At 46.0% G+C, this 56639-nt stretch carries 55 protein-coding genes and 1 pseudogene (1 of these 56 only partly in view); 36 read left to right on the forward strand and 20 right to left on the reverse strand.

From position 1 onward, the window contains the following. On the reverse strand, positions 1-842 hold the 5' portion of the coding sequence (locus ACVA58_RS21250; RefSeq protein ID WP_446512364.1) for an acetyl-CoA C-acetyltransferase. 376 nt of this gene lie to the left of the window's left edge; only the first 842 of its 1218 coding nucleotides appear in the window; the start codon lies at positions 840-842; the stop codon falls past the left edge of the window. A gap of 199 nt (positions 843-1041) precedes the next feature. Between ACVA58_RS21250 and ACVA58_RS21255 the strand changes: the two genes are divergently transcribed. From ACVA58_RS21255 to ACVA58_RS21320, 14 genes are all read left to right on the forward strand, one after another. Then, complete coding sequence (locus ACVA58_RS21255; protein ID WP_446512365.1) at positions 1042-1932, forward strand: TIM barrel protein; 891 nt, start codon at positions 1042-1044, stop codon at positions 1930-1932. 74 nt (positions 1933-2006) lie between these two features. Beyond that, positions 2007-2894: a sugar phosphate isomerase/epimerase family protein gene (locus ACVA58_RS21260; protein WP_446512366.1), complete on the forward strand. Its 888-nt coding sequence runs from the start codon at positions 2007-2009 to the stop codon at positions 2892-2894. Between the two features lie 8 nt (positions 2895-2902). Next, positions 2903-3643 carry a sulfite exporter TauE/SafE family protein gene (locus tag ACVA58_RS21265; RefSeq protein WP_446512367.1) on the forward strand — a complete coding sequence of 247 codons (741 nt, stop codon included), beginning with the start codon at positions 2903-2905 and terminating at the stop codon, positions 3641-3643. A 284-nt stretch (positions 3644-3927) separates the two neighbouring features. Beyond that, a complete protein-coding gene (locus ACVA58_RS21270) occupies positions 3928-4446 on the forward strand; it encodes a hypothetical protein (RefSeq protein ID WP_446512368.1) in 519 nt (172 codons plus the stop codon). Positions 4447-4456: 10 nt separating this feature from the next. Further along, a complete protein-coding gene (locus ACVA58_RS21275) occupies positions 4457-4771 on the forward strand; it encodes a PTS fructose transporter subunit IIB (protein ID WP_446512369.1) in 315 nt (104 codons plus the stop codon). Positions 4772-4782: 11 nt separating this feature from the next. Beyond that, the gene (locus ACVA58_RS21280; RefSeq protein ID WP_446512370.1) at positions 4783-5877 is read left to right on the forward strand and encodes a PTS fructose transporter subunit IIC; all 1095 of its coding nucleotides are present in this window, start codon (positions 4783-4785) and stop codon (positions 5875-5877) included. A 10-nt stretch (positions 5878-5887) separates the two neighbouring features. Next, a complete protein-coding gene (locus ACVA58_RS21285; protein WP_446512371.1) occupies positions 5888-8512 on the forward strand; it encodes a glycoside hydrolase family 38 N-terminal domain-containing protein in 2625 nt (874 codons plus the stop codon). A gap of 125 nt (positions 8513-8637) precedes the next feature. Then, positions 8638-11211: a phosphoenolpyruvate--protein phosphotransferase gene (ptsP, locus tag ACVA58_RS21290; protein WP_446512372.1), complete on the forward strand. Its 2574-nt coding sequence runs from the start codon at positions 8638-8640 to the stop codon at positions 11209-11211. A gap of 48 nt (positions 11212-11259) precedes the next feature. Then, entirely contained in the window at positions 11260-11604 is a 345-nt protein-coding gene (locus tag ACVA58_RS21295) for a SemiSWEET transporter (RefSeq protein WP_446512373.1), read from the forward strand. 179 nt (positions 11605-11783) lie between these two features. Further along, positions 11784-12449 (forward strand): hypothetical protein, encoded by a 666-nt coding sequence (locus ACVA58_RS21300; protein WP_446512374.1) that lies wholly within the window; start codon positions 11784-11786, stop codon positions 12447-12449. After that, positions 12403-12666 carry a PTS fructose transporter subunit IIB gene (locus tag ACVA58_RS21305; protein WP_446512375.1) on the forward strand — a complete coding sequence of 88 codons (264 nt, stop codon included), beginning with the start codon at positions 12403-12405 and terminating at the stop codon, positions 12664-12666. The genes ACVA58_RS21300 and ACVA58_RS21305 overlap by 47 nt, the downstream gene beginning before the upstream one ends. Next, positions 12659-13780, forward strand: coding sequence for a PTS fructose transporter subunit IIC (locus ACVA58_RS21310; protein ID WP_446512376.1), 1122 nt, complete (start codon positions 12659-12661; stop codon positions 13778-13780). Before ACVA58_RS21305 ends, ACVA58_RS21310 begins: the two co-directional genes overlap by 8 nt. Before the next feature lie 24 nt (positions 13781-13804). Continuing rightward, positions 13805-15880 (forward strand): metallophosphoesterase, encoded by a 2076-nt coding sequence (locus tag ACVA58_RS21315; protein ID WP_446512377.1) that lies wholly within the window; start codon positions 13805-13807, stop codon positions 15878-15880. Positions 15881-15958: 78 nt separating this feature from the next. Continuing rightward, positions 15959-16825, forward strand: coding sequence for an endonuclease/exonuclease/phosphatase family protein (locus ACVA58_RS21320; protein WP_446512378.1), 867 nt, complete (start codon positions 15959-15961; stop codon positions 16823-16825). 95 nt (positions 16826-16920) lie between these two features. Here the strand turns inward: ACVA58_RS21320 and arsB are convergent, their stop codons facing one another. After that, complete coding sequence (gene arsB, locus ACVA58_RS21325) at positions 16921-17952, reverse strand: ACR3 family arsenite efflux transporter (protein WP_446512379.1); 1032 nt, start codon at positions 17950-17952, stop codon at positions 16921-16923. Between the two features lie 95 nt (positions 17953-18047). Further along, on the reverse strand, positions 18048-18359 hold the full coding sequence (locus tag ACVA58_RS21330) for an ArsR/SmtB family transcription factor (protein WP_446512380.1): 312 nt from the start codon (positions 18357-18359) through the stop codon (positions 18048-18050). 513 nt (positions 18360-18872) lie between these two features. Between ACVA58_RS21330 and ACVA58_RS21335 the strand changes: the two genes are divergently transcribed. Beyond that, positions 18873-19358, forward strand: a complete 486-nt coding sequence (locus ACVA58_RS21335; protein WP_446512381.1) for a hypothetical protein — start codon at positions 18873-18875, stop codon at positions 19356-19358. Between the two features lie 57 nt (positions 19359-19415). Here ACVA58_RS21335 and mnhG read toward each other — a convergent pair whose 3' ends face one another. The 8 genes from mnhG to ACVA58_RS21375 form a co-directional block, all read right to left on the reverse strand. Beyond that, entirely contained in the window at positions 19416-19712 is a 297-nt protein-coding gene (gene mnhG / locus ACVA58_RS21340) for a monovalent cation/H(+) antiporter subunit G (protein WP_446512382.1), read from the reverse strand. Between the two features lie 2 nt (positions 19713-19714). Then, a complete protein-coding gene (locus ACVA58_RS21345) occupies positions 19715-19996 on the reverse strand; it encodes a cation:proton antiporter (protein WP_446512383.1) in 282 nt (93 codons plus the stop codon). Continuing rightward, entirely contained in the window at positions 19989-20465 is a 477-nt protein-coding gene (locus ACVA58_RS21350) for a Na+/H+ antiporter subunit E (protein ID WP_446512384.1), read from the reverse strand. Before ACVA58_RS21350 ends, ACVA58_RS21345 begins: the two co-directional genes overlap by 8 nt. A 13-nt stretch (positions 20466-20478) precedes the next feature. Further along, positions 20479-21972, reverse strand: a complete 1494-nt coding sequence (locus ACVA58_RS21355) for a proton-conducting transporter transmembrane domain-containing protein (RefSeq protein WP_446512385.1) — start codon at positions 21970-21972, stop codon at positions 20479-20481. Continuing rightward, a complete protein-coding gene (locus ACVA58_RS21360; protein ID WP_446512386.1) occupies positions 21969-22322 on the reverse strand; it encodes a Na+/H+ antiporter subunit C in 354 nt (117 codons plus the stop codon). The genes ACVA58_RS21355 and ACVA58_RS21360 overlap by 4 nt, the downstream gene beginning before the upstream one ends. Continuing rightward, the gene (mbhE, locus tag ACVA58_RS21365; RefSeq protein WP_446512414.1) at positions 22322-24937 is read right to left on the reverse strand and encodes a hydrogen gas-evolving membrane-bound hydrogenase subunit E; all 2616 of its coding nucleotides are present in this window, start codon (positions 24935-24937) and stop codon (positions 22322-22324) included. Before mbhE ends, ACVA58_RS21360 begins: the two co-directional genes overlap by 1 nt. Before the next feature lie 611 nt (positions 24938-25548). Next, entirely contained in the window at positions 25549-26289 is a 741-nt protein-coding gene (locus ACVA58_RS21370; RefSeq protein ID WP_446512387.1) for a metallophosphoesterase family protein, read from the reverse strand. Between the two features lie 69 nt (positions 26290-26358). Next, positions 26359-27072 (reverse strand): GNAT family N-acetyltransferase, encoded by a 714-nt coding sequence (locus ACVA58_RS21375; RefSeq protein ID WP_446512388.1) that lies wholly within the window; start codon positions 27070-27072, stop codon positions 26359-26361. A 210-nt stretch (positions 27073-27282) separates the two neighbouring features. Here ACVA58_RS21375 and ACVA58_RS21380 point away from each other — a divergent pair, with 210 nt between their 5' ends. Further along, positions 27283-28044: an arylamine N-acetyltransferase family protein gene (locus ACVA58_RS21380; protein ID WP_446512389.1), complete on the forward strand. Its 762-nt coding sequence runs from the start codon at positions 27283-27285 to the stop codon at positions 28042-28044. 28 nt (positions 28045-28072) lie between these two features. Here the strand turns inward: ACVA58_RS21380 and ACVA58_RS21385 are convergent, their stop codons facing one another. Both ACVA58_RS21385 and ACVA58_RS21390 read right to left on the reverse strand, forming a co-directional pair. Further along, a complete protein-coding gene (locus ACVA58_RS21385) occupies positions 28073-28960 on the reverse strand; it encodes a LysR family transcriptional regulator (protein WP_446512390.1) in 888 nt (295 codons plus the stop codon). 69 nt (positions 28961-29029) lie between these two features. Further along, positions 29030-30472, reverse strand: a complete 1443-nt coding sequence (locus tag ACVA58_RS21390; RefSeq protein WP_446512391.1) for a sugar porter family MFS transporter — start codon at positions 30470-30472, stop codon at positions 29030-29032. A gap of 570 nt (positions 30473-31042) precedes the next feature. On the opposite strand from ACVA58_RS21390, the gene iolE reads away from it, so the two are divergent. From iolE to iolG, 12 genes are all read left to right on the forward strand, one after another. Then, on the forward strand, positions 31043-31936 hold the full coding sequence (gene iolE / locus ACVA58_RS21395) for a myo-inosose-2 dehydratase (RefSeq protein WP_428649963.1): 894 nt from the start codon (positions 31043-31045) through the stop codon (positions 31934-31936). A gap of 132 nt (positions 31937-32068) precedes the next feature. Beyond that, positions 32069-33940 (forward strand): 3D-(3,5/4)-trihydroxycyclohexane-1,2-dione acylhydrolase (decyclizing), encoded by a 1872-nt coding sequence (gene iolD / locus ACVA58_RS21400; RefSeq protein WP_446512392.1) that lies wholly within the window; start codon positions 32069-32071, stop codon positions 33938-33940. 187 nt (positions 33941-34127) lie between these two features. Further along, the gene (locus tag ACVA58_RS21405) at positions 34128-35303 is read left to right on the forward strand and encodes a Gfo/Idh/MocA family protein (protein ID WP_446512393.1); all 1176 of its coding nucleotides are present in this window, start codon (positions 34128-34130) and stop codon (positions 35301-35303) included. 12 nt (positions 35304-35315) lie between these two features. Continuing rightward, a complete protein-coding gene (iolC, locus tag ACVA58_RS21410; protein ID WP_446512394.1) occupies positions 35316-36311 on the forward strand; it encodes a 5-dehydro-2-deoxygluconokinase in 996 nt (331 codons plus the stop codon). Positions 36312-36492: 181 nt separating this feature from the next. Then, positions 36493-37362 carry a 5-deoxy-glucuronate isomerase gene (locus tag ACVA58_RS21415; RefSeq protein ID WP_446512395.1) on the forward strand — a complete coding sequence of 290 codons (870 nt, stop codon included), beginning with the start codon at positions 36493-36495 and terminating at the stop codon, positions 37360-37362. Positions 37363-37373: 11 nt separating this feature from the next. Continuing rightward, positions 37374-38201, forward strand: coding sequence for a class II fructose-bisphosphate aldolase (locus tag ACVA58_RS21420; RefSeq protein ID WP_446512396.1), 828 nt, complete (start codon positions 37374-37376; stop codon positions 38199-38201). A gap of 76 nt (positions 38202-38277) precedes the next feature. Further along, positions 38278-39111, forward strand: a complete 834-nt coding sequence (locus ACVA58_RS21425; protein WP_446512397.1) for a MurR/RpiR family transcriptional regulator — start codon at positions 38278-38280, stop codon at positions 39109-39111. A gap of 216 nt (positions 39112-39327) precedes the next feature. Beyond that, complete coding sequence (locus ACVA58_RS21430; RefSeq protein WP_446512398.1) at positions 39328-40155, forward strand: sugar phosphate isomerase/epimerase family protein; 828 nt, start codon at positions 39328-39330, stop codon at positions 40153-40155. Positions 40156-40249: 94 nt separating this feature from the next. Next, positions 40250-41140, forward strand: coding sequence for a DMT family transporter (locus ACVA58_RS21435; protein ID WP_446512399.1), 891 nt, complete (start codon positions 40250-40252; stop codon positions 41138-41140). A gap of 243 nt (positions 41141-41383) precedes the next feature. Further along, a complete protein-coding gene (lpdA, locus tag ACVA58_RS21440; RefSeq protein ID WP_446512400.1) occupies positions 41384-42793 on the forward strand; it encodes a dihydrolipoyl dehydrogenase in 1410 nt (469 codons plus the stop codon). A gap of 368 nt (positions 42794-43161) precedes the next feature. Next, positions 43162-43986, forward strand: a complete 825-nt coding sequence (gene iolB, locus ACVA58_RS21445; RefSeq protein ID WP_446512401.1) for a 5-deoxy-glucuronate isomerase — start codon at positions 43162-43164, stop codon at positions 43984-43986. A gap of 25 nt (positions 43987-44011) precedes the next feature. Continuing rightward, a complete protein-coding gene (gene iolG / locus ACVA58_RS21450) occupies positions 44012-44995 on the forward strand; it encodes an inositol 2-dehydrogenase (protein WP_446512402.1) in 984 nt (327 codons plus the stop codon). A 271-nt stretch (positions 44996-45266) separates the two neighbouring features. Here iolG and ACVA58_RS21455 read toward each other — a convergent pair whose 3' ends face one another. Further along, positions 45267-46124 carry a MurR/RpiR family transcriptional regulator gene (locus ACVA58_RS21455; RefSeq protein WP_446512403.1) on the reverse strand — a complete coding sequence of 286 codons (858 nt, stop codon included), beginning with the start codon at positions 46122-46124 and terminating at the stop codon, positions 45267-45269. 405 nt (positions 46125-46529) lie between these two features. Here ACVA58_RS21455 and ACVA58_RS21460 point away from each other — a divergent pair, with 405 nt between their 5' ends. Further along, complete coding sequence (locus ACVA58_RS21460; RefSeq protein ID WP_446512404.1) at positions 46530-47072, forward strand: DUF4145 domain-containing protein; 543 nt, start codon at positions 46530-46532, stop codon at positions 47070-47072. A 251-nt stretch (positions 47073-47323) separates the two neighbouring features. Here the strand turns inward: ACVA58_RS21460 and ACVA58_RS21465 are convergent, their stop codons facing one another. Then, the gene (locus ACVA58_RS21465) at positions 47324-48376 is read right to left on the reverse strand and encodes an IS91 family transposase (RefSeq protein ID WP_446512405.1); all 1053 of its coding nucleotides are present in this window, start codon (positions 48374-48376) and stop codon (positions 47324-47326) included. Then, positions 48373-49254: a site-specific integrase gene (locus tag ACVA58_RS21470; protein ID WP_446512406.1), complete on the reverse strand. Its 882-nt coding sequence runs from the start codon at positions 49252-49254 to the stop codon at positions 48373-48375. Before ACVA58_RS21470 ends, ACVA58_RS21465 begins: the two co-directional genes overlap by 4 nt. 204 nt (positions 49255-49458) lie before the next feature. Between ACVA58_RS21470 and ACVA58_RS21475 the strand changes: the two genes are divergently transcribed. Together ACVA58_RS21475 and ACVA58_RS21480 are read left to right on the forward strand one after the other, a co-directional pair. Continuing rightward, positions 49459-50052, forward strand: a complete 594-nt coding sequence (locus tag ACVA58_RS21475; RefSeq protein ID WP_171381542.1) for a hypothetical protein — start codon at positions 49459-49461, stop codon at positions 50050-50052. Positions 50053-50060: 8 nt separating this feature from the next. After that, positions 50061-50399, forward strand: coding sequence for a hypothetical protein (locus ACVA58_RS21480; RefSeq protein ID WP_446512407.1), 339 nt, complete (start codon positions 50061-50063; stop codon positions 50397-50399). A 265-nt stretch (positions 50400-50664) separates the two neighbouring features. Here ACVA58_RS21480 and ACVA58_RS21485 read toward each other — a convergent pair whose 3' ends face one another. Both ACVA58_RS21485 and ACVA58_RS21490 read right to left on the reverse strand, forming a co-directional pair. Next, complete coding sequence (locus ACVA58_RS21485) at positions 50665-51717, reverse strand: IS91 family transposase (protein WP_446512405.1); 1053 nt, start codon at positions 51715-51717, stop codon at positions 50665-50667. Beyond that, on the reverse strand, positions 51714-52595 hold the full coding sequence (locus ACVA58_RS21490) for a site-specific integrase (RefSeq protein ID WP_446512406.1): 882 nt from the start codon (positions 52593-52595) through the stop codon (positions 51714-51716). Before ACVA58_RS21490 ends, ACVA58_RS21485 begins: the two co-directional genes overlap by 4 nt. Positions 52596-52816: 221 nt before the next feature. Here ACVA58_RS21490 and ACVA58_RS21495 point away from each other — a divergent pair, with 221 nt between their 5' ends. Beyond that, positions 52817-53284, forward strand: coding sequence for a GNAT family N-acetyltransferase (locus ACVA58_RS21495; protein ID WP_446512408.1), 468 nt, complete (start codon positions 52817-52819; stop codon positions 53282-53284). Positions 53285-53561: 277 nt separating this feature from the next. Here the strand turns inward: ACVA58_RS21495 and ACVA58_RS21500 are convergent, their stop codons facing one another. Continuing rightward, the gene (locus ACVA58_RS21500; RefSeq protein ID WP_446512409.1) at positions 53562-53726 is read right to left on the reverse strand and encodes a hypothetical protein; all 165 of its coding nucleotides are present in this window, start codon (positions 53724-53726) and stop codon (positions 53562-53564) included. Between the two features lie 63 nt (positions 53727-53789). Between ACVA58_RS21500 and ACVA58_RS21505 the strand changes: the two genes are divergently transcribed. From ACVA58_RS21505 to ACVA58_RS21515, 3 genes and pseudogenes are all read left to right on the forward strand, one after another. Beyond that, a complete protein-coding gene (locus ACVA58_RS21505; RefSeq protein WP_446512410.1) occupies positions 53790-54032 on the forward strand; it encodes a hypothetical protein in 243 nt (80 codons plus the stop codon). Positions 54033-54117: 85 nt separating this feature from the next. After that, positions 54118-54853, forward strand: a pseudogene (locus ACVA58_RS21510) (NAD(P)-dependent oxidoreductase); the annotation flags it as partial. A gap of 16 nt (positions 54854-54869) precedes the next feature. Continuing rightward, on the forward strand, positions 54870-55331 hold the full coding sequence (locus ACVA58_RS21515) for a GNAT family N-acetyltransferase (protein WP_446512411.1): 462 nt from the start codon (positions 54870-54872) through the stop codon (positions 55329-55331). A gap of 100 nt (positions 55332-55431) precedes the next feature. Here ACVA58_RS21515 and ACVA58_RS21520 read toward each other — a convergent pair whose 3' ends face one another. Then, a complete protein-coding gene (locus ACVA58_RS21520) occupies positions 55432-55833 on the reverse strand; it encodes a YkgJ family cysteine cluster protein (protein WP_446512412.1) in 402 nt (133 codons plus the stop codon). 372 nt (positions 55834-56205) lie between these two features. Here ACVA58_RS21520 and ACVA58_RS21525 point away from each other — a divergent pair, with 372 nt between their 5' ends. Beyond that, on the forward strand, positions 56206-56496 hold the full coding sequence (locus ACVA58_RS21525) for a YkgJ family cysteine cluster protein (protein WP_446512413.1): 291 nt from the start codon (positions 56206-56208) through the stop codon (positions 56494-56496). Positions 56497-56639 lie beyond the last annotated feature (143 nt).

Here is a 56639-nt window from a genome sequence, read left to right on the forward strand (position 1 = left end):
TGTCCACAAGCGACAATTTCAGCAAGTGGTGTCAGGTTATAGCGTTGAACAGCTGCTTTCGAAGCAAGAATGATAGCCGAACCACCGTCATTCAGACCCGATGCGTTACCAGCGGTGACCGTGCCTTCTTTTTTGAAAGCAGGGCGAAGCGATTGTAGTTTCTCAAAGCTGGCGTCAGCTTTCGGGTATTCATCTAGGCTAACCGTGTATTGCTTACGGCGATGGGAAACATTGATCGGCTCAATTTCATCACTAAAGCCATGCTCTTGAAGCGCTGCGGTTGCCTTTGTTTGGCTAGAAAGTGCAAATTGGTCCTGTTCTTCACGGCTCAGTTGGTGCAGTTCTGCGATATTTTCTGCGGTGAGCCCCATATGGTATTGATTGAAAACATCAGTCAGGCCATCTTTGATAATGGAGTCGTCGAGAGTCAGTTGACCCATCTTAACGCCATCACGTAATGGGTTTGCAGAAATAAAAGGGGCCTGAGACATGCTCTCCATACCGCAAGCAACAACAATCTCGGCTTCACCTGCACGAATATGACTAACACCATCCATCACGGTTTTCATACCAGAACCGCAGATCATGTTCAGCGTGTAGGCTGGGACAGTCTCAGGGATGCCGGCGAGAATAGCCGCTTGTCGACCAGGGCCCATACCAATACCAGCACTTAATACATTTCCTGCAATCACTTCATCAATCAGGCTTGGATTAAGGTGACATTGCTCGAGAGCACCTTTAATGGCGGCCGCACCGAGTTGAGGTGCTGACACGGGGGCAAGTGCGCCGTTGAAACTACCAATAGGGGTACGTTTTGCGGCAACAATGTAAACGGGTTCCATACAACTTCCTGTTTCAGTTTGATTCGTTAATAACAGTCTATGGGGGAGAGGCGTTCGGGTGTTATAGGCATAGATTCAAATCTGATTTGCGAAAATGCAAAAATAAGATGCGTGCTCGGTCACGCCATTTTGACTCGAGAGTGATTAGTCTGGCTGTAATTTGCTTTGTTCAGTTAATGGATCACTTGAGGGTGGAACTATGAGTTATTCAATTGCATGCGCACCTTGTTGTTGGGGGGTTGAATCTTCCGATAATCCACATAATCCGAATTGGATGACGGTATTGTCAGAAGCGAGGCTAGGGGGCTTTACTGGTACAGAGCTGGGGCCTTACGGTTTTTTACCGCTTGATGCGGATACGGTAAACACAGCGCTATATATCAAAGAGCTGGAAATCTGTGCCGGAACCATTTTCGAACCGTTGTCAGAAGCCAGCAGTTATGAAGATATTATTAAGAAAACTAAGCGGTTGTGCGGCTTACTGCAGCAAATTGGTTGCGAAAAGTTGGTGGTCATTGATTGCGTCAATGACATTAGAAGCCGCTATGCAGGTATGCCTGAACAGGCACCAAGATTGGACTCAAAGTGTTGGGCCCAGATGATGAGCACTATCCGAGATATTGCCGAAGTAGCCAAGCGTCATGAAATTAGGGCGGTTGTTCATCCTCATGCTGGTGGTTATATCGAGTACCAAGATGAAATTGATCTTATGCTAGCTGATATTCCTGCAGAAGAAGTCGGGCTTTGTCTTGATACCGGTCACCTATACTACGCCACCATGGATCCAGCAAAGAGCCTGGTGCAATACGCTGACAGGCTGGAGTATGTACATTTCAAAGATGTGAATCAGCATCGTTTACAGCAGGCTATTAAGGAGCAAGTAGGCTTTTGGCAAGCTTGCGCGGATGGTGTGATGTGCCCGTTAGGAGAAGGGGCGGTGGACTATGACGAAGTAGCCCAAGCGCTTGAGTCTATTGGTTATCACGGTTGGATAACGATCGAACAAGAACGCGATCCACGTCATTCAGACACCACATTGCCCGATATCAAAAAGAGCCGTCAGTTCCTCGTCACTAAAGGATTCATTTAACAAGGGTTCAACGAGCCACGTAGACAGTCTACTTAAAATAATTTAAACAAGTTTGTCATGTAGAGGATGTAATTATGGCAATGAAAATAGCGTGTGCGCCTTGCTGTTGGGGAGTGGAGAACTCTTTACAAGGAGATAATCCAAGTTGGGGTAAAGTGCTTGTTGAAGCACGAGAAGCTGGGTATGAAGGGATTGAACTCGGGCCTGTCGGGTATTTCCCTGAAGATCCTTCTATTCTTGCCAGTTCGCTGCGGATTAGGGGGATGAAAGTGTGCGCAGGGAATTTACATGGCGACTTTAGTTGTCCAGAGTCAAAAGAAGAGATCCTCGATAATGCTCATCGTGTTGTTGATTTGCTCGTTGCAATTGGTGTCGACAAACTGATCATTATGGATCGTGCCAATGCGGCCAGAGATTCCTATGTTGGTCATGGTGTGATCGCACCAAGGCTCAAGAAAGAACAGCAGCAGGCGATGATTGCGACTATTTCAGCGGTGGCGGAAATTGCCGCTGATAAAGGCGTTCGGACATTATTGCACCCAAGTTCCGGTGGTTTTGTTGCTTTTCCTGATGAGATTGCGACGATTATGAGTGCTATTCCAGCTGAACGTCTTGGCTTGTGTTTGGATATCGGACATTTATTTATTGATGGGATGAAGCCGGAAGACTTTATTCGTCGTTATGCAAATCGGTTAGAGCACCTGCATTTTAAGGATGTTGATGGTCAACAGTTACATAATGCAATGCGCAGTCGTTGCGGAATGGCGAGTGCGTTCAGTCAGGGGTTAACACGCCCTTTGGGGGAGGGTAGCATCAACTTCTCAAAAGTCTTCCAAGTCTTACAAGATATTAATTACCAAGGCTGGATTGTTGTTGAACAAGAGCGTGCGGTGTCTCAACTTGAGCATGTGAAAATGGACATGGCAAAGAGCAGAGGTTATCTGGCTGAGCACTGTATGTAAGGGCTGAGATGATTGTTACCGACCCTTGGTTTTATATTACTGCCGTACCTGCTGTATTAATTTATGGGATAGGTAAAGGCGGTTTGGGCGGGGCGCTTGGGATCATTGCCGTTCCTTTGATGGCCCTAGTGGTTTCGCCCACACAAGCCGCTGCAATCTTGCTCCCTATCCTGTGTGTCATGGATGCGTTTGCCGTTAAGCAACATTACCGCAGCGCTGACTATTCGATCTTGCGCCAAATGCTGCCAGGTTCTTTACTAGGGGTATTGCTGGCTGGGCTATTCCTCAGCATTACCCCTGAGGCCGGTCTCAAATTGTTGATAGGTATATTGTCGCTACTGTTTTGCGTGCAGTATGTGTTGGGTGGCGGGAAGAAGGATAAGAAGTCAGGAAAAGTAAGTGCATGGTGGTGGAGCAGTTTGAGTGGTTTTTCCAGTACCGCAATTCATGCCGGTGGTGGGCCTGCCAGTATTTACTTGCTGCCACTGCGGCTTGAAAAAGTGACCTTGATTGCAACAATGGCAGTGTTGTTTGCCATCATCAATTTAGCGAAGCTCATTCCTTATAGTTTGCTCGGTGAGTTCGATGCCACTAACTTGATGACGGCTTTAGTCCTCATGCCTCTAGCTCCTGTTGGGGTTTATATGGGGGTGTGGCTACTCCATCGGGTCAGCCAGGATGTGGTATACCGGTTATGTTATCTGTTCCTGTTTGTATCAGGGATGAAGTTGCTCATTGATGTTTTGTAGTGTGTAGTCCCCTGTTTAAAATAAAAAGCCGCATAGATATATTGCGGCTTTTTTATGAGGTATTTGGTTGTGGGTCAACCACTAGGTGAAGAGAGACAAGGTAATAAATTCATAGATTAAATTATTTTATAAATAATAAATGATGCTTTTTTATGTATTGATAATTGTGAGGAGCGTCATTTATGACAATATGAAAAATTAGTTTATATTCATTTGTGAATCACATCACATCTTAATTTAGTTTAACTGTATAAGATTTGCGTATCTTTACAGGGGATACTTCGATGAAATTTGATTCAGCCACGCTAATAGTATTTATCCAGGGTGTCTTACGCACTCTGGCTAATGCTATTTATTCGTGTGTCTGTATCAATGCCAGCGAAAGTCTTGTCTCCAGCTCTGACAAGGAACTGGATGAGATAGCGTCGGATTATAACCAGCTTTATATTCGTGTTGGTGACATGCTTGGTAAGCAAGTTAGGTATTGGTGCGTTGTTTCTTACGCTCGTTGGAAGCACAATCATCAATGCTGTGCGGCACAGGTTCGCACCTTGTTTTCTTTACTGTCACTAACATACCTATATTTTGCTAAGCAAGTTTCGGCCAGTTCTTTGGTGTGTTTCTATCGCTATGCACCTGCGAATGCAGCGATGTTTAGTACATATGGATCTGCATCACTTGGTCGTGTAAATGCTAGCAAAAACAACGTGTCTAACGTTAGCATTCATCAATTGAGCAGCAATCATCGGAAGATGATTGCTGCTTTTTTTGTTTTTAACAACAGCAACTTATCAAGTTGCTAGCGAGGTCAATATGTATATCGTTTGTGTAGCAGCGTGCCCAACTGGAATTGCCCATACCTATATGGCAGCAGAAGCCCTTGAAGTGCTGGGGAAAGAGCGTGGTTGGGAAGTGAAAGTAGAAACCCAAGGCAGTACAGGTATAGATAATGAGATTACCATGGACGATATCGCACGTGCTAACGGCGCTATCATCGCCGCAGAAGTTGCTGTGGAAGGTATGGATAGATTCGAGCCTCTGACTATTTTGGAATGTGCGGTTGCTGACCCAATTAAACGGCCTGATGCCGTCTATGAAACCATGATGCATTTAATTAATAATAATTAAGGATAATTACCATGGCCCTACTACTAAAAAAAGAAAAAACAGAGTTAGATAAATTACGTGAAGCATTAATGACCGGTGTGTCATATATGATACCAGTTATTGTCGCTGGTGGTATGATGCTGGCTTTCGGCTCTTTATTTGAAACTATAACTGGTGTTGATTTAAATGAGAGTAACTCTTTAGCTGCACAGTTAATTAATGATTTGAAAACATTTGGTTTATATGGCCTGACATTATTATTCCCTGTTATTGCCGCTTTTGTTGGTTTTGGCTTAGCCGGAAAGCCAGCCATAGCTCCGGGTTTAATTGCTGGTATGCTGGCGCGTGACATGCAAATGGGCTTCTTAGGGGCATTGCTCGGCGGTTTGATGGTGGGTTACTTGGTTCGCTGGATGCTGGCGAATATCAAACTGCCAAAAGAGTTCCGCAGTCTGTTACCTATGGTTATCATTCCGTTGATTGGTACTGCTATTGTCCTCTTTGTGATGAAATATATTGTTGGCTATCCGCTTATCTCCCTTAATACTGGTTTGGAAAACTGGTTGGTAGGTATGTCCGGTGGTAATAAGGTACTGATGGCTGCCGTGTTAGGTGCCATGGTCGGGTTTGATTTGGGAGGGCCAATTAACAAAGCGGCAATTACCGTCAGCCTAGGCTTGTTTGCCCAAGGTATTTTTGAGCCAGTGACAGCGTCACATATCGCTATCATGATAGCACCGTTTGGTATTGGTTTATCCACGATTATTGCTAAGCAGTATTACAGCAAAGAGTTACAAGAGAATGGCCGTGCTGCCCTGATGATGTCCTGTGTTGGTATCAGTGAGGGGGCCATACCATTTATCTTAGCCAATCCTGCTTTGATCATTATTAATACTATTGGCAGTGCGATTTCCGCATCTATGGTGATCATGTTTGATTCGATTGTTCAGGCGCCAGCTGCAGGTATTCTTGCTCTTATTCTGTCGTCCAACTTCTTCTTATACCTCATTTCTATCGCGACTGGTGTCGCCTTTGTGGCGGTCTCGACCACGCTATTGATGAAGCGACAATTCAATAAGCAATCAGCAGCAGCTGAAGTTCAACCGCAGACAGCAAAATCAGCTTAAGGTCATTGTGATGTCAACGAATAAGAAAGCATACATAGTTCCTCACACTCACTGGGATCGTGAATGGTATTTCAGTACGGAGGAATCTCAAGTGCTGCTGGTGTTTACGATGCAGCAAATGTTAGAACAACTAGAGAATGATGACGGGTTACCTTGTTTTGTGCTCGATGGTCAGTCGGTGATGCTCGAAGATTACTTGAGTGTTGTGCCTGAAGATACGAATAGGGTCAAAGCACTAGTTGAGTCGGGTAAGTTGTTGGTCGGCCCTTGGTATACCCAGACAGATCAATGCGTTGTTCATGGTGAGTCACAAATCAGAAACTTGTTATGGGGCTGCCGTGATGCAGAACGCTTTGGCGGGATAATGAAGGTGGGTTATGTACCTGATTCATTTGGGCAAAGCGAGCAGCTACCTCAGCTCCTACAACACTTCAACATCGACAAGTGTGTGTTCTGGCGAGGGATATGGGAAGGGATTTGCGCGAATACCGAGTTTCTTTGGCGTGCACCGGATGGAAGTAACGTGACCACGGCTGTACTGGAGTTTGGTTATAGCGCTTTCCAAGGGATGAAAGCCATGGACACGCACCTCGATGGTATTGACCAGAAAATGACTGAGCGTTTCTGGCCTGGGGAGCGCGAGAATTTCTTGTTTATGGGTGGGCACGATCAGAAGCCGTGGCAAACAGAAACGGTGGAGGCGATTAATCAGGCGAATGAAACACGGCCTTATCAATACCAACTGTGCAGTTTTGATGACTATTTTGCCAGCACGGCAACGGGGTCGTTACCTGTGGTTGAAAGTGAAATGTTGTATGGCAAATACAGCCGTATTCACCGAGGCATTTATTCCACCCGCTACGATATTAAAAAGCTAAATAGTGATGTAGAAAACCTGCTGATCAATCAGCTTGAGCCGTTGTTGACGGTCGCCAATCAGTTTGGCCTGAAGTACCCGTATGGTTTGATGGAGAAAAATTGGAAACAGCTAATGCAGAGCCATGCTCATGACTCAATCGGGGGGTGCAATACTGACTCGGTGAATAGTCAGGTGAAGGCCCGCATTCAGGCTGTCCGTGAAAATACCGAACGACTGAAGGAAATCACACTCAAGCAATTGGCTGATTCGTCAACCAAAGGCAAAGACGGTGAGTATGTATTGGTTTTCAACCCACTGCCTTATAGCCGTAATGTTCAACTTGAGCTGGAACTGGTATTGCCGACACGCCAGTTTACTGTTTATGACGGTGAGCAAATGGTAGCAACGCAGTCTGTCGATTGTGAGTTGGTGGATATCAACGCCATTGTTCAAGATCCAACCACCCTTGGTGATGAGCGTTTCCGATCTTGGTACCGCCATACCGTCTTAGTCTCTCTAGAAGGCTTGCCTGCTTGTGGTTACCGTAACCTAAAAATCGAGCGCTTAGCTGACGCAGAGGATGCGGGTCCTGAAAAGGCGAAAGCAGAAACTCAAGCTGAGAATGAAGAGTCGGTCACTATTGCCAACGAAGCTCTGTCAGTCAGTGTCGATATGCATGGCACTGTAAGCCTAAGCTGTTTGGTTAGCGGCCAGCATTGGCATGATCTCTTAACCTTGGTCGATGGTGGTGATGATGGGGATAATTATGATTTTTCTGAGCCGCATGCTGACTATTACGTTGGTTTTACCACCGAAGCTGAGAAAATTAGAGTTTGCCATGGGCCACTGAGATCTGAAGTTCGCATCACTTACCACGCGATGTTACCAGCGGATTTATCCGAACGCGCCGAGCAGCGTTGTTCAGTAAAACAGAGCTTAGATGTCGTGCTGGGGCTGGCGAAGGACAGTGAGCAACTCGATATTGCTATTGAAATTGATAACCACGTTAACGATCACAGGCTTCAGCTACATGTGAATGGTGATTTTGCACGTGCCCAAAGTATTGCGGATCAACCAATCGGGCTAATTCAGCGAGGTAATGACGAGTCAGCGTTGTCGCTGTGGCAACAACAGCAATGGACCTCTTGTCCGATGCCTATTTACCCGATGCAGAGTGTTGTCGCGGGCGAAACTTTACAGGGCGGGCTCGCTGTGATGACGGATGGTATTCGTGAATATCAACAATACGATGACTCGATTGCCATTACCTTGTTCCGAGCTATGGGTTTTGTTGGTAAACCGGATTTGAAATACCGCCCTGGACGCTTATCTGGGCTACCGGACGCAAGTCCAGATTCCCAGCTTCAACAATCACTGTCGTTCCGCTTGGCGCTTTATCCATTCAGTGGTAGTGCCTACGACGCTAGGTTATGTCAACGCGTCAAGGAGTGGTTGAGCAAACCATTAACTCTGCATAACGGTGTAGTGCAGCGGTTTATGATTGCGCCGCCAATGTTCACGGCTCCAGAAGCGTACAGTTTATTAGCGCTGAATCAACCATCAGTCACAGTAAGCGCAGTCAAGATCTGTGAAGACGACACTCAAAGTGTGATTGTCAGGTTAATGAATGCAGGCACGGAAGCCGTGGCTCTCGGTGAACTCCCAGCCGGCTGGAAAGTTCATCAAGTTGATGGCATGGAGCGCAATGTCGGTGACATAACCGCAGAGTCTGTTGTTCCGGCACATGGGATGCTTGGCCTGCGCTTGAGGAAATAATCCACATAATTAGTTTACCTCTCACCCAAGTCACAAAGCTCGGGTGAGTGGTCTTCTACACCCAAAACTTGTATCGAATAAAAAAGATCGAATAGCAAATATCGGATAATCCCGAAGGGGCAATCATGACTAAATCATTTGAATTTACCAACCCACTGGAAAATGGCATCCATGCCAGACCAGCGGCAGAAATAGAGAACCGAGCTAAACCTTTCGGTTGCCAGATCATCTTATTGAATAAAAGCAAAGGGACAAAAGCAGACGCCAAAAGTGTGCTGTCACTGGTGGGTGCAGATGCTGTATTGGGGGATGAGTGCCAGTTTATTTTTAACGGTGAAGATGAACAAGTAGCGTGTGATGCGCTGAAATTATTCATTGATGACGATTTTGCTCATTGTGATGGGCCGTTAGAGAGCGTGGCTGTTGATGTAAATCAGCCATTACCGGTTTCGCTGATCAAAGCAGAACCAACGCATGTGCGTGGCACTATCGTATCTACTGGTATTGGTAAAGGCCGACCTGTGGCCTGTAGTCAGGTGGACTTACATCAGGTTGCAGAGAATGCAGAATTTGCATGTACTGGCAGTACAGATGCAGCCTTGACCAAAGCATTGTTTATACTTTGCCAGCAACTTGAAGAGGCGGTATCCCAGGCTGAAGCAACTGATAGCCATGAAGAGTTGACGATTCTTAAAGCTCACTCACAAATGGCAGGAGATAGCTTATTTAGCGAAACACTGGCCAAATATAGCCAGCAAGCAAACCCTATTCTTGCCATCGCGCAGGCATCTGATGAGCTGAAAGCCCCGATGCTTAAGAGCCAAAGTAACTATATGCGTGAGCGTGCCCTCGATATTGATGACTTGTGTACAAGGTTAGCAAGTTTGGTGGTTGGAAAGGCATTACAGCAGCCTGTGGCTTTATCTGAAGACAGTATCTTGATCGCTGACAACCTAACACCGAGCGAATTCTTGGCGCTGGATAAGTACTGGCTAAAAGGGGTAGTACTTGCTGAAGCCGGGCAGACATCTCACACCGTTATTTTGGCTCGTTCATTTGGTATTCCGGTGCTTACCGCCGTTGAGGGGGCCGAAGCTTTTTCCCACAACGCAAATATTCTGATACTCGATGCGCGCTATGGCTGTTTGATCCGCGATCCTAATGACGAGGTTACGCAGTTCTATCTGTTAGAACAGCGTAAGCAGGCTGCGAAAGACGCACTGCTAACCCCTTTTGTGACGAGTAAAGGGCAAAGTAAAGATGGTCATCCCTTGGCCTTGTACGCCAATATCGCAGTTGGACTTGAAGCGGGTAGCGCATTTGATCGCGGGGCCGAAGGGATCGGACTGTTCCGTACTGAAATGCTATTTATGGACCAAGATAGAGCACCCAGTGAAGATGAGCAGTATGACGTTTACCGGGAGGTGATCGCAGCGGCTGCGGGTAAACCTGTGATTATTCGAACCCTTGATATCGGTGGTGATAAACCGTTGCCGTACTTGGAGCTGCCTGAAGAAGAGAACCCATTTCTTGGCTATCGAGCGGTGCGGATGTATCCACAATATCAGTCGATGGTTGAAAGTCAGCTCCGTGCTTTGCTAAGGGCATCGAGTCACGGTGTGGTCAATATTATGATCCCTATGATTGCTTGTGTGGAGGAAGTACAGTGGATTAGCCAGCTTTGCAAACAATGTGAAGATCAGCTCCATACTGAAGGTGTTGCCACCGGACAATGGCGATTAGGGATCATGGTCGAAGTCCCATCGGCTTGTTATATGATCGAAAAAGTTGCCGGTATGATTGATTTCATCTCAGTGGGAAGTAATGACCTTACCCAATATTTCATGGCTTGTGATCGCGGTAACCGAAAAGTCTCTTCACTATATGACAGCTTCCATCCTGGCTTTATTGCCTTTCTTCACGATATCGCGAAAGTGGCGAATAAATCAGGTGTTGAGCTGGGGATTTGCGGCGAAATGGCAAGTGATATAAGGGCACTACCGCTACTGTTGGCAATGGGATTCGACGAAATCAGCCTATCATCACCGAACATTGTTCAACGCCGTGCCGACTTGGCGGCGCTTGAATTTACGTCATGTTGTGGTCTGCTTGAAAAAGTATGTGCTCTCGCAACCGTCGAGCAAGTCAAAGCACAAATTGATCAGTTTTGGCAGCAGCAGGTTTCCCCTGAAATTTTAGATGAGCAACTGGTCATTGAGTGTGATGCGCTCGATAAAGCCAGTGTGATTAAGCAGCTAACGGATAATTTAGAAGTGCAGGGTAGAACTGATAGTGCAGGCTCTGTTGAGCAGGCAATCTGGGAAAGAGAAGCAATTTTTGCAACCTCTTTGGGTTTCGGTGTGGCTGTTCCGCACTGTAAATCAGACGCGGTGAGTCATAATAGCATCTCAATTGCGCACCTCGCTAAGCCTATTGTCTGGAATGAAGCCGACGGTGAGACGGTTTCGACGGTGATCATGTTAACCATCTCTAGTCATGACAAAGAAGGCACTCACATGAGCATTTTCTCTAAGCTGGCCCGAAAGCTGATGCATCGCGACTTTCGAGAAGCACTAATGCAGAGTGAAACTGGATTAGATCATGCAGAGCGAAAAGATGTTCGATTAGCAGTGACCCACAATACGGCAGTAAATACGGTATCCCTTCTAAAAGGCGTACTTTACGAGCAAGTGGCATAAGTTATAGGAACAAGTGATTCGATTGAATCACAATTGGATTAGAAAAAGATGAAAGTAATATCGTTGAATGTATTAGTCGTGATGACAATTTTGGCTGTCGGTCTGCCTGTGATGATTGAACACCCAACCATGTTGGGTAGCGTCGCTGCAGCGTGTACAACCCTGTCCTTTCTCCCTCAGGTGCTGCATACCATCAAGACGAAAGATACAGAGGGTATTTCATTAACCATGTATGTTTTGTTCGTGTTTGGAATTTTGTGTTGGCTTATTTACGGGCTGCTATCTCATGATCTTCCGCTTATGCTAGGCAATGGCATTACACTGGTTCTTTCTAGTATTGTTTTACTTCTTAAATTGAAATCCAAAGCGGATGAAAGAACAGCGATTTTATAAGATTGAATTTAGTGTGAATTAAAAGTGGGATGATAATTCAATTATGTGATTAATATGTTTTGTATGCAACTTAAGTTTATTTATACATACTCCTTGTAATGTGATCATTGTCTTAGACTGATTAATAACATTACTGTTAGGATTTATTTGTTAACTTTACACTTGTTTGGGTGATATCAATGTTTCGTGTGGTGTTGTTTTTTTGTATAGCGTCAGTGAAAGGAAAAGGTTGTTTCTTTTCTATGCTTGCTATGCTTGAAAATATTAGCCTTGCTCTAACACCAGAAATCGAAAAGTTGAATCATACTGAATATGATCAAACTGATGAACTTGATACGTTGGCTAAACAGTGGAGCGGGGTGTGGGATAGTGTGACTAAACAGCTATCATTCCGTAAAGCAGGTAAACAGCCTGTTCGTGAGTTGCTTGCTATCGCTGAACATCAATCTCGTGTTGGTATTCAAGTTGTTGATTTTGAAGCTTTATCACGTGGTTGTGATAACTCGTCAATTGCACAGATGCTGTCTTGTCAGCGTAGTATGGGTGATCCGTCATCTGCATATGCTTTGGAAGCTCAGCTGAGTGCCTCAACTATCTACTTGCCATATCAAATCGCTTCTAATCAGACAATCAACCTACAACTTTTAGATAAAAAACAAGAAACAAACCGAATAAAAGCACAGGAAGACTTCATGTCTTTACTGTGCTTTTTCTATTTAATCCAGGTGAAAATTAAAGAGGTTAATTATGTATTTTGTTTGTGTAGCAGCTTGCCCAACTGGCGTAGCACATACCTATATGGCAGCAGAGTCACTAGCTATGGTTGGCAAAGAATTAGGACATGAGGTAAAAGTTGAAACGCAGGGTAGTTTAGGTATTGAAAATGAAATTACCGCTGAAGATATAGCGCGTGCTGACGGTTGTATTATTGCAGCTGAAGTCGCCATTACAAAAAAAGAAAGATTCACTACTTTACCCGTTTTAGAGTGTGCTGTTTCTGATCCCATTAAACATGGAAATGCAGTATTTGAAGCATTATGCGAGGAAATAAATAATGGCTAAATTTTCAATGAATAAAAAGGAAAAGTCGGTAGGAACTGAAATTAAAACAGCCATTATGACTGGGGTTTCCTACATGTTGCCATTGATCATTGCTGGGGCAGTGATTATGGGAATAGCGCGTATCGGTGCCTCTTTTTATGGCATCGATAATATTTGGGATGGCAGTCATGCCGAAGCAGCAAATGCAATCGTTCGCTTGTTTCATGCATTTGATGGTTTTGGTGGCTTGGCACTGAGCCTGATGCTTCCCGTTGTTGCCGGTTATATTGCTTTCTCGATAGCAGATAAACCGGGTATAGCCCCTGGTATGGTCGCCGGCTTACTGGCAAAGGAAATGGGCACCGGTTTCCTTGGTGCCCTAGCTGCAGGCTTTATTGCAGGTTATATCGTCAAATTGCTGGTCACTAAAGTAAAACTGCCTAAATCTGTCGCTTCGGCAGGCCCCATTTTCATTATTCCAGTGGGTGGTACTTTATTAGCTTGTTTAGTCATGATGTACATCATCGGAGATCCACTTGCAGCAATGAACCGTGGCTTGGAAAGTTGGTTGTTGAGTATGTCTGATGGCAATAAAATTGTCTTGGCAGCGGTAGTCGGTGGCATGGTTGGCTTTGACCTCGGTGGTCCAATTAACAAAGCAGCTGTGACAACGGCCATGGCGATGCTAGCTTCTGGTATCTATGACCCTAATACTGCCGCGCAAGTGGCAATCATTATTCCACCGATTGGTATTGGTGTCGCAACCCTCATTTGGAAAGAGCGTTTTCCTCACTCCTTACAAGATGCAGGTAAGGCATCGACCTTAATGGGGCTGATTGGTGTTTCTGAAGGGGCGATCCCATTTGCCTTGGCGAACCCCAAGATCATCATTGTTAACGTTATCGGTTCGGCTGTCGGCGCAGCGATGGCGGTGGGTTTAGGGGCGGTAAACCGCGCACCCATTTCAGGTTTTTATGGTTGGCTGGCCGTTGAAAACTGGCTGGTGTATGTCGTGGCGATAGCCGTTGGCTCAGGAATCATCGCTGTTGGCTCTTTATTAGTCTTCAAGGGTGAAGAGCTTCCTAAAAAACAAGAAGAATCAAAACCAAAATTCAAAATTACTCGAGCCCAATAATATTACCTTCACGGAGATACCTTAATGAAAAGGTTCAGAAAAAGCAGTGTTGCGCTCTTACTCTCGATGACTATGGGGACTGCCTTTGCCGCTGAGCAAGTGCAAGTTGCCTTTATGCCAGATATTCATTTTCACGATGTATATGGTGAATTTCCTGATGGAAGTTTCGATGGTCTGAAGAATAGCCACAGTGGTCAGCATGCGACTATCCGCAGTATGCATGCTCAGTTGACCTCCACGCGTTTATTCAACGAGAATTATTTCGCCTTGCTTGCAGCCCTTGATGATGCAGTGAAGCGAGGGGTGAAGTATATCGCATTACCGGGTGACTTTAGTGATGATGGCCAACCGGTTCATATCAGGGGGTTGAAAAAAATCCTCGACCATTATGCCAAAACGTATGATCTCGAGTTTTTTGCTGCTCCCGGTAATCATGACCCTGTTCGTCCTTTCGACCGGCCAAGTGGTGAAGGGGACTTCTTAGGTAAAGATGGCAAAACCCAGCGGATCTTCAGCAAGGGTGCCAATGAGTGCGTTGGTTATGATAGCGAAACAGCGGTGATTAATGTAGGTCATGAACTTCCAACGATCTGTACCGAGGAAATCCGTGAGTTGGGCTATGAAGGCTTGATGGCTGAGTTGGGTGATTTTGGTTTCTTCCCGCAGCCGTCCAACTTGTATTGGGAGACGCCGTATTCGTCGTATTCGCAGGCCAATTATGCATTTGATAAAGCGCTTACCCAATCAAACTATGATCAACGGCAGTATGAAATTTGTCATCAAGGCACCGGGGGAAAATACAAACAACCCGATTACACTGCATGTTTTTCCGTGCCGGATACCAGTTATTTGGTTGAACCCGTAGAAGGGTTGTGGCTACTCGCGATAGATGCCAATGTCTATATTCCCAGCGAAGATGCCGATATCCATAAACCAGAGCTTGCCTCTAATTTCGCGGGTTCGGGAAATGCAGGTTATAACAAAATGCTCACTCATAAGCAGCATGTCATTGAGTGGATGAAAACCGTGGTTGATAGGGCGAATGCTGAAGGCAAAACGCTGGTGGCTTTTAGTCACTTTCCGATGACGGAGTTTTATAACGGCGCTGCAGAAACCATAGAAGATATTTTTGGTCCGGGTAACTTCCAGCTTGCTCGCTCTCCGAAAGAAGACGTGAGCGAGGCATTAGCAAAAACAGGGATCAGGCTGCATGTTGGTGGCCATATGCACTTCAACGACACTGGCGTTAAGCATTACGACGATGGCTCGTTCTTGTTCAATATCCAGGCCCCGTCGATGGCAGCCTATGTACCTGCGTATAAGCTGTTGAGTTTCAAAACGGAAAACCAAGTAGAGGTTGAAACCGTTATTTTGGATAAGGTGCCACGCTTCGACGAGTTGTTTGAGCATTATGAAGAAGAGTGGCAGCATCTCAAAGCCAAAGGTAGTGAGGAGATCTGGAATAAGGATGTACTGACATCGAAGGATTACTATGAGTTCACTAATTGGCACATTACTGAACTGACCCGAATGCGATTCTTGCCAGAAGAGTGGCCGTGTGATTTGAAGCAGATGGTCTTTGCGCTGGATGGCCGCCAGATGTTGATTCTGAGCCAATTGGATAGCCCGTTAACTCAACAGCAGGTAACGACGCTTACCGAAGGCCAGCAAGCGGTTGAGATCTGCCAAGAAGCACCTGTTGCCTTCGAACCGTCGAGCATTAAGGATCCTGATTTTACTAAAGCTTGGAAGCAGGCTGAATCCAATGCGAAGCAGTTAGCCGCAGACAATGGCTTGAAGCTGGATGACTTTGCCAAGTGGAATGGGTTTGACTTCGCGGTTGATTTTTATCGCCTGAGAAATGCAGATGAGTTGGCTTTCAAAGATATCGATCGTAACCGGATGCCACAGTATGAATTGTTAGCGAATACCTTGGCGGAACAGGCTGCAACCGTCGCCGGCTCAACGCAATTTGGTGATGTGTTCAAGCAACGCTTTGGCGGTTTGTTTGGCATCTTGACCAAGTTCGCCAATGGTCAACCTAGTTATCACTTCAAGCTGGATCTAGATAAAGGAACGATATCGGATCTTAAACGTTAAACATCATTTTCTGATGTTGTTTGGTGCAGGGAAGGCATCACCTCCCTGCCATATTTTATCTCATTAATGGAGAAGTTAATGATGAACAAAATAGCAGTGGCATTACTTTTAACCCTCGGACTACCAGCCGTCGCGGCAGATTTCGATGTGATGTCGTTCAATATCCGTAACAGCAAAGACAGTGTTGTAGGCAGCGAATACGACGGAAACAACACGTGGGAAAACCGCAAAGCAATAGTGGCGAGCATTGTTGCTCAAAATGATATCGCAGGGCTACAAGAAGCGTTTAGTGATCAAATTGAGTTTCTCGCTCGCCAATTACCGGGTTATAGCTGGGTGGGCGCGGGCCGCGACGATGGCAATGCCCAGGGCGAAGCGGTGCCTATCTTTTATCGTAATGATAAGTATATAAAACTCGGTGGTGGCACGTTCTGGTTGTCAGAGACACCACAAGTCGTAGCGAGTGTTGGCTGGGATGCTGATTTAACCCGCATCACCACATGGGTTCGGCTGGAAGAGATAGCAACGGGTAAGCGGGTCCTTGTGTTTAATGCTCACTTTGACCATATCGGAAAAACGGCCCGCCAAGAGAGTGCTAAGTTGCTAAGCAAGAAAGCGGAGGAGATCACCCGCGGCGCAGGCGATGCCGTGATTGTTCTGGGTGATCTGAATTTTGAGCGCAGTGATACCGCATCTTATCAAGCACTGATTGATTTGTATGATGACGCCCGTAAGATCGCCAAACAGCCTTTTAGTGGGGTGAATGGCAAAAAAGATCAGGTATTTACCTACCATGGATATGGTAAGGAGAAATCAGAAGATATCGATTATATTTTTGTGAATGACAAATTAGCGGTGAATTCGTTTGAATATCGTAGTGTCATCAAAGATGGCATCTATGCTTCAGATCACCTGTCAGTGATCTCAAATGTTTCGTTTCAGTAGTTAAGGCTGTTATTAACAACATAGAGATAGGCGGTCAGGTATGCCATCTGGCCCGCCAATTTGCCCCGGTGAGCCGGGGCAATTTTATATATGATCTAGTGAGCGTGAACGACTGGAAATTTATCGCGGGTTTTATTGGCATAGGCAACGAGGGCGAGCATGACCGGTACTTCTACCAGTACACCGACAACTGTTGCAAGTGCTGCGCCTGAATGTAGGCCGAATAAACTGATAGCAACAGCAACAGCCAGCTCAAAGAAGTTAGAGGCACCAATCATGCCGCCGGGTGCAGCAACGCGATGAGGCTCTTTCCACTTGAACATCCAGTAGTAAGCGATAGCAAAGATCAAGACGGTTTGAATGATCAATGGGATAGCAATTAACACTATATCAAGTGGATTTGCCAGGATCTGAGGAGCTTGGAAGCCAAATAGCAAAACTACGGTACTGATTAAGCCAAGGATTGAAAGCGGTTTGACCCTGCCTCCGAGCCGTTGCAATGCTTCCTCGGAACGAAGAACTTTTCGGGTTATCAGCCCGGCAATAAGTGGAATGACAATGTACAAAACCACGGCAATGATTAAAGTACTCCAAGGCACTGTGACGTTCGTTACACCTAATAGGAAGGCAGCAAGTGGTGCAAATGCGACAACCATAATCAGGTCATTCACAGCCACTTGAACAAGCGTGTAGTTAGCGTCGCCTTTTGTTAACTGGCTCCAGACAAAGACCATCGCGGTACAAGGCGCAACACCCAATAGGATCATACCGGCAATATATTCATTGGCCAGATCAGGTGTGATTAATCCCAAAAAGTCACCAAACAGATGCTTGATGAATAAGACGGCTAGAAACGCCATAGTAAAAGGCTTGATTAGCCAGTTTACGGTCAGAGTAACAATTAATCCTTTAGGGCGACGGTGTATATTTTTGATAGATGAAAAGTCTATCTGCATCATCATTGGGTAAATCATCAGCCAAATGAGCACAGCGATGATGAAGTTGATGTTGGCGTACTCTAATCCACCCATAAAGGAGAAGAGTTCAGGGAAAGCAGTGCCTCCCAGTAGGCCTGCAACCATTGCTAAGCCTACCCAGACACTGAGGTAACGTTCAAATATACCCATTAGTAGTACCTTAATATTATCGGTTATCGTCGAATAACGATTATCATAGTAATAAAAAATGCCTGATAGTAACCCCATTCAGGCATCTATAACGCTTAGGCTAAATAGCCAAGTAAGTCTTTCATTCTTTGTAAAGCTTCTGGTTTCATGCTGAAACATGTACGTGGGTGCTGTACTTCAGCGTGAACCAGGCCTGCTTGTTTGAGTACGCGAAGGTGCTCTGAAATGGTGGACTGTGCTAGATCGAGCTGATCGACAAGGTCTGATCCGAGGCATTGGCCACTAGCTAGAATTTTTAGCAACCGAACACGTGCAGGATGGCTAATGGCCTTCGCATACGCAGCAATTTCTTTTTCAGTCGCTTCATCCAGTTTTATAGGATCAAGGTTAGTTAAGCAATCCGCCATAATTCAGTGTTGTTACCATTCATCGTTAAATTACGATTAATGGTATGCCCATATTTTGAGTAATGCAAGCAGATTTTTTTGCCTTAACAAAGGCAAAACTTGCAAGGTGAGCTCCGGTGAAAATGATGGGCTCAAGAAGATTCAAATGTGTGAGTAGGTGCTGGTAATGATTGATAACATTTATTGTTAGATCAATCTTTTACAAAAATTCATATGGCTATGCGTATATTTCCGAGAAAGATCACAGTTCGCACAGCTTAGCTGTATGAATATTGTGCAACATTTGTTGTTTAGTATGGATTTCACTGTTGACGGTTTGTAATGTCCTCATGCTGGCATACTTTGCCAATTGGCTGAATTCACATGCAATAACATAAAAAAGAAACCGGGTAGGAATAGATCTCATTGAAGAAACGCTTGAGCAAGCGATGAGCGGTTGATAACGCTGTAAAGAGGTTTAGGCCAAGTGAATGGACTCAGAGCTCGGTTGATCACATTCATAAAGGGACTGTTATGTGGATTACCTTTGCTTTTGTATGGGTATTTTTATCTGTTGTTGTTGCTATTTATGCAACGGGTAAAGATCACTCGGGGACTGACTTCTTTATTATCGCTTTGATTATTTCTCCTTTGGGAGCTGCGATTCTCGTTGTTTTGCTTCCTCCTTTCGAAGGTTTGGCAACCATGAATAGAGTGAAGGAAAAGACAGGTTCTGAAAAACTATCAAATGGTCAAATGAAGAATTTTGAGCCTTTAGTGCTATCTCGTGAGGCCGATTGGCAGGATGCCGTGAGATTCATTCATTCGGTGAAGGACGCTGTAGAAAAGGTCAATGATTCAGTACCTTTGATGCAGATTGATAATGCCATTAATGAACTACGAAGCCTTTATTTCCAATCAGGGGAAGAGGGGATTACGCATTCTGCGGTAAATATGATTATTAATGAGGCTAAATATCGAGAACTAGAAACACAGCAACAAGCATCAGTATGGAAATAATGTCTTTTGAACACACCTCCCTTCGAGAGCGTGAGTTTGACGAAGAGACCTGACGATTCATTTTTTATTCTGCCAAATCTTATAACCTTTTTCTTGCATGGCTTTACCGAGTAGGTGTGCGGCAACAGGGGCGGTGATAAAAAGGAATAATATTGTACCGATAACCCGAGAGATAACACTGCTTTCGGGCATTGAAAAAGATACAGCCAATAACAGAAAACAAATCCCTACGGTGCCGGCTTTTGTTGCCGCATGCATTCGGGTATAGAGATCGGGCATTCTTACAATACCTAGGCTGGCGACAAGGGTAAAAAAGGTACCTAACAGCAAAAGTATGCTTATCAATACGTCCATAATTAACCCTTATCTAGCTTCTGTTTGGTAATTAGTCTGGCAAAGGCAATGGTGCCAAGGAAAGCGACCAGAGCGAGAGTAATGGCAATATCTAGCAGCGACTTCTGACCACTGTCCAATGTATAGACGGCGATAAAGCCGATAGTGACAAAAGAAATTAAATCTAACGCGACAACGCGGTCTGCCAATGTCGGCCCCAGTATCAGACGAATAAACGCAAGCACCAAGCTGACAATTAAGCCTAAATAGGAGAGCTGGATACTAATATGGAGTAGATCACCCACGTGTAACCTCCAATATTCTCGCTTCCAAACCTTGTTTAATATCTTGCTTTACACTGTCGTGGTCAGGGGCGAACATTACGTGCAGTACAAGGTACTTCTTATCCGGCGTGATATCTAAGCTCAAACTGCCCGGCGTCAATGACACCATATTGGCTAACAAGGTTATTTCAAGATCAGTTTCAGCATCAAGTGGAACATAAACAATATCCGGCTGGCTCAAATGTGTGGGTGTAATGACATCCCAGACGACTTTGGCTACAGACACTATCATTTCGTAGCAAAAATAAATTACTAACGCCAAGAAAGCTCTGAATTTCTTGAAGTAGCCTGTTTTCAAGCCAAAGGGTTGGCACAGGCTTAAGGTAAAATAACCAACGACAAACCCGATAGCAAAGTCGAGACTGCCATATTGCCCGTTGAGTAACATCCAAGCCATGGCAAGAAACAGGTTTAGGATAAAGTAACTCATGCCTTTTTTCCCATTATGGCTCTCCCAATACGGCACGTACGTAATTAACAGGGTTTAGTACTTGCTCGGCGGCTTCATTCGCAAACTCAAATATAGGCTGTGCAACTAACCCAATAGTTATCGTCATTAACGTTAAAACTGTAATTGGCAAGCAATAGAGAAGGTTGATTGATAGGGGAAAAACCTTCTCAGTTTGATTGGGTACTGGTGCTTTCCAGAAGGCTTCGCTCCAAATCTTAGTCATCGAGAATATGGTTAATAAACCAACCACGAGCGCCGTTGCTGCCAGTAGATTATAGTCGTTGATAATACTGGCTTTAATCACTAGGAATTTGCCCCAGAAGCCAGATAGTGGAGGAAAACCTGCCAGTGAAAAGGCTGGGATAAGGAACAGGAAGGCAAGCCATGGCATGGCTTTGTAGACACCGCCTAAATGGCGAAGTTGGCTCGTGCCGTATTTGCTTTCAATGAAGCCACCAATTAAGAACAGATTTGCTTTTACGATGATGTGGTGAATGATATAGAAAATCGCTCCGGCAATGGCGATCGGGGTATATAAAGCTAATCCCATCATCATGTAACCGATTTGGCTGATAATGTGAAAGGAGAGTATTTTCTTGATATCAAATTGGCTGGCGGCTCCTAATACGCCAGTCAGCATAGTTAGGCCGCTAACCCATATTAGCAGGGGTTGCCAGCCCGTCTCGGCAAGGGGAAAGACCAGTGTGAATGTTCGGATAAGGGCATAAACACCGACCTTTGTCAGCAGAGCAGCAAACAGGGCGACGACAGCATTTGGTAATGTATGGTATGAGGCTGGTAGCCACGCAAACAATGGAAACAACGCTGATTTGATGGCGAAAGTAAAAAGAAACAGGGCAGAAAGTAGCGTCGATGTTTGAGGTTCTATATGCGGGATCTTCAAATGAAGATCGGCTAAGTTCAGCGTCCCAGTTGCGCCATAAGTTAGGCCGATAGCCAGTAAGAAAACCAGGGTCGATATCAAGTTGAGTAAAACGTATTTTACGGCACCATCGATTTGCTTACGCCCAGCATCAACAATCATCAGGCCAAATGAGGCTATGAGCATTACCTCAAACCACACATACAGGTTGAAGATATCGCCCGTTAAAAATGCCCCGTAAACTCCAGCTAACAGCACATGAAATAAGACGTGGTAGAGGCCATAAGATGGCTTGTCTTTGAGGTCCGCCATGGCATAAAACACAGTAACGGCACCAATAATGGCGGTAATGACCGTCATCGCTACACCGAGGAAGTCGGCAACAAAGACAATCCCAAATGGTGCCATCCAGTTACCAAACGCAACGGCGTACGTACCATTTGCAAGGATATTTCCGAGTAACTGCATGCTACAAAAGACAGTTATGATTGCGCTGGAGCCACTGAGCCAATTGATGGCATTAGGCTTATGACGGACAAAAAAAGCGCCAGTTGCAGTCAGTAACGATAATACGACGGGTAAAGTGAGCCAAACTGAGGTCATTGATCCTCCTCAGAGTGCTGCATGGCATCGACATCAGCCGAACCTGTTTCCATATAGGCCCTATATAACAACATTAATGCAAAAACTAATAGCCCAAAGCCGATAACAATTGCAGTCAGAATAAGCGCTTGTGGCAGAGGGTCGGCAGCGCCATCGGGAGGAAGTACAGCGTTAGTATCAATAAGAGGGGGATTACCCGGTGTCAGGCGGCCGGCAGTAAAAATGGCCAAGTTAACTGCGTTACTGATTAAGATCAGCCCCAGTAAAATACGGATAATGTGGCGCTCCAGCATGAGGTAAACCCCAGCAGTTACGAAAACACCCACGACAATGCTCCATAGTATTTCCATCAATCGAGCTCCTCATTAACTCTTAGCAAGACCTCTAGAACTCCGCCAATAACCGCGAGGTATATGCCAACATCGAAAATGAGAGGAGTGCCTAAGGGTAATAGCTGCTTCCACCAAATCCCGGTTAAGAAAGGGGCTCCCATAACAAAGCCGATTCCGCCTGCCAACAGGCTTAAGAATACACCGAACATTGCAATATTCATCGGCCTGTAGCTCAATCGCTCCCTGACATATTGTGGTGACTCCGCGAAAATAAGCAGTGTTAAACCGATAACAGCGATAAGCGCTCCGATGAACCCGCCGCCGGGAGAATTGTGTCCACGAAGGAGTAAATACAAGGAAAAGACCATCATTAGTACTGCAACGATGTGGGCCGTGGTGCAGAAAATCAGTGATTGTATACGGTTTTGCTGGTGTGAATGAGTATTAAACAAACTGATTGCAGCGATTGCTGCTACGACTACAACAATGGCTTCTCCCATGGTATCAAATGCCCTGAAGTCAACCAGAATGACGTTGACGATGTTTCGACCATGGCCACCAGGCACACTGTTTTGGGCAAAGAAATCGGCCAGAGTTGAGTCCAGAGGTTGCTTGGTGATAGTGAGGAGTAATGCAGTAACGGAAAGACCTATCGCCACGGCAATAAAACCATGAAAGCTACGTCGTACAATCGAGTGCCGTTTAACTGTACTGAAATTAGGGAGGTGGCGAATGAGTAACGCAACAAAGACCACCATCAATGTTTCAACTAATAGAAGAGTCTTGGCTACATCGGGCGCGCTATAGATCATGAAGACCAATGTCATCAAGAAGCCGATGGCGCCGAGCCCTGCAATGGATAACAGGCGTGAAGCCGAGAATACACAGAGCAAAGCTGAGGAGACTAACAGCAACGCAATGGCTATTTCATAGAGTCGAATGGTTAAAATACGCTCAATGACGTCACCGGAAACCTTGATTGGATTTAACAATAAGATCGCTGCAAGTACCGAGAAAAAGAGTAAGGCGTAGATACTAAGCCGACGTTGCTGCAAGCGATTGGTTTGCCATGTGGCAGCAGATAACATTAATGCCATACATTTTTCAAATACCTCGCTTGCCACTGGAAGAGGGCCAAGTAACTTATTTAATACCAGAGTAACGGACGACATGTTTTTATAAATGAGGATCCCTAAAGCTAAAGTAACGCCACTCATGATTAAAGGCAGATTGATCCCTTGCCATAATTTGACTGGACTAGATTGTTCGACTTGATTGATTTCAAAAATCGCGGTGGAGAGAATGTATTCATTCAACCAACCCAAACCGAGTGTAGGAACGATGACACTGCAGCAAGCCAGTACCATCGGCGGGATCCAATAGCCTATTTCTGCCTCGATAGATTTAACGGTCGGGTTATCCTCTATTTTCTCTCGCAGGAAAGGCTGTGAAATCACCGCAATTGCGAGGGCGACCATCACGGCATTGATTATAACCAAGGCAAACATCACTATGCTGTGGACTTCCAAGCCTGCTTTGTACGCGTACTCTTTACTTAGGAAGCCGAGTAACGGCGGAATACCGGCTTTTGAGAGGGCGGCGATAAGCCCTGAGGCGAAACTGAATATCAGGGCGGCTTTTAAACCATACAGTACCCTGATATCACGCGTCCCCGTTGCTTTGTCGATATTTCCGACCACCATGAACAAAGAGGCTTTATAAAAGGCGTGAGCGAGAATGAATAATATAGCGGCTGCGAGTGCGGTTTCTGTCCCGATGCCAAGCAGTAAAGTAAGGATGCCGAGTATAGTATTGGTACTGAATGCCAGCATGAGCTTGAGATCTTTTTGCATCAATGCGATGACTGCTGACCATAGTGCAGTAAAGCCACCGATCGTGATGAGGCAATAAAACCAAATATCACTGCTGGCATACACCGGCGAAAGCCTAGCCAGTAGATAAATTCCCGCTTTGACCATAGTCGCTGAGTGCAAAAAGGCACTGACCGGTGTAGGGGCTGCCATGGCACCCGGTAGCCAGAAATGAAAGGGGAATTGCGCAGATTTAGTAAAAGCGCCAAGGAGTATCAATACTAAAGATGGCGTAAAATAGGGGTGTTGAGTAACGCTTTCTTTGTTGGATACCGCCAGGTCGATAATTATGCTTAATTCGTAGCTACCCACTATTTGTCCCAGTAATATTAACCCTGCTAGTAAGGCTAATCCTCCGGCACCTGTCACGACTAATGATTGCAGTGCATTCTTACGCGATTTTTCATTTTCATGATTGAAACCGATAAGCAAATAAGAGGTAATTGTCGTGAGTTCCCAGAAAACAAACAACAATAGAATGTTATCACTCAGTACGAGCCCGAGCATGGATAGCATGAACAGCGTTAGATAGAGATGGAAAGAAAAGCGCTCCGCTTTGCCTTTCATATATGCCAATGCGTAAAGTTGGACAAAAAAACCAATACAACTGATTAAGCCGACAAAGACAAAAGATAAGGCGTCAAGCTGTAGGCTGAGGTTAATGTCGAGACTGGGAACCCACGATGTTGACCATCGCAGGCCGGTAGGTGACGGTTGGTAGTAATAAATTGCTGTAAAAAAAAGAATCGCAGGAAATAGCACAAATCCAAGAAGAGTGTATTGATGTTTGCCACTGTCGAAAATGGGTTTCGATTTTTCTTTATTATGGGCCACTAACTTTGCTCAATATTTTCAATTGACTGAGTGTCATTAAGGTTAATCCATTAACCTATTTTTTGCGTCCAAGGTTCTCTCGTTGAAGGTGTTCTTATGTCTAAGATCCTGGCTGTTAGTCGAGTGCAGAGCTTGTCTTGTCATGGAGTCTGTGGTTGTGTCTTTCCTTGAGGTTATGTGGTTCTTCTTGAAGGCGGTATACCTCATAACCATCATAAGTACACTCACCAATGTCGTTCCTTGGACACACAGATATATTGCAATGATCCAGCAATTCGGTGCTGCAGTAAGGGCAGTACTTTTTCACAATGAACTCCATCTACATGATATGTATTCTGTTGAAATGATTCCTTCTGATTACAATGTAGACGGGAAAATTGAAATGCGATGGCGGCCTTAAACGTGTTTTACAGCTGTTTACAATCTATTACAAAGGTCGCACTGGTAAGACAAGTTGGTTAACCTGAGGTAAGGTAAAAGGGTTGTCTCTAATTTCATGAAATATAATGTAATTTAATGGCTTAGAGACGATTTTCTCTCTAGTTGGAGAGAGAATGATTTTCTAGTAGACGAATACTGATTTCGCCACTTGACCACTTTGCATGATAAATAGTCATCCCGGCGTGGTTGGATCGTTGGGGGGCATCAGATTGATGTTGAAAACCATAAGAGGATGAGAGACCAACAAGCTGGCGGATATTACCATCCTCGATATCAAAATAATGATGGGCATGGCCACTAATGACTGTTCGTTTGGTTTTAAAACAGCGAACCAGTTCATCTTGATTTTCGATACCAATCTGCTTGAACCATTGGTTGCTGACATCAAGAATAGGGTGATGGGAAATGATTAGTGATGATGATTCCCTCATCGTTTTCTTCAGTGCGACAAGCGCTTTTCTTGTCACTCGGCCTGCACCGAGTTCCAATGAATTACCTAAAGGCTTGTGGCTAGTATCGAGGAAATGGAACGGTATATCATGGACCGTTGCCGACTGAGTTATCTTGATTTTACTGCCTTTAAAGCAGGCTTTCATAGAGTCAAGATCATCGTGATTACCGGCTAATGCATAGCAATGGGTAATGTTATCGCTATTTTCAAGATATGACTTGATTCGATTATATGCCGCAGGTACGGCAGCATTAGCCAGATCACCGGTAAGCAGCAAGACTTTGTCTTCCGTATCTTGGTTAACAATATCTAATAGCTTTTGTAGATTAGTATCCGACTCATTTGGCATTTCCGCCAAGTGAGTATCAGTGATTTGGTAAATCTTCACGTTGGTCCTTTAGCTTGTTGTCAAATTATCCCTTAGGCTTTGTGCGCAAGATTAAAGGAATGTTATTTGTCAGGCAATGTTGAAGTCGAGTATTTCAGCTAACCGTTGTTTTTGCAGTCCATTGTCATCAAAGTTATCTGCTGATAGCCAAGCTTGATGGGCAGTGGATATATTTGGCCAGTCGTTGTCGATAATGGCATACCACGTCGTGTCGCGATTGCGTCCATTGTATACAATGGCTTGCTTGAATAACCCTTCATAGCTGAACCCCAATCGCTCGGCTGCGCTGCAGGAAGGCTGATTGAGTGAATCACACTTCCACTCGCAGCGGCGATAACCCAGCGTCTCGAAAGCATGTTTTAACAGTAGATGAATCGCTTCGGTTGCCGCAGGCGTTTTCTGCAGCTTGGGCGAAAAAAGGAAGTTGCCAACTTCTATTACACCCATTTGAGGAACAATCCTCATATACGAGCAGAGGCCCACCGCGAGGTCAGTAAGAGGATCTATGATGGCAAAGAACAAAGGGTCACGACTCTGTTCCAGCGGTGTTAACCAGTCAAAGAAGCTCTCCTTATTATCAAATGGTCCCATAAACATATAGGTCCATAAGCGCTGCTCAACATCGGCTGAAAATGCGTCAAACAGATCGTTGCCATGACGTTCAGCATTGATAGGTTCAAGGCAACAAAACTGGCCAGTTAGTGTCACAGGCTTAGGGGTATTGGCACCTTGCCAGTCAGGCATAGGTGTGCCAATAGGTTGTTGGAGTGGATTGAGGTACATAGGGTGTTCCCAAATAGGTTATGTAACGATACTCTTTCGAAACCAACAGATTACTACCGACTGTTGTAATATTTCTGTGGAGCCTGTTAGAAAATCTGGATTTATCCTGTTTGTGACAAATTTTATGTTGCTATAAAATATAGGTAAATCTCAATTCGCTATATCGAAAATCATACCGTTCATCACAATGAGATAAATAGGGAGTTTGCATTGATCCAGAATGAGTGGGTCCCGCACATCGAACAACGACTTGGCCTAGGTTTGTCGCAGTTAGACGGACTTGATGGAGCGAATGCGCTTTGTACGGCGTTGGTGAGGTCAATTCCGTTTGAGAACTTGGATGTGTTGTCCGGTATTCCGATAAACGATGAAACGTCCCACCTCTACAAGAAACTGATCCAGTCAAAGCGGGGCGGGGTATGCTTTGAACTCAATAACTTCCTGTTTGAACTACTGCGTTACTGTGGCTACGATGTCTATCGTATTGCTGCGCGAATGATTGTCGATGGTGAATTGAGGGATGTCGCTAACCACATAGCTCTGGTCCTAGAGCTTAACGGACAAAAATATATTGCGGATGTCGGTGACGCACGCGCGATGTCTCAAGTTATCCCTATGGACGGCAGTATGGGTTTTAAACAACTTGGTATTACGCATCAAATTAAGCCTATTGATGGGGATATTTATCAACTTTGGCTATACGAAAGTGATAGCCAGTCAGCGAGATATCAATTTGAAGATAAGCCGTACCAGCGTGAAGATTTTAAAGAGGGTATCGCTTATGTTGAGTTTGATGAGCGCTCAATTTTCACCCAGCAGTTTATTATTACCCTCTTGCATGATAATAGTCGGCTGTCACTCGGCAAGGAACATATAACAAAGACCTCGGAGAGCGGCAAAACGATAATGCCATATCAACCAGAACAGAGAGATGCGCTATTGGCTTTGTTGTTCGGCATTGTTATTGATTAGCATAATGGATTCGGTAATGAACCATGGTTTAAGAACTTTCCAATAAAAAGCTTTTGAAGTGACTGGCAACGGCTGATGCTTTTGTTGGTGGGTGATAATACAGGTTGAGGCTCCAAATACTGGTTTCGTAATCTTCTAGGATAGGAGTTAGCCGTTCATCAGAGAGTGCTTTATCAAGAACAAAGGCGGGTAAATAGGCAATGCCTGCCCCTTTGATTGCGCTTTGCAGTAGCAAATCACTGTCGTTAACTTCCAGCGATTTAGGCACTTTTATCATCTGTGTTTCATCATTACGCTCGAAGATCCAATCATTACTGCCGGTCAGCGTGGTAGCAAATAAGCATTGGTGTTGTGACAATTCAGTTGGAAACTCGGGGGCAGGATTTCGTTCAAGGTAATCAGGGGAAGCGACTGCGACAAAAGGGCTTTGCATCAGTTCGCGGCGAACTAGATGAAGGTCTTTTTCTTGATAGCCTTGATAGCAGGCGTTGGCACTGATAACTAGATCAGCTTCTGCTGCATGATCCAGCGCCCATGGGGTGACGTTGAGGTTAAATGTGACATTCGGGTGTGAAACGAGGTAGCTGCTTATTTTATCCATCAGGAAGTTGTTGGCATACACCGGGGTGCAAACGATATTGATGTGGCCTTTGTCTTGCTCTTGGAAGTCTTGCAAGCTGCGGCACAACTGTTCAGCATTATCAACGAGAGGAGAGAACTCATCAACCAGCTTTTGGCCCGCAGGGGTAGCGGTTAATAAACGGTTGGTTCGGCGGCATAAGGTAATACCAAAGCTCTGTTCGAGATCTTGTAACCAGCGGCTGCCTGCGGAAACTGAAACGTTGAATTTACGTGCTGCGGCAGAAATTGAGCCGGTTCGGATAACGTAAACAAAGAAAGCCATTTTATCGAGCATAATGTCGCCTTTTTTAATCGAAAAAACAGGCTTATCAATGACAAGCCTGTTGGGTATTACAACGTGTGATTAAGCGTTTGCTTGTGCTTCAGGAGCAGGAACTTTCTTGCCCAATTTTTTGGCCATCACTTCTTCCATTTTCTCCAGGCTGACACCTTTGGTTTCAGGGACGAACTTAACCACAACAAACATACAAATCAGTGACAGGATGGCGAACAACCAGAAGCTGAATGCACCGTTGAAATGCTCTCTCAGGAAGGCATTGTCATTCAGCATTGGGAATGACTGGGTGACGATGAAGCCGGTGAACCACTGTGCACCCACAGCGATAGACATTGCACGGGAGCGGATGCTGTTCGGGAAGATTTCCGAAATCATGGTCCAGCATGCACAGCCCCACGATGTCGCGTAAGAAACAACGTACAGACACAATGCGAACAATGCCGCGTAGCCTTCAGTACCGGTGTAAAGCACATAACCGACCACCGTCATACCGACCGCACAGCCGAAGGTACCGTATTTCATCAGTGGCAAACGACCGACTTTATCGATGAGGTACATACCTAGCGCGTTACCGAGGATGAAGACAATACCGACGAAGGTGGTCTGGAATAGGGCGTTTTCAGTACTACCGGTAATTGGTCTTAGGATTTCCGGCGTGTAGTACATAATCACGTTGATACCGGTTAGCTGCTGGGCGGCAGCAACGAAGGTACCGATCACCAAGATTGCAAACAGAAGCGGTGAACGCAGGCTGACTTGCTTCTTGCCCGGTACGTTTGAATCTGCCAGTGATGCTTGGATCTCGCCGATCAACTGATCAGCATGCTTAGGATTTGAAATACGCGATAGGGTGTCTTTAGCCTCATCGACTTTTCCTTTCAGTACCAACCAACGTGGTGATTCAGGGATAAGGAACAACAGGCCAGCAAACAGTGCGGCTGGAAGCACTTCTGAGCCCAGCATCCAACGCCAGCCCATATCAACCAACCAAGTTTCACTCATGCCTTTGGCAATCAGGTAGTTAACGTAGAACACCCCTGTTTGACCGATAACAGCAGATTGTTGGAACATACTGACAGCACGGCCTCGGAAGTCTTTCGGTGCCACTTCAGACATGTACATCGGTGAAACGACACAGGCTAAGCCAACCGCGATACCACCAACGATGCGAAGCATGACATAGAAAGTAAAGGTGGTGGCCAGTGCCGAGCCGATGGCGGAAATCATGAAGAGGATGGCAGCCATGAAGAGAGTTTTACGACGGCCATATTTGAGGGCGGACCAGCCGGCGCTGACGGCACCGATAATACTACCTAGAACAACACTTGAGACTGCCCAACCGGTTTGTGCAGAGGATAAACCAAAGTGTTCTCTGATAGGACCAATAGCGCCAGAAATAACAGCTGTATCGTAACCTAATAAAATTCCCCCTAGGGCTGCAATACAACAAATTCTAATAATGTAGGCAAAATTATGTTTTCGGGCCTCGGCCGCGGTTGTGGGTGACATGTTCTACTCCTTTATGAGATCCCCGTCTCTTACTCAACCATCGAATAAGTTTGAGTTGGGTAGCTTTCCAATGCGTTAATTACTGTAGGATTTTTGCATCGGCATTATTCCACTCACCAATATTTATAATAGTAATTTATTGCTTTGATAATAATTTTCCACTTGGTGATAGCGCAAATCATATGATCTCAAGATTTTCACGGCTATAGCTAATAGGGTGTTTTGTTTGAAAATGATACTTACGTCAAATTGCGAAAAATATTTTCCGTAAGTTTTGATTGTCTTAAAGTGTTGATTTTTATAGATATATATAAGTTGTGATCTTGCTCAAGAATTTCTCTCAAGCCGCGTTTTTACTGGGCTTTTTTCATATTTAACGGAAAAATTGAAATCGATTGTACGTGATGAAAAATATTTTTCGTTTCTATTTTTTCGGTTATAGTGAATTCCAGTGAAGCAAATGGTGCAGATAAAAAAGCGGTTCGGGAATTCCAAAAGAACATATTCCACTGGACTGACTACAATCGTCACCGACCCGGAATTAAATAATCATAAAATTGGAGTACAAACATGAGCAATGTTCAATATGGAATCAGCCCACTGACCTGGACTAACGATGATATGCCAGAACTTGGCGGCGAAATCCCATTGGAAACATGTTTGAGTGAAATGGCAGAAGCTGGCTTTACTGGTACTGAGCTAGGTACTAAATATCCTCGTGAGCCAGAAGTTCTTATTCCTCTTCTAGAAAAGCATGGTCTGGTTCTGGCGTCTGGTTGGTACAGCGGCAATCTGATGACCCTGACGGCTGATGAAGAAATCGCAGCTATGCAGGAGCACATCAAACTGCTGAAAGCGGCGGGTTGTAAAGCGATGGTATTTGGTGAAGTGAGCAACACAGTTCACGGCGACATCAACACCCCTCTATCTCAGCGCGTAATCCTGACTATGGATGAGTGGAAAGCTTACTGTGAGAAGCTTACGACTGTTTCTGAGTACCTACTAAACGAGCATGACATCAAGCTGTCTTTCCACCACCACGTGGGCACTATCTGTGAAACTGAAGACGACATCAACCTGATGATGGAGCTAACTGGCGACGCAGTTCACCTAACGCTGGACACTGGTCACATCACATATGGCGGCGGTAACCCTGTCACCATGATCAAGCGCTGGGGCCACCGTATCGGTCACATGCACTTTAAAGACCTACGCCTAGACGTTATGAAGGCCGCTCGCGATGCAGACAAGTCATTCCTTAACGCAGTTCTTGATGGTGTATTTACCGTTCCTGGTACTGGCGATGTTGATTATGACGACGTATTCGCTGCACTAAAAGAGCGCGACTACAAAGGCTGGCTATTGGTTGAAGCCGAGCAGGATCCTGCTAAAGCGCACCCACTAACGTTCGCAAAAACAGCTTTTGAGAACATCAATGGCTACGCGAACAAGTACGGCCTATAAGAACGAGTAAAAGGTAAGGGGGCAGGCTAGGCCCCCTTCACATCTCACCGCAAAGTTCACGGTAAAAGTGTTCAAAAGCAATTGCAGTGAGTAAAGGAAGATTTTTTCGAATATCGAAAAACGAGGAAGACAATGAATACTGTACGCCTGACTGTTGCTGAAGCGCTTGCCAAGTATCTTGCAGCACAAATGATTGAAATTGATGGAAAGAAAGAACAACTTTTTGGTGCCGCTTTTGCGATTTTCGGTCACGGTAATGTGACGTGTTTCGGCCAGCAGCTAAAGAATATTGAAGACAAAATTCCAACTTGGCGTGGTCAGAACGAACAGTCTATGGCGACAGCCGCCATTGCATATGCCAAGGCCAACCAGCGTCGCCGTATCGGTATTGCAACCAGCTCTATCGGCCCAGGCGCGACCAACATGGTCACCGCTGCCGGTATTGCCCATACCAACCGTCTGCCTCTTCTTCTTATTGCGGGTGACGCGTATGTCAGCCGTCTGCCAGATCCTGTTTTACAACAGCCGGAGAACTTCGAAGATCCGTCTGTAACATCAAATGATGCATTCAAGCCGCTAACACGCTACTGGGACCGTGTTCTGTCGCCATCTCAGCTAATGCACACGTTGCCGCAAGCGCTGGATACCATGCTAGACCCTGCAACCTGTGGCCCAGTATTCCTAGGTTTGCCGCAAGATATCCAAGGTGTCGCTTACGACTTCCCTGAAGTGTTCTTTGCTGAAAAACTACATCGTATTCGTCGCCCAGAGCCTGAAATGATTGTTCTGGAAGAAGCGAAAGAAATTCTATTGCAAGCGAAGAAACCACTGATCATCTCAGGTGGCGGTGTTCACTACTCGCTAGCGACTGACGAGCTAGCTGATTTTGCCGGTAAGCACAATATCCCGGTGGTAGAGACCATTGCTGGCCGCGCCACTATGCTTCAGGACAACCCATTGAACGCAGGCCCAATCGGTGTAACGGGTTCAGATTCTGCTAATCACATGGCTAATGAAGCGGATGTGGTACTGGCTATCGGTACCCGCTTACAAGATTTCACCACTGGCTCTTGGACTGTGTTCAAGAACCCAGAAATGAAGTTGGTTAGCATTAATGTGGCTAAGTTCGATGCCATCAAGCACATGTCTTACCCGGTACTGGGTGATGCGAAAAGCTCAATGACCAAGCTATCTGCTTTACTTGGCGATTGGCGCTCAGGTGACGAGTGGTCGGCCAAAGCAAAAGCAGAAGCCGATGAGTGGAAAGCGCTGGTTCATCGTCGTACCCACCCTAAAGAAGGCGATCTGCTACCGGGCATGTCTTCCTACGCGGAAGTAATTGGTAAGCTGAACACCTCGATGGAAAAAGGCGACACCGTACTGACAGCAGCAGGTGGTCTACCGGCTGAGCTTTCCATGAACTGGCAGAACTACCAGATTGGTAAGTTCGATATCGATTTTGGTTACTCGTGTATGGGTTACGAAATTGCAGGTGGCTGGGGCGCGAAAATTGCCAACCCAGACAATGATGTTGTCGTGCTGGTCGGTGATGGCTCATACCTTATCCAAAACTCAGATATTTACTCTTCAGTGTTGACTGGCCACAAGATGATTGTGGTGGTTTGTGACAACGGCGGTTTCGCGGTTATCAATAAACTACAGAACAACACCGGTAACGAGTCATTCAACAACCTACTTGAAGACTGCCGCCGCCCAGATGGCGAACTGGCTCGTGTCGATTTCGCTAAGCACGCAGAAGCTCAAGGTGCAATTTCCGAGAAACTGACGTCTGTTGACGAGTTTGATGCTGCCTTTGCCCGCGCTAAAGAAGCGGACCGCACTTACGTGATTGTGGTGGATATCGACCCTGTATCTCCTGCGGCATGGTCCAAGTGCGACTGTTGGTGGGAAGTAGGTTTACCAGAAGTGACTCGCAACGAAGAGACAGCGAAGAAAGTCGCTGACTGGGAAGAGGGCCGAGCGGCACAGAGACGAGGTGTATAAGGTGTGGTGTTTAGTGTCGTAGGGCATTAACCAGCCGCTATTTAGCGAGGATTTATTACCAAGAGGCTCTTTTAGTCGAGAGCCTCTGAGAATGAAAACTCTGTAAACAATAAAAAACTATTTCCAATATCTGAAACGCAGGTACCTCTTAAACAGTAGTAGGGGACACCTGACAAGGAGTGAAGCCATGTTTAATGAAGAACGTCATTTTGATCAACCTATCCGCTGGGCAATGGTCGGCGGCGGTCGTGGTAGCCAGATCGGTTACTCGCACCGTAACGCTGCGCAGCGTGATGGTTTGTTCAAATTGGTAGCCGGTGCTTTTGACCTTGATCCTGAGCGCTGCCGTGACTTCGGTAACAACCTTGGCCTTGATGGCGACCGTTGCTACGCCAACTACAAAGAGATGTTCGAACAAGAAGCTCAGCGTGAAGATGGTATTCAAGCTGTGTCCATTGCAACACCGAACTCGACTCACTACGAAATCTGTAAAGCAGCGCTTGAAGCAAATTTACATGTGGTATGTGAAAAGCCAATCACTTTCACGACTGAAGAAGCCGAAGAGCTAAAAGAAATTGCAGCGAAAAACAACCGTGTTATCGGTGTCATGTACGGTTACAGCGGTTTCCCAATGGTTCAGCAGGCGCGTGAAATGGTTCAGCGTGGCGACCTAGGTGACATCCGTGTTATCAACATGCAATTTGCCCACGGCTTCCATAACGAAGAGTACGAACTGAACGATCCAGGCCTGAAGTGGCGTGTAAGCCCTGAGGTTTCAGGCCCAACGTATGTGCTGGGTGATATCGGTACTCACGCGTTCTACCTCTGCGAAGTGATGACTGGCCTTGAAGTTGACCGCCTATCTTGTATGCGTCAGAGCTTCATCAAATCGCGTACACCGCTCGAAGATAATGCTCACGTGATGATGGAATTCAAAGGCGGTGCAGTCGGTACCCTTTGGGCATCAGCGGTGAACTCAGGCTCTATGCACCAGCAGAAGATCCGTATTGTTGGCTCTAAAGCGTCTATCGAATGGTGGGATGAGCAGCCAAACCAACTTCGCTTTGAGGTACAGGGTGAGCCATCACGCGTTCTTGAGCGTGGCATGGGCTATCTACACCAAGATGCGCCGGGTGTGGCATCTAACCGTGTTGGTGGTGGCCACGCAGAAGGTTACTTCGAGTCTTGGGCAAACCTTTACCACCGTTTTGCGTTGGCATTCGATGCAGCAGACCGTGACGATCAGGAAACACTAGCTGATATCTGGTTCCCAGGTATCGATGCGGGTATCGAAGGAGTACGCCTTTGTGAAAAATGCGTTGAGTCAGCAGACCAAAACGCAGCATGGGTTGAATACAAGTAATAGGAACAAACGATGACAAAAATTGCACTTCAGCAAGACCGTAAGCTGGATGCCATCGTGTTGGGACGCGCGGGCGTAGATCTTTACGCCCGTGAATCAAACACGGACATGGCTGATATTTCAGGCTTCAACAAGTTTGTCGGTGGCTCGGCTGCAAATATTGCAGTGGCTGTTAGCAAACTAGGCGGAAAAGTAGGGTTTATTGGTTGTGTCGCTGATGATGCATTCGGTGGCTACGTGAAGCAGTACATGTCAGGCCAGGGTATCAACCTTGATGGCATGATGACAGACAGCTCGGGTTCACGCACATCAGTGGCGTTTACCGAGATGAAGCCAAGCGACTGTACGGTATTGATTTACCGTAATAAAGCGTCTGATTTGACCATCAAGCCAGAGCAAGTTGACCCAGAGTACATCGCAAGCTCGAAAGTCTTGGTGGTAACCGGTACGGCGCTTTCTGAAAGCCCGAGCCGTGAAGCAGCACTGATTGCCATGGAGCATGCGCGCCGCAGCAACACGCTAGTAGTATTGGATGTCGACTACCGCCCTTATTCATGGCGTACCGATGTTGACGCTTCCATATATTACGGCATTGCAGCAGGTCTATCGGACATCGTTATCGGTAACCGCGAAGAGTTCGACATGATGGAAACCGTGTTGGCGCCGGGCAACAAGGATGACGATGCAACCGCGGAGCGCTTCCTTCGTGCCAACACCCAAGTGGTGGTCATCAAAGCCGGTGAGTTTGGTTCAAAAGTGTACTGCCGTGACGGTTATAAATTTCAACAAGGTATCTTCCGCGTTGAGGTGCAGAAACCATTTGGCTCAGGCGACTCATTCGCTGGTGGCCTGATTTGGACACTGGTTAACGGTGGCGAACTAGAAGACGGCGTCAAGCATGGTACGGCAGCGGCGGCAATCAATGTCAGTGGCAACAGCTGTACCGAAGCCATGCCGACCAAAGAACAATTATTCGATTTTATTGAGACCAGAGAAAAAGGCCTTTAATCGTCACCTCCGGATGAAGTGATTAAGGCAATTAGGTCTGCCGGGCCAGTATTTAACTGGATACGTCTAGAAAGGGTACAAACCATCGAGGCCCGGCCTTTTTATTTACGACAAATTAGACTGATAAACACTGAGCTGGTTAACGACAGTTGAAGACACAGGGCAGTGAGGAGAAAGTAACATGGGCAAGCATATCCCACCATTTGATAATAAGAACCAACCAATCGTCGATGTAAACGATGAAGTCACACCTCTGTGTTATTTCAACCAAGTTCGCCTGTCGCAGGGTGAGCAACACCAGCATGTTGTTGACGGTTATGAATCTGTCATCGTCCTGGCTGGCGGTACGTGTTCAATTTCGGTAACGAACGGCGAAAAGACCGAAGTGTACGACAATATTGGTAAGCGTAAGTCCGTATGGGACGGCAATCCAGAAGCCGTATATGTCCCACTTGGTTATAGCGCGACAATTGACTGTGTTAGTGATACTGCCGATATCATGATCGCCGGCGGTAAGTTTGAAGAGTCGCTAGAACCTTTCTGCGTACGTGAAGAGAATGTCGACATGGTCCAGTACGGTTCTGACGACACCAAAACACACCGTAAGATTAAACACGTATTGGGCCAGTCAAATGCAGACAACCGTGGCCGCCTATTGGTTAGCGAGTTGTTTACGGTTGGTGCCGGTGGTTGGTCTGGTTTCCCTCCTCATAAACACGATGAAGACCGTGTTAAGCCTGACGGCAGCAAAGAAACACTATACGAAGAAGTGTACCAATTCCGGTTCAACCCAGGTTTTGGCTTCGGAGCGCAGTTCCTTTATGAGCACGAAGATGACTTTGGTCCTGTTTACCACGTTCGCACGGGATCAGTGATTGCCATTGATAAAGGCTACCACCCAAGCGTAGCGGCACCGGGTTATGAAATGTACTACTTCACCATCATTGTGGGTAAAACAGAGAAGTCGTTAATTCAGCACTTTGACCCGCATCATGAGTACCAAGTAGAAACGATCCCTGGCATCAAGGATATGATCGCCAAGTTCAAATAAGGAGGGGCAATATGCTCGTTAACTTGAAAGAACTATTGCCTCAGGCAGCAGCATCAGACTATGCAGTTCCTTGCTTTAATGTCTTCGGTTATGAAGATGCCCGTGCTGTAGTAGAAGCGGCAGAAACAGTAAACAAGCCTGTGATCCTTGCTTGTAATAAAGATGTGGCCGATTTCTATGGGGTCGAGACAGCCGCCGCGATGTTATTGCCATTAGCACACAACAGCTCAGTGCCAGTTTGCTTGCATCTCGATCATACCTATGAAGAAGACGTTGTTTACCGTGCCTTGAAGGCGGGATTCAGCTCCGTAATGTTTGATGGCTCTCAGCTTTCGTTGGATGAGAATATCGCCCGTACCCGCGCTGTGGCAGACGTTGCTCATGCAGTAGGTGCATCCGTAGAGGGTGAAATTGGATCGGTGCCTTATGATGAAGGTCGTGATCACATCAAATCTATCTACACCGAGCCAGAAGATGCCGTGCGCTTCGCCACAGAAAGCGGTGCTGATTGTGTCGCCATTTCGGTCGGAAACGTACACCGATTGACCGAGCCGACATGTACTATTGATTTTGGTCGTTTAGATCGTATTGCGAATATGGTAGATATTCCGTTGGTCATTCATGGCACCAGTGGTATCCGTGACGAAGATATGGAAGTGCTTAAGCGTACTCGAGTGTCAAAATTCAATATTGGTACGTGTTTACGTCAGGCGCTGGGTCATAATCTGCGCGATTTTATGAATGAAGAGCCACAAAAGTTTGATCGTATCTACTTTATGAAAAAGGCAATGCCCTTTGTGAAGCAAGAAGCGATTCGCAACTTCGAATTATTATCATAAACTATAGCCTCAAGTGCTTAGCACTTGAGGTATTCTTATTTTGTAGTATTGCTTTCGAGCGGGAGAGCGGCCATTTATGGATGTTGAAGAACAAGTACCAGCTGACTTAGATACGCTGCGTGAGCTTATTGTTAAGCGTTACGATAGCCTAAGTGGGCGACTACAACAGGTTGCTGATTTTGTGATGGCCCAGCCAATGCTGGTAGCAGTCGAAACCATGGCAACCATAGCAGAACAGGCCAATGTTCCTTTATCGACTCTGAGCCGGTTTTCAAATGCGATGGGCTATTCTGGATTTAGCTCAATGCAGGCGTTATTCCGCGATCAGTATTTGAATCGTCCTAGGGATTATCTTGAGCGTGTAAAAAAAGCACGTGAAACTGAAGAAGTGAGCCAAGACTCACCGATGGCGATTTTTCAAGACTTTGGACAAGCCAATATTGAAGCGATGGAACAGTTACAAATGTCTGTTTCACCGCAAAAGCTCGAAAGAGCGGTAAACCTACTTGATGGCGCAGAAACCATTTATATTCAGGGCATGCGTCGAGCGTATCCGGTGGCATTTTATCTTTGGTATGCACTGATGAAGTCTGACAATAACGTTGTATTGTTGGATGATCACGGCGGCATGCTGTCACCAATGACCCGCCGTATGAGTGATAAAGACGTATTGATTACCGTTACTTTCAGCCCTTATGCGCCTGAAACCAGTAGCTTGATTGATACTGCGTTTGAGAAGGGCGTGCCTATTGTTGCCATTACTGATAATCAGATGACATCCCAAGGCAGTAAAATGGATGTTTGCTTTGAAGTACAGGAAGGTGAAATCATGGGTTTCCGTTCTCTTAGTAGTTCTTTGTATTTAGCACAAACACTGGCTGTCAGCCTAATGTGCCAAGAAGTAAAATAACGGATTTAAATCGCTCTTTTGTAGTTTTAGACTGAGTAACCAAGTTATATCAAATAGCTTGGTTATCTATATCCAAGTGACTTTTAACGAGTCAAATTTAAAAGTTACTTGGCTATAGATTCTCTGCTTTTCTTATATTTCTATTTTGGTTAGGTGCCATGGCTATGGCGTCTGGGAACTTTAATGCACGGCATTTGGTGTCGATAAGGATTTAAAATGCGTTTTGCTCTTCATGGAATGTGTTCGCTTCATAGTAATATTCTTTCTGATATTCGTTTGGCAAAAGAAACAGGCTATCAGGGCCTAGAGATCCACACTGAAAAACTTTGGCGTTACATTAACGCCGGATTTACCAGTCAAGAATTTAAAGCACGACTTGATGCTGCCAATATTACTCCTTCTGCGATTGATATTATCGGTGGGGTAGAGGCGACAACTAAAGAAGAGCAACAGCGCGTATTTAAAGAAGCGGAAATCTTATGTCGCTTTGCAAAAGATATTGGCGCACCAACAATTCAGCTTAATGCCTTTGAAAGTCTGAATGGCTTTAGCACTGAAGAAAATATCCAGCTAACGGCCAAAAACATCAGAACTATCGCCGATATTGGTCGTGAGCATGGTATCCGTTTTCAGTATGAGGGGGCAGCATGGACACCAATTGCGACGCTAGATGACTACTATCGATTGCTCGATGCTGTTGGGCGTGATAATTTTGGCTTCGTCTTAGACACATGGCACCTATGGGCATGTCGTGGTGCTACCTTAGAGCAGATTTCTCAAGTTGATAAATCTCTGATTTATAATGTTCACCTATCCGATGGTAAACGTCCTGCAGAAGGGCAGCCATGGGTTGATGAAAGAGAGCTTCGTGGTGTCTATATCGGTGAAGGTGACATCCCAATGCAAGAATGGGTGGATGCTCTTCTACAGACAGGTTATGACGGTTTCTTCTCGGGCGAGTTCCTTAACGATCAAATGTGGGAGCACGACCATTATGAAGTGGCAGAAAAAATGCTGAATGGGATGAAGGCATTAGTTCGCTAAAAGCGGCAGGGATTTGCGGCTTATATTTGGAATAAAAATTGAAATTAAATTGCTCTTATTTCCTGCTCATTACTTGTAATGAGGGCGTTCAAGAATGAACCTTGAACGCCGCGCAGATTTAATATTAGTCGCAACCACAATATTGGCGGCAGCTGGCTGGATCTTCTCTAAAGAAGCAATTCAGGGGCTACCGCCTTTTGGTTTTATTGGCCTGCGTTTTATCCTAGCCTCTCTGTGCTTATTGCTGTTCTGCTTCCGTGATATAAGAAAAGTAGAAAAGTCAGTCATACCAAAAGCATTAGGGGTAGGGTGTATTCTTGGGTCCGCCATACTACTGTGGATACATGCGATTTCAGTGAGTGATACGCTCGGCGAAGGCGCATTTATCATGAGTCTATCCATGCTGTTCGTGCCGTTGATTGCTTGGCCGTTGTTCAAAGCCAAGCCACCAAGAACATTTTGGCTGGCACTCCCCATTGCGTTTGCGGGTTTGTTGATGTTGTCACTTGGTGGTGGCAATGGTTGGCAGATGGCCTCTAGCCAGTTGTGGTTTATGGCTGCGGCTATAATGTTGGCGGTCCACTTCAATTTCAATAGCAAATATGCTCGCCAAATTCCCACACTATTACTGACTTGCTTACAGTTGTTTAGCATCGGTTGCATGGGTACTATCGCATCATTGCTATTTGAAACATGGCCAGACTCTGTCAGCATGACGACATGGGGCTGGTTTACCTTGAGCATGCTGGTAGCGACAAGTTTGCGTTATGTGATGCAGACGATGGGACAGAAGCACAGTACTGCGGCCAATGCTGCGATCATCATGATCCTTGAACCTGTGTGGACAGTGATCCTCAGTGTGGTTTGGTATGCTGAAGCTATGCCGCTGAATAAGCTTGCAGGCTGTTTGATGATCTTATTGGCTTTGTTCACCTATCGCGGGCTTGGCCATGCGATTGGTTTCCTGTCCAAAAGAATGTCGTGATAGAAACGGGATTGCAATATGCAAGCCCGTTTTTCTATGCCTCTGCAATCCCCGTCCCCTTAAAAGATAAACATTGAACTGCTAGACATATTGGCGGCTAATTTACGCAATTAAGTGGACCAATATCGTATATTCCAATTTTGCGATTTATTTATTTTTCTTTCTGGGATAAATCTACCAGTGGCACGTTATGTTGCCTGTACCTAGAAATGAAGTATTTAACTTGGCAGAGAAGGAATTTTAATGACGGAATCTATCAACGTAGATGTTGTGGTACTCGGTGGTGGACCCGGTGGGTATACAGCGGCTTTCAGAGCGGCAGATCTTGGTTTGTCGGTATGTATTGTTGAAAAGCGTGAGACGCTGGGTGGCGTTTGTGTCAATGTGGGCTGCATTCCCTCAAAGACCCTGCTTCATGCCGCATCGCTAATAGAGCATGCTAAGCATGGTGCGAATATGGGTATTTCGTTTAACGAGCCTGAGATCGATATTGATGGATTACGCGCCCATAAAGAAGGAACGATTTCTGAATTGACCACTGGCATCGCGAACCTTTGCAAAGCGAGAAAAGTGGTTCGCCTACAAGGTCAAGGTCAATTCGTTGGAACACATACGCTGTCAGTCATGACTGACACAGAGCAGCAAGTCAACTTCAAGCATGCCATTCTTGCGACGGGCTCTCACTCGGTCAAACTGCCTATTGCGCCAGATGACGCAAGAGTGTGGGACTCGACTGACGCACTGTCTTTGCAATGTGTTCCGAAGAAGCTGTTGATCGTTGGTGGCGGGATCATCGGATTAGAAATGGCGCAGGTATACTCGGCGCTAGGTACCGAGATAACGATTGTCGAGGCACAAGAGCAAATTATCCCTGCCGCCGATAAAGACATCGTTCAGCCACTTGTGAAGGCGACCAAAAAGACTTACCAACTGCTGACGAAAACCAAAGTGACCAATATGGAAGCGCAGCCTGAAGGTATTGCTGTTTCCTTTGAAGGTAAAAAAGCCCCAGAGCATGTTGTTTTTGATGCAGTATTGGTCGCCGTTGGTCGTCGCCCTAATACATCCGGTATAGGCCTCGAAAAGATCGATGTTGCCGTCAATGAGCAAGGGCTTGTTGAAGTTAATGATCGGATGCAAACCACTGCGCCGCATATCTTTGCGATTGGCGATATTGTTAAGGGCCCAATGCTGGCGCACAAGGCAACACATGAAGGTAAGGTGGCGTCAGAAGTTATTGCCGGAATGGATGCTACATTCCACCCCGCGGCTATTCCGTCAGTGGCCTATACCAGCCCTGAAGTCGCCTGGGTTGGTTTAACCGAGAAAGAAGCAAAACAGCAGGGCATTGATTACAGCACTGGCAAAGTACCTTGGCTTGTTAGCGGTCGCGCGCAAAGTGTTGGCGCAACTAATGGCGTTACCAAAGCGTTGTTTGATAAAGAATCGGGAGCGCTACTAGGGGCTGGTATTTGCGGGGAGAACGCGGGTGAACTTATTCACGAAGCCGCAGCGGTACTTGAGCTAGGCGGGAGAGCAAAAGACATCGCCCATACGGTGCATGCACACCCAACATTGGCCGAAACTTTCGCCTTTGCGGCAGAAGTCGTTGAAGGATCGATGACGGATATGCTGCCAAGTCGAAGACGCTAGGGCTATATTCCTTTGTTATTTGTTACTTCATCGAGCTAGGTAAACCGCCTGGCTCGATGTCTTTCTAATGGTTTCTTTTATCATAATCACTCTATGCCCTAGGGTCATAACGTTACGTGTAATCGTTAATAATTCCACTCACTTATACTTCACCTGTCACATTCTCTAAAATTTACCTTCTGAGTATTAATTGGCAATTTTTTATGCCAATTATTGCATCGTCCCAGAAGAAATTTTCGGCATGTTACCTCGCCCACAAAATGAACTATATGTTTCATAATTGAATTGAAAAGGTTTTTTCATTCCCCTATGATTTTGGAAAATATTTTCGAACCTATATAACGATTACAAGCATTGGGAAGGTTGCCATGTCAAAACTGCTATCCAAATATCATGCCCCTGATCAGCATGGTAATACCCAAACAATTACTCCAGAAAGTGCGCAATGGGGGTATGTGGGATTTAAAGCTTTTGAACTTGAAACCGGCCAAAGTGTAGCGCTGCCTGCCAGCGAAAATGAAAGTTGTTTAGTGCTAGTGGGCGGCTTTGCCACAATTACTACGCCATCTGAAACATTCGAAAACATTGGTGATCGAATGAGCCCATTTGAGCGAAAAAAGCCTTATGCCGTTTATGTCGCAAAAGGCGAGGCAATCACTGTTGTGGCTAATACAAAGTTAGAGCTTGCAGTATGTACAGCGCCTGGCCAAGGTAATTATCCTACCCGCTTGATTGCGCCTGAGCATATTGATGCCGAACAGCGCGGGGCAGGGAACAACAAGCGATATGTTCATAATATCCTGCCTGATTACAAAGAAGCAGACAGCTTGTTGGTGGTTGAAGTGTATACCGACGAAGGTTGCACCAGCTCGTACCCGAGCCATAAGCATGACCAAGATGCAGAGCCAAATGAAACTTATCTAGAAGAAACTTATTACCACCGTCTGAACCCGGCTCAAGGGTTCTGCATGCAGCGCGTTTATACCGATGATCGCTCATTGGACGAATGCATGGCGGTATATGACAAAGACGTCGTTCAAGTGCCTAAGGGTTATCACCCGGTGGCGACCATTGCTGGCTACGACAGCTATTACCTCAATGTAATGGCTGGGCCAACGCGTAAATGGTTGTTCACTTGGGAAGAAGACCATCAATGGATTAACGAACAGCAATATGCAAGAAAGCATCAATAAATAATTTCCGGCAAAGGAGTGAGACATGTTTAATATTGCGTTATTCGGCGCTGGCAGGATTGGCCAAGTGCATGCTGTAAATATTGCAAAGCACCCCAAGACAACATTGTATTCAATTATCGACCCGTATGTTGAGGGGGCAAAAAAACTAGCCGAAGAGTATGGCGCACAGATTCAAGAGATCGAACAAGCAATGTCAGATCCGAATGTACATGCGGTATGCATTTGCTCTGCAACCCATACACATGCCGATTTGATTGAAATGGCGGCTCAACATGGCAAAGTCATTTTCTGTGAAAAGCCGATTGATCTAGATGTGAGCCGAGTACGTGATTGTTTGGCGACAGTTCGCCAGCATGGCGTGCCTATGATGGTTGGCTTTAACCGTCGTTATGATCCGCAGTTCAGAACGATCAAAAACCAGCTTAAAGAAGGCAAAATTGGCCAGCCAGAGTCTTTGGTGATCACCTCTCGTGATCCGTCGCCACCGCCGGCAGAATACACCAAAGTGTCTGGTGGTATGTTCCGTGACATGACCATCCATGACTTGGATATGGCGCGTTTTATCATGGGTGAAGATCCAGTATCGATCACCGCGCATGGTAGCTGCATGGTCGATCCAGCCATCGGTGAAGCGGGCGATATTGATACAGCTGTATTAGTACTAAGCTTCCCATCAGGCGCAATTGCGACTATCAACAACAGCCGCCGCTCTGGTTATGGTTATGATCAGCGTCTTGAACTGCATGGTTCAAAAGGCTTGCTACAAGCACACAACATGAAAGAAAACCTAGTGCAGCATTGGGGTGAGGAAGGCTGTGTGGCCGCGAAACCTCAACACTTCTTCCTAGAGCGTTACGAAGCAGCCTATGTTGCAGAGTGGGAAGACTTCGTTGGCGTACTGGAAGGCGAAGAGCCTGAGTGCGGCGGCGCTGATGGTGAGTACGCATTGCTACTGGCCGATGCAGCACTTGAGTCGATGAAGCAGGGTAAAACCATCAAGCTTTAATCCGACAAACAAAGCCTCCTGAGTGATGACGGGTATGGGGTGTTGCTACCCCCAATGACATCGCCCCTTTAGGTTTATCACTCTCAAAGCCTCGCACATGCGAGGCTTTTTCTGTTCTGTACTTTTGTCCTGACTCTAGAGCAATATTACCAACCAACATAAATACTTGATCAACGCTTTATCAAGATGGATATAAAAATGCCGTCGCTGTACGTATAGTATGCGACGGCATTTATTGTGATATCAGGAAGTAATATCGAGTAGGGAAGGGTTAGCTTAGAACGCTGATTTCAGGGGCTATTGTTGCACCTTGGCGATAAGCCAAAGACACTGCCAATGTTTGCGCTAGACACAATGAAGCCGATTGAGAGCGGAAGGCTTCGACTTGTGCTTCTTTCACCACAAAGCAAACGTCACTAAAGGTCGCTAGTGGGCTCACTTGACTATCGGTGATCACTATCTGTTTAGCACCGGCTTGTGAAGCAACTTCACTGAGGGTAACCGTTTCTTGCGCATACGGGCTGAAGCTGATCGATAGCACCGCATCGTTAGGGCCAATCATCGAGAGTTGTTCTTTGAACATACCGCCCAAACCATCAATAAGGAAGGCACGACGCTCTAAGTGTCGTAGGGCATAGGTCAGGTATGAAGCGACGCTGAAAGAGCGTCTCAGGCCAATAAGGTAGATGTTTTCAGCCTGGCTTAGGATCTCAACCGCTTCTTCCAATTTGTCACTAGGCGTTTGCGCCGCAAGGTGGTTCATTGCCTGAGCATTAGCACGCGCGAACTCCTGCAAAATCATCGCTGGGCTTTCTGGTGCGCTTTGCTCAGCATCGAGTTCTTTGAATAGCTTAGCGCGCTCAGTGTAACTGGCTGTTTCCTCAACCAGGTTACGACGAAACAGTTGTTTCATGTCATTGAAGCCGCTAAAGCCGAACGCATTGGCAAATCGGATAAGGGTAGAAGGGGGAACTTCGGCTTGGCTTGCGATGGTAGCCACTGTGTCGAAGGCGACGCTGTTAGAATTATCTAGCACATAACGCGCGACCTGCTGTAAACGCTTGCTAAGATCGCTATAACGCGTTCGAATTTGGTCTTGCAGTTCGGTAAGGTTATTGGCAACAGACATTTTTCACTCCCTTCAATTGCTCCTTTATCTATTGTAATAGCTTAAGCCTTGCTATGAAACGTTTTTTTCATAATTCACCATTACTATGCCTGGTTAGAATATACATTCCAAAGAGTATCGGCGGAAAAATACGGTTATGAGGTGAATGGAAACCTAACTACGCAGGTGATGCCTTTTTGCCTGATTGGCCATGATTCCGTGAGGTAATACGGAATTTGATAATGAAGAAAGTGATATGTTGAATATTTCAACATATCACTTTTTACAATTGAACCTTTTATGTTGTATCATTCTGAAAGTTAAGGGTTTTAATCGGTGTGCTTGAATTTCTCTCTGGATGATATGAAGAATGATAAGAGAGAAAAATTCAATCTATAAAGCTGTTAGGCATTCAGGAGGATTTTGGTGAAAATATTAGGCTTTTTAGTCTCAATTCTTTTTACAGCATTAGCTACAGCACATTTGTTTTGGGATAAAGTGACTGTTGATGCGATATCAATTGTATTGCTGGTATTAGCAGGTTTGCCATGGCTTTTCCCATATTTAAAATCTTTAGAACTCCCAGGTGGTATTAAACTTGAGTTAAAAGATGCTCTGAAAAAAGTTGAGGCTGCTACTGCTGATGTACAAGAAAAAGAAGTGACCCCAGAATATGAAGGTGTAAATGCTAATTTGGCGTTTGTTGCTTTACGTGTTGATATTGAGAAAACCATCAGAAAATATCAATCTGATTTAGGCCACAAACAACATTCTTTATCAATAAGGCTTCAAATGCTCGCCAATGACAACGTAATTAGTAAACCTTTATCTACTGCTCTGTTAGAGGTCGTTAGACTGGGAAATGCTGCAGCACATGGACAAGAAATCGATTCTGAAGAAGCTGAGCTAATATTAATGCGCTCTTCATCTTTGATTGAAAAATTGGATGTATGCCTTAAAAATGCCTAACAAATAAGGATACGTGTCGCGCAGCCGACACTTCTATCCGGTTGTTGGACAAGCCCGTATAACCTTATTAAGTAAATTGCTCGGAGGGAGTTTGATAGGCGTTGCGCCCGTGACTTTGCTCAAGACGAGCGCAGCCTAGAAGTGATAACAATGCTATTCACTTCAGTGGCTTACTGCCTGATTTCGGTGTTACGTTGGCTTTCTCCTCATTAGTGTTGAGTGCCATTATCCTTATTCAATTTGCCTTGCGGCTATCTCGGTCGTGTGATGCCGACACAGCTCATCGCATGCTGGCAACATGGGCAGTCCCGCTTTGCTGTCTGGGGTTGAGTTTGTTCCGGTAACTGCCATGTCGGTAAGCTTAGCAACATCAACTGGATGGTCAGCCGCAGTGTCTTCGCACTGCCATGCAGCAAGCCATAATCCCGTACTCGCTGTAACCCTTTCGGCAGTACATGCTGCAAGATAAGCCGCAAGAACTGCACAACCGGCAAGGTGCGCGTTGCCGAACGCTGGGTCTGGCTATCGGTATAGCGGAATGTCACCTGATGGTCATGGATATTGATAATATCTTTGTTAGGCAAAACGCCCCGGTAGAGGTAGCGAGACAAGTATTGCAGTGCTGGCAAGCCCCGACCGACGTTACGACAGTCGACTACCCATTCGGTTGGGAGCAGTGCAGGAGGAAGGCTAAGTGTCGGGTGATGAGCAAGGGTGTCGAGCAGTCTTGCTCGCCAGACTTTCGCCAAGGCTTTATGAGGATAGAGAAAGCCCTTCTTCCCCTTGTGCCACTGCCTGCGTTGTGGATGGTAGAACCCGGACGGCATCACGACATGTAAATGGGGATGGATATCCCGCCGCCGGTTATGGGTGTGCAACACCATGGTAAAGCCACTGATACCGTGATGCTGGCGGTGGGCAAAGTCCTTCAATACCGATGCTGCCACCCGGAACATCACGCCGTAGAACGCCTTAGGCTGATAACGGGCGAGACCCCGCAGTGGCGCAGGTACCGTGAAGGTCAGCATAAAATACTCTGCTGGCAACAGCTTTGCTTCCTGGCGGGCGAGCCATTCAGAGGCGGTACGTTGTTGGCACTCCGGGCATGAGCGATGGCCGCAGCCTAATGGCAACCGGTCGTCATGGTGGCAATGCGAGCAATACCACTGAGAGCAACCAGCTTGCTCTGTCCGGCAGCGTTGCATCGCTGATATTGCCCGGTGTATATCAGGCGTGATCCTATCGCCGTAGTGATGGATAAATTCGGCATAGTGGGTGGTGAGCAGGGAAGTAAACGTACTCATGCCGCCTCCCATATTACTGCCAGCTTATTGGCCAGTGTATTAACCGCTAAGGTGGCAGAGGCCGACTTGACCTTGGTGAATTGGGTATAGCGGGCGGTCGTATTGAGGCTAGCATGACCGAGCAACACCTGCAGTGACCGTAAGTCTAATCCCGCTTCTAACAAGTGGGTGGCATAACAGTGGCGTAGTGAGTGCGGGCTGATCCGCTTGTTGAACCCACAGTCCCGGCAGACTTGTTTCATCGCCTTTTGTACACCCCCGCGATCCATCGGTTCGGTGGTGCCAATACCTGGGAAGATCCACTGAGGGTGGTGGTGTGAACGCCAGTGTTGGCGCATGACTGCCAAGGTTCGTTCTGGAAGCGGTACCCGCCTGTCTTTGCCGCCTTTCCCCTCTCGGATATGTACCTGCATGGTGCGGGCATCGATATCGGCCGTTGTTAGGTTCAGTCCCTCGCCGAGCCGGAGGCCGAGGCTGTAGAGGGTAAAGAAAAAGGCTTGGTAACGGGGCTGGTGAGTCATGGTGATGAGCAGTCCCACTTCATCAGGCGTCAAAAGATCAGGCAGTCGTTTGACCTGCGGCGGTTTGACGATATTGAGCCAGATCCATTGTTTACTGAGGGTATAGCGGTAGAAGAATTGCAGGCCGTTGCGGTCGAGCTTGACGGTACTCCATGAGTGGGTGCGGATGAGTTGGCGGAAGTAGGTACGTAACTGTTCGGTTGTCAGGTGATCTGGCGGGCAGTCAAAGAAGGCAGAAATACGACGTACCGCACGGCTGTAGGCATCGATGGTCGCTGGGCGCTTGCCTTGTAGGATAAGATTATCAAGGTGTTGTTGGTATAGCGCATCGAAATGGCGCTGTTGTTGGGTGTTCATGGTTCGTCTCCAAGTCTTACCGGGAAGGTAAGGTCTTAGAGGTCAGTGTATGGAATCAAAGGGCTCTGCCGCGTAGCGGCTTGGTTCAACAAAGGCATCAAGAGTGACGCGTTACACTCGGCGGTTTTGGTATGGGGTTCGGTGTGCTTGGTTAGTTAGTCGTGGCGCACCTTATGCCCGGCGTTAAATTACAAAGGAGGCTTTATGCCATTTTCAGATATGATGAAAGACAAAATACAGGTATTAAAGTCAGACGGAACGACTAGCCCAGAAATGAATGCGAGTGTTCAAAGTAAAGGCATTTATTTGATGCGTTCTGATTTTCTGGTTGAACCTCATGACTTGATTCAACGTGTCATGTCTAACGGTGGAACGGAAACATTTAAAGTTATTGATCCCGGTTTTCATGAGGGGATGGGAGGAGCTATTCCTGCTCATTATCAGATGAAAGTACAAAAATTGGGCTTACCTGAAGCAGAGAAAGCGGTGCAGTCAATTACGTACAACATTAGCGGAGCAAATGCTCGCGTAAACAATAACTCGACAGACAATTCTACAAACGTTGTGAATATTAATAACGATCTTCAAGAGGCGCTGAGCGCCTTGAAATCTGAAGTTGAGCGTCTAAATATATCGGATTCCGAGCGTGAAGAAGCTTATGAAGTTGTAGATGCTATCGATGCTCAATGTCAAAATGAGAAACCGAGTAAAGTAGTTGTAAATGCGTTGGTTAAATCATTGCCAGCAGCAGCTTCAATTTCCTCGATTGGTTCACTTATCGTTTCATTGTTGGGGTAAAGCTATAAATGCAATTAAATGAATTTGTGTCAGAAACACTAAAACAAGTTATTGATGGCGTTGCGTCTGCACAAGAGTATGGCAGGTCAAAAAATGCAAGTATAAACCCAAGCTCTGCTCGTATGGACAGCAAAGCGGCAGGTTATTCATACTGTGTCCACACAGGAATTCCATTACAAGATGTAGAGTTTGATGTAGCAGTAACGGTAAGCGAATCAAATATGGCTTCGGATGGAGATAAATCAGTAGGGGCAATTTCAGTATCTGCAGCAAGTAGCTCTACTAGTCAAAATAGTTCTGTTAGTAGAATTAAGTTTAAAGTTCCAATTCTTTTGCCAAACTCGTAGGTAATGTAATTTAACAAATAAGGATACGTGTCGCGCAGCCGACACTTCTATCCGGTTGTTGGACAAGCCCGTATAACCTTATTAAGTAAATTGCTCGGAGGGAGTTTGATAGGCGTTGCGCCCGTGACTTTGCTCAAGACGAGCGCAGCCTAGAAGTGATAACAATGCTATTCACTTCAGTGGCTTACTGCCTGATTTCGGTGTTACGTTGGCTTTCTCCTCATTAGTGTTGAGTGCCATTATCCTTATTCAATTTGCCTTGCGGCTATCTCGGTCGTGTGATGCCGACACAGCTCATCGCATGCTGGCAACATGGGCAGTCCCGCTTTGCTGTCTGGGGTTGAGTTTGTTCCGGTAACTGCCATGTCGGTAAGCTTAGCAACATCAACTGGATGGTCAGCCGCAGTGTCTTCGCACTGCCATGCAGCAAGCCATAATCCCGTACTCGCTGTAACCCTTTCGGCAGTACATGCTGCAAGATAAGCCGCAAGAACTGCACAACCGGCAAGGTGCGCGTTGCCGAACGCTGGGTCTGGCTATCGGTATAGCGGAATGTCACCTGATGGTCATGGATATTGATAATATCTTTGTTAGGCAAAACGCCCCGGTAGAGGTAGCGAGACAAGTATTGCAGTGCTGGCAAGCCCCGACCGACGTTACGACAGTCGACTACCCATTCGGTTGGGAGCAGTGCAGGAGGAAGGCTAAGTGTCGGGTGATGAGCAAGGGTGTCGAGCAGTCTTGCTCGCCAGACTTTCGCCAAGGCTTTATGAGGATAGAGAAAGCCCTTCTTCCCCTTGTGCCACTGCCTGCGTTGTGGATGGTAGAACCCGGACGGCATCACGACATGTAAATGGGGATGGATATCCCGCCGCCGGTTATGGGTGTGCAACACCATGGTAAAGCCACTGATACCGTGATGCTGGCGGTGGGCAAAGTCCTTCAATACCGATGCTGCCACCCGGAACATCACGCCGTAGAACGCCTTAGGCTGATAACGGGCGAGACCCCGCAGTGGCGCAGGTACCGTGAAGGTCAGCATAAAATACTCTGCTGGCAACAGCTTTGCTTCCTGGCGGGCGAGCCATTCAGAGGCGGTACGTTGTTGGCACTCCGGGCATGAGCGATGGCCGCAGCCTAATGGCAACCGGTCGTCATGGTGGCAATGCGAGCAATACCACTGAGAGCAACCAGCTTGCTCTGTCCGGCAGCGTTGCATCGCTGATATTGCCCGGTGTATATCAGGCGTGATCCTATCGCCGTAGTGATGGATAAATTCGGCATAGTGGGTGGTGAGCAGGGAAGTAAACGTACTCATGCCGCCTCCCATATTACTGCCAGCTTATTGGCCAGTGTATTAACCGCTAAGGTGGCAGAGGCCGACTTGACCTTGGTGAATTGGGTATAGCGGGCGGTCGTATTGAGGCTAGCATGACCGAGCAACACCTGCAGTGACCGTAAGTCTAATCCCGCTTCTAACAAGTGGGTGGCATAACAGTGGCGTAGTGAGTGCGGGCTGATCCGCTTGTTGAACCCACAGTCCCGGCAGACTTGTTTCATCGCCTTTTGTACACCCCCGCGATCCATCGGTTCGGTGGTGCCAATACCTGGGAAGATCCACTGAGGGTGGTGGTGTGAACGCCAGTGTTGGCGCATGACTGCCAAGGTTCGTTCTGGAAGCGGTACCCGCCTGTCTTTGCCGCCTTTCCCCTCTCGGATATGTACCTGCATGGTGCGGGCATCGATATCGGCCGTTGTTAGGTTCAGTCCCTCGCCGAGCCGGAGGCCGAGGCTGTAGAGGGTAAAGAAAAAGGCTTGGTAACGGGGCTGGTGAGTCATGGTGATGAGCAGTCCCACTTCATCAGGCGTCAAAAGATCAGGCAGTCGTTTGACCTGCGGCGGTTTGACGATATTGAGCCAGATCCATTGTTTACTGAGGGTATAGCGGTAGAAGAATTGCAGGCCGTTGCGGTCGAGCTTGACGGTACTCCATGAGTGGGTGCGGATGAGTTGGCGGAAGTAGGTACGTAACTGTTCGGTTGTCAGGTGATCTGGCGGGCAGTCAAAGAAGGCAGAAATACGACGTACCGCACGGCTGTAGGCATCGATGGTCGCTGGGCGCTTGCCTTGTAGGATAAGATTATCAAGGTGTTGTTGGTATAGCGCATCGAAATGGCGCTGTTGTTGGGTGTTCATGGTTCGTCTCCAAGTCTTACCGGGAAGGTAAGGTCTTAGAGGTCAGTGTATGGAATCAAAGGGCTCTGCCGCGTAGCGGCTTGGTTCAACAAACGCTTCAAGACGGATTCGCAACGCGTGGCATTTTTACCATGCGTTAAGTTTAGTGATTTAGGTGGTATGCAGAAGCATCGTATTGCGTTGCTCACCACTTAAGCGGGCGTTATGTTCTTGGAGGGTAAATGGAATTTACAAATGCTGTTGAAGCTCATTTTGATGAGATATCTCAATTAGTATCTTCGCCGGAAGAGCTGTATTCAGTTTGCCCATCGGGTACTTATCCATGGGATCGAGAGCAAATCTACAGTATTTCCCAAGTAAGATCAGAACTGACGGTATGTATCGTTGATGGTCAGGTTGCTGCCTTTGGGAACCTATATAATATCAAACCTTCTCAGAGTGCATTTATCGGTAACGTTGTAGTGTCCGATAACCATAAAGGAAAGGGTATTGGGCGAGCTCTTGTTGAGCACCTTGGCTCTAAATGTTTAGAAATTTATCAAGCCACACCATGCTTGTCGGTTTTTAATTACAACACACGAGCTTTGCTACTTTATACCAAGCTTGGTTTTGTGCCGTATAGCGCAGAACCTCGAATTTCGAATGAAGGGAAAGATGTTATTTTGCTACATATGCACCTTAAGATCTGAACATAACAAACTGACGCGGTATTTCAGTCTAAATTGGCCTATGTTATTACGGTGTAATCTTTTATTCGAGATTTGTGCTTGGAGTCCTATGTAGTGTTCATGTTTATTATCGGTCTCTCGACAGAGGAGCCAGCGTTTAAATGAACTACCACATAGAAAGCTTTAGTTGCAGTTAAAGCCTGAGTCTCACATTACCCGAATTGGGCTTATTATCCATACCACAATTTAAGAGTGATTCCCAACGCTTGGCATTTTGGGTCTGATTCAGCTTTAGTGTTTACGGCCAATAACATCCCGATAATCGCTTTGAAATGTTGGCAAAGGTAACAAGGACTTTTGAGCGAGTTATTGTTTTATGGATCAGTACCTTGCCTTGTTCATCTTCGCCATGGATACTGAGCGAATGTTTGGCTAAATTAATGCCATAAATTGATGGTGACATGGTGGCCTCCAAGGGCTGTAGTCAGACTTGGCTAGTGTGACAGAGCCTGATGAGGGGGAGTCCATGTCATTCGATGTGATAATTAAAATGGAGGTAAATGATTTGGGTTTTTTTAGTAAAGACTTTGCTGGATCATTGACGTGGGAAGCTATTCAGTCAAAAGGTAATAGTGGTAAGCCACAATATACATATAGAGCCAAAGTTCATGGTGGTTGGCTTGTTGAAACACAAAATTATAATGGACAATGTGGGGGGTTAACATTTGTACCTGATCCCCAGCATGAGTGGAAACTCGAAGGTGTATAAGGACGTTTTTATAACAGCTTTGGTTTAAAAGTCGGTGCGCTGGGGCACGCCATCAGTCTAGCGTTATAACAACAAGGAGAGTTAAGTGAAAATAACTGTGTTGGATAACTATCGGGATGTAGTTAAAGCGTTAGATTGTTTAGAATTATTGTCAGAGCATGATGTAACGGTTTCTTAATGAAACACTCTCTGAGTCAGAGCTAGTAACTAAGCTTAAAGGTACCGACGTTCTTGTGCCAATTCGGGAGCGCACAGTAATAACTGAATCACTACTTTCTCAGCTTCCACGTCTTAAAGTTATTAGTCAGACGGGTAAAGTTAGCAATCATATTGATGTTCAACTGTGTGAGAAGTACGGTGTAAAAGTCTTCGAGGGGCGAGGTTCTCCAGTTGCTCCTTCTGAGTTGTGTTGGGCTTTGCTCATGGCTGCAAGTCGTCAAATCCCAACTATGCTTCGAACCTTCAAAACAACCAATGGCAACACTCTGGTGTGCTTGGATTAGGTCGTACTCTAAAAGGCTTAACGTTAGGTATTTGGGGCTATGGTAAAATAGGACAGTGAATAGCTCAGTATGCGAAAGCTTTTGAAATGTCCGTTGTGGTTTGGGGTAGTGAACAATCTAGAAAGCGAGCCCTAGAGCATGGTTTTGAAGCTGCCGCATCAAAACAGGATTCTTTCTCCATATCAGACATAGTTTCACTTCATTACGTCAGAATGATGTAACTAGGAGTGTATGACAGCTAATGAACTAAGGCTGATGAAACCAGATCCTCTTTTCTTAAATATCAGTCGTTCAGAGCTTGTTGAGAAATCAACACTTGCCATGCGAAGGAGATATGATGAAGTACATTGACTTAGAAAGTTTAAAGCTTAATGAATTAGTTGCTTTGCTAAATGAGTGTGAAGTTAGGACACACTTGATCCCACATGACTTATATGACGAAAAATCAGTCCAGGATTGGATAAATGGCAAACTTGAAATGGATTCATTGAAAGGTTGTTATGTGCGGGCAATTGAAATTGAAGGAAAGCTCGTTGGATGGTGCGGGATTCAACCAGATGACTGCGGCCATGAAATAGCTATTGTTCTACAAAAGAGCAGTTGGGGTGTTGGTGGTAGAGTGTTCAAGGACCTAATGACGGAAGCTCAAAAAATGGGGCTCAAGGAAGTGGTATTAAACTTGTTAAATAGTCGGCCGAAATATGAGAGTTTATCTCGCCTAGCGAGCAGAGTAGAAACGCGGCATGTCCATGGTGGATGTTTCACGACGTACTACATTTCAGTGCCCGATGCTTAATTAAGCCACCAAGGTGGTGCTTATTATGCAGGTTCGTGTGCTTGGCGTGCTCATCAGTGGCGCACTTATTCTGGCGTTATATGCAATAGCCTATATCAGGCTAGGAATAGCTTGAAGGGCGGCTTGAACTCATCAATATATCTAGCTGTTTTTGGGCTTTTTTGGGGTTATCTAGGTCAACGATTTCTATCATTTCACATTCGTCTCGAACCATCTCGTTGATGAGGCTAGGGTAGTGGCGACAGTCTTCTGGTCTATCTAGGTAAATACTGCACGTGTATTTGTCTTTATCTTGTGGGTTTGTCTTAGGTGCAATCTCTAAGAAGGGACAGTGGTCTAATTGTTCTTTTGTTTCCGGATCAAACCAGATTTCTCCATCTTTCACATACTCAAAGATATCTGGGTTAAATAATTCCCACAGGTCTATTTCTTCCTGTGTAGCCGCTAGGTCACCATTTCCATATTTAATGCAGCATTTGCCACATTGATTGCAGTCTTTCATGGTGGTTTCTTAGAGTTTTGAGATTATTGTTTGAGTGTATCACCAATCGCAAATCATCAATATAGGCTTGAATTTGGCTCAAAGAATCAATCAAAGCCCACGATTTCGTCGCTGCGGAGTTCTGGGAGTCACAAGCATGCGTAAATAGGGACAATGAACCTACCTATAAATTCTATCTATCCGGCTATCTCTGCAAGCGGAACAACAGCAGTTGGGTGGTAAGGTGCAGTGTTTTCGGACTGCCGGTTGCTAGGTTTGATGAAGGGGGAGTCTATGCCTTGAGTTTGCTCACAAAGCGAACACTTCATAAAATAGAGGATTGTTATATTAGAATTAAGGTATCATGCACAATTGATAAAATTGTAGTTACTTGTGAATATACCAATTAAAAACATGACCTCTTCAAATGTATCCTGCTCAAACTGCAAGGCGTGTTGTTGCCGTCTTGAAGTTATGATTATCTCAGACACTGGTGTTCCAGAAGAGTTTATCCAACGTGATCAATACTTTGGAGAGACTATGAGGCGATTAGACGATGGCTGGTGCGCTGCCTTAGATAGAGATACATTCATGTGCACAATTTATGAAAACAGGCCTTGGATATGTCGCGAGTTCGAAATGGGCTCTTATGAGTGCATCGATGAACGAGAGACAATGCTATAAAACAGTGGCTAATTGATTGTGATATGGTCGCCCCAGGATAGAAATCAGACTTACCAAGTTGGTAAATGTAGTGGCACACTAGGTTTGGCCACCTGATTAGAGGTGATATCATTACCTTTGAAGTAACCAGGTGACATTATGAC

Source organism: Photobacterium sp. DNB22_13_2 (assembly GCF_052873915.1).

Bases quoted from the DNA above. Each gene is read 5' to 3' on its own strand.
- ACVA58_RS21255 (WP_446512365.1), top strand. From the start codon at position 1,042: ATGAGTTATTCAATTGCATGCGCACCTTGTTGTTGGGGGGTTGAATCT.
- ACVA58_RS21260 (WP_446512366.1), top strand. From the start codon at position 2,007: ATGGCAATGAAAATAGCGTGTGCGCCTTGCTGTTGGGGAGTGGAGAAC.
- ACVA58_RS21265 (WP_446512367.1), top strand. From the start codon at position 2,903: ATGATTGTTACCGACCCTTGGTTTTATATTACTGCCGTACCTGCTGTA.
- ACVA58_RS21270 (WP_446512368.1), top strand. From the start codon at position 3,928: ATGAAATTTGATTCAGCCACGCTAATAGTATTTATCCAGGGTGTCTTA.
- ACVA58_RS21275 (WP_446512369.1), top strand. From the start codon at position 4,457: ATGTATATCGTTTGTGTAGCAGCGTGCCCAACTGGAATTGCCCATACC.
- ACVA58_RS21280 (WP_446512370.1), top strand. From the start codon at position 4,783: ATGGCCCTACTACTAAAAAAAGAAAAAACAGAGTTAGATAAATTACGT.
- ACVA58_RS21285 (WP_446512371.1), top strand. From the start codon at position 5,888: ATGTCAACGAATAAGAAAGCATACATAGTTCCTCACACTCACTGGGAT.
- ptsP (WP_446512372.1), top strand. From the start codon at position 8,638: ATGACTAAATCATTTGAATTTACCAACCCACTGGAAAATGGCATCCAT.
- ACVA58_RS21295 (WP_446512373.1), top strand. From the start codon at position 11,260: ATGAAAGTAATATCGTTGAATGTATTAGTCGTGATGACAATTTTGGCT.
- ACVA58_RS21300 (WP_446512374.1), top strand. From the start codon at position 11,784: ATGTTTCGTGTGGTGTTGTTTTTTTGTATAGCGTCAGTGAAAGGAAAA.
- ACVA58_RS21305 (WP_446512375.1), top strand. From the start codon at position 12,403: ATGGCAGCAGAGTCACTAGCTATGGTTGGCAAAGAATTAGGACATGAG.
- ACVA58_RS21310 (WP_446512376.1), top strand. From the start codon at position 12,659: ATGGCTAAATTTTCAATGAATAAAAAGGAAAAGTCGGTAGGAACTGAA.
- ACVA58_RS21315 (WP_446512377.1), top strand. From the start codon at position 13,805: ATGAAAAGGTTCAGAAAAAGCAGTGTTGCGCTCTTACTCTCGATGACT.
- ACVA58_RS21320 (WP_446512378.1), top strand. From the start codon at position 15,959: ATGATGAACAAAATAGCAGTGGCATTACTTTTAACCCTCGGACTACCA.
- arsB (WP_446512379.1), bottom strand. From the start codon at position 17,952: ATGGGTATATTTGAACGTTACCTCAGTGTCTGGGTAGGCTTAGCAATG.
- ACVA58_RS21330 (WP_446512380.1), bottom strand. From the start codon at position 18,359: ATGGCGGATTGCTTAACTAACCTTGATCCTATAAAACTGGATGAAGCG.
- ACVA58_RS21335 (WP_446512381.1), top strand. From the start codon at position 18,873: ATGTGGATTACCTTTGCTTTTGTATGGGTATTTTTATCTGTTGTTGTT.
- mnhG (WP_446512382.1), bottom strand. From the start codon at position 19,712: ATGGACGTATTGATAAGCATACTTTTGCTGTTAGGTACCTTTTTTACC.
- ACVA58_RS21350 (WP_446512384.1), bottom strand. From the start codon at position 20,465: ATGAGTTACTTTATCCTAAACCTGTTTCTTGCCATGGCTTGGATGTTA.
- ACVA58_RS21355 (WP_446512385.1), bottom strand. From the start codon at position 21,972: ATGACCTCAGTTTGGCTCACTTTACCCGTCGTATTATCGTTACTGACT.
- ACVA58_RS21360 (WP_446512386.1), bottom strand. From the start codon at position 22,322: ATGGAAATACTATGGAGCATTGTCGTGGGTGTTTTCGTAACTGCTGGG.
- ACVA58_RS21375 (WP_446512388.1), bottom strand. From the start codon at position 27,072: ATGTACCTCAATCCACTCCAACAACCTATTGGCACACCTATGCCTGAC.
- ACVA58_RS21385 (WP_446512390.1), bottom strand. From the start codon at position 28,960: ATGCTCGATAAAATGGCTTTCTTTGTTTACGTTATCCGAACCGGCTCA.
- ACVA58_RS21390 (WP_446512391.1), bottom strand. From the start codon at position 30,472: ATGTCACCCACAACCGCGGCCGAGGCCCGAAAACATAATTTTGCCTAC.
- iolE (WP_428649963.1), top strand. From the start codon at position 31,043: ATGAGCAATGTTCAATATGGAATCAGCCCACTGACCTGGACTAACGAT.
- iolD (WP_446512392.1), top strand. From the start codon at position 32,069: ATGAATACTGTACGCCTGACTGTTGCTGAAGCGCTTGCCAAGTATCTT.
- ACVA58_RS21405 (WP_446512393.1), top strand. From the start codon at position 34,128: ATGTTTAATGAAGAACGTCATTTTGATCAACCTATCCGCTGGGCAATG.
- iolC (WP_446512394.1), top strand. From the start codon at position 35,316: ATGACAAAAATTGCACTTCAGCAAGACCGTAAGCTGGATGCCATCGTG.
- ACVA58_RS21415 (WP_446512395.1), top strand. From the start codon at position 36,493: ATGGGCAAGCATATCCCACCATTTGATAATAAGAACCAACCAATCGTC.
- ACVA58_RS21420 (WP_446512396.1), top strand. From the start codon at position 37,374: ATGCTCGTTAACTTGAAAGAACTATTGCCTCAGGCAGCAGCATCAGAC.
- ACVA58_RS21425 (WP_446512397.1), top strand. From the start codon at position 38,278: ATGGATGTTGAAGAACAAGTACCAGCTGACTTAGATACGCTGCGTGAG.
- ACVA58_RS21430 (WP_446512398.1), top strand. From the start codon at position 39,328: ATGCGTTTTGCTCTTCATGGAATGTGTTCGCTTCATAGTAATATTCTT.
- ACVA58_RS21435 (WP_446512399.1), top strand. From the start codon at position 40,250: ATGAACCTTGAACGCCGCGCAGATTTAATATTAGTCGCAACCACAATA.
- lpdA (WP_446512400.1), top strand. From the start codon at position 41,384: ATGACGGAATCTATCAACGTAGATGTTGTGGTACTCGGTGGTGGACCC.
- iolB (WP_446512401.1), top strand. From the start codon at position 43,162: ATGTCAAAACTGCTATCCAAATATCATGCCCCTGATCAGCATGGTAAT.
- iolG (WP_446512402.1), top strand. From the start codon at position 44,012: ATGTTTAATATTGCGTTATTCGGCGCTGGCAGGATTGGCCAAGTGCAT.
- ACVA58_RS21455 (WP_446512403.1), bottom strand. From the start codon at position 46,124: ATGTCTGTTGCCAATAACCTTACCGAACTGCAAGACCAAATTCGAACG.
- ACVA58_RS21465 (WP_446512405.1), bottom strand. From the start codon at position 48,376: ATGAGTACGTTTACTTCCCTGCTCACCACCCACTATGCCGAATTTATC.
- ACVA58_RS21470 (WP_446512406.1), bottom strand. From the start codon at position 49,254: ATGAACACCCAACAACAGCGCCATTTCGATGCGCTATACCAACAACAC.
- ACVA58_RS21475 (WP_171381542.1), top strand. From the start codon at position 49,459: ATGCCATTTTCAGATATGATGAAAGACAAAATACAGGTATTAAAGTCA.
- ACVA58_RS21480 (WP_446512407.1), top strand. From the start codon at position 50,061: ATGCAATTAAATGAATTTGTGTCAGAAACACTAAAACAAGTTATTGAT.
- ACVA58_RS21485 (WP_446512405.1), bottom strand. From the start codon at position 51,717: ATGAGTACGTTTACTTCCCTGCTCACCACCCACTATGCCGAATTTATC.
- ACVA58_RS21490 (WP_446512406.1), bottom strand. From the start codon at position 52,595: ATGAACACCCAACAACAGCGCCATTTCGATGCGCTATACCAACAACAC.
- ACVA58_RS21495 (WP_446512408.1), top strand. From the start codon at position 52,817: ATGGAATTTACAAATGCTGTTGAAGCTCATTTTGATGAGATATCTCAA.
- ACVA58_RS21500 (WP_446512409.1), bottom strand. From the start codon at position 53,726: ATGTCACCATCAATTTATGGCATTAATTTAGCCAAACATTCGCTCAGT.
- ACVA58_RS21505 (WP_446512410.1), top strand. From the start codon at position 53,790: ATGTCATTCGATGTGATAATTAAAATGGAGGTAAATGATTTGGGTTTT.
- ACVA58_RS21515 (WP_446512411.1), top strand. From the start codon at position 54,870: ATGATGAAGTACATTGACTTAGAAAGTTTAAAGCTTAATGAATTAGTT.
- ACVA58_RS21520 (WP_446512412.1), bottom strand. From the start codon at position 55,833: ATGAAAGACTGCAATCAATGTGGCAAATGCTGCATTAAATATGGAAAT.